Below are 54,521 nucleotides of genomic sequence, written 5' to 3' on the forward strand. Positions count from 1 at the left end.
ACATAACATTCGCCGCAACATGTTCGGTCTTATGTGGAATTCCACATAACACCGACGCCGCCACCGGCGACCATGGCGATCTGCTCGACATCATCCGCGAGGCGCTTGGCCTCGTCGATTTCAAGGATGTGGCCGAGGAAGCGCGCCGTTTCCTCAGTCTCCCGCATCCCTCGCCGGAACAGACAGGGACACCGACCGGCAGGACATCGAGCATTGCCGTCGGTTCGCCCGAAGCGTCGCGGCGGCTGTTCGCCATGTCGCAGCCGATCCCCGGCACGCTCGCGGCGACCTACCTCAGCGGGCGGGCAATCACGTCGCTCATCGGCGGCACCGCACTGCGCTACCATCCCCGGTGCTATTATCGGCCCGACGAGCATTCGCCCACGGAGATCTGGCCGGCGATGATCGCGTCCGTCACCGACCTTGACGGGCGACAGACCGGCGCGCACCGCACCTGGCTCGCCCCGGACGGCTCGGGCAAGGCGCCTGTCGAAACGCCGAGGCGGGCGATGGGCGACCTTCTCGGACACGGCGTCCGCTTTGGCGTTGCCGGCGATGTGCTGGTCGCCGGAGAGGGCATCGAGACCGTGCTGTCGCCCCGTCAGGTTCTGCCGCACATGCCGATGCTGGCGGCGCTCTCGGCCGCACACCTCGCCGCCATCCTGTTCCCGGCGACGCTACGCAGGCTCTATGTCCTTCGCGATCGTGATCCGGCTGGGGACGGCGCGAGAGACAGCCTGATCGCCCGAGCCGCGAGCGTCGGGATCGAAGCGGTTGCGATGTCGCCAGCGCGCGAGGACTTCAACGAGGATCTGCGCTGGCGCGGCGTCGATGCCCTCCGGGCGGCCCTGAAGGATCAGCTTCATCCCGTGGACGTCAGCCGGTTCATGGAGGGGTGAGAGGATCGGCGGGGGGATGGGGCAAAGCTCTGAATGGCTCCGCCTGCCGTCTCCGCTCATCATCGGGAACACCCTTCCCGCGTCGGAGAGGGCGCCCACGGCCTTCTGAGGGGGCGATCGGCTCACAAACGGGCCAGCCGGGCAATGGCGCTGCGCTTTCGGCTATTTTCCGCCGGCGGGGCAAGCCCCGCCTTTGCATCGCGAAGCAAAATAGCCGGCTTGGCCATCAAGGCCCTCGCGGGAGCACGAGGGCTGCCAGGCCGTCCCGCCCGTGAGCTTCGACGCCTGCGAAGGCCGCGATGGGCGCGGTCTCTAGACGAAGGATGCTCCCGATGATGAACGAAGACGATGACGCAGGCTTCGAGCCGTTCCACACCTCATCCCCCACCGATCACGTCCTCACCGAACTCCAGCTCTATGGCTACCGCCCTTTCCAGGACGAACCCGATCCGCGTCCGCTACCGGAGGGCAACACCGTCGCCGCAGCCGTCGCAGACATCTTCGACGCCCTCGTCTCGACGCTCGGCGACACCCGCCTCGAACCCGATCTCGACGATCTCCTCTGGTCGACGGTCAATCTCTTCCATCGCGCCGCCGACCGGGTCGAACGCGAACTCGACGACAACGAGCAGGGGCAGCGCCGCCTTCAGCGGGAACAGGATGGCAGCGAGGTCAAGAGCGTCGAACTCGAACGCCTCACGGCGGAGGGACAGACCCTGGTCGAACGGCGCAACAGCATGGAACTCTTCCGCGACCTCTCGGCGGACGCCTTCGAGCACCACACCGGCACGCCCTGGCGGCCGCGCAGCGGTTCGATGGTCAACCATCGCAACCTCACCTCGGCAATGATCGACAGCCGCGATTTCCTCGCCGCTAAGCGCCGGGCCGAGACCGAGGTGCTGCTGCCCGCCGGTCCCAGAGTCGCCGTCACGGGCGGTGCGGACTTCAACGATCACAACCTGATCTGGACGAAGCTCGATCAGGTTCATGCCAAGCACACGGACATGGTGCTCCTGCACGGCGGCTCGCCGAAGGGCGCCGAACTGATCGCCTCCCGCTGGGCTGACAGTCGCAAGGTGCCGCAGGTCGCCTTCAAGCCCGACTGGACGAAGCACGCCAAGGCCGCGCCCTTCAAGCGCAACGACGCCATGCTCGATGTCCTGCCGGTCGGCGTCCTGGTCTTCCCCGGCACCGGGATTCAGGAGAACCTTGCGGATAAGGCGCGCAAGCTCGGCATTCCAGTCATGAAGTTCGACGGCGGCGCGTAAAGCGCCGCCGCTCGGCGGCCTGCCAGCCGCCTCTACTTGACTGAACACGAGGTTGATGGCTTTCTTGAAGAATATTTGCAGCAACGGCGAACTGGCATAGTCGCAGGCGGAGCGTATTATCCGGCAGCCTGTGGTGATCCTCAATCGTTCATGCGGAGGCTGCCGTGACCCTCATCCTGCTTGCCATCTCCCTGACGATCGCGCTTTGCGTCATCGCCTACAACTTTGCCATCTACGCCTTGCCGTTCATGGTCGGGCTGACGGCCTTTCAATATGTCTATGGAATGGAGGCCGGCTTCCTGTTGTCGGCGCTCGCCGCCCTCGGCGCGGCGCTGCTATCCGTGGCGCTGGTCATCGCCGTCGTAGGCTTTGCCAAGAACCCGGCCTTGCGGCTTATCGCCCTCGCCGTATTCGCGGTGCCGGCGATGATCGCCGGTTATGCGCTCGTGCATGGCGTCACGAAGAATTTCGTCGACTCGACGATTATGCTGAACCTGCTCGGCGGCGCCGGCGGTCTCTTCATCGGCATAGCGGCGATGCTCAATCTCAATGCGCTCGGTACAGGCGTCCTGTCTCGCTGATGCGATCGCGAATCGCCGCTCGTCACAAAAAAATCTGCGCCGGTTTGCACTGTTGGGCTTCCGGCATCCTGCTCTGAGGAATGGCGCCACCGGCGCTGTAAGGGCCAGGGTCTTCGCTCCGATTGGCCCCGCTGTGGAAGTCGGTCATCGGCTGATACCCTCCCAGCCTTAGCAAGGTCGCCACTCTCTGCTTCGTTCCCCTCCGTGTCGTGGCGTCCGCGAACACCTTCATGCTCTCCAGCCCTGCAATTCACTGGATCGCACCTTCGGCCGACGGGGTGGAACAACGCCATACATCCTGGAGCCCAATAGCCGTTTCGTCCTGGTCCCGGCTCGCCTTCCGACTGGCGGCGTGCTGCGGCTCGTGACGGCGATCCCGGCGGCGCGCACCCCGCTCTGATGCGGGTTTCATATCGGGGCCTGTAGCGCCCTCGTTGCCGGGAAGGACGAACGGTTCTGCTGTGCGTCCCCGGTGTGAGCTTTCCGAGGCGCCAATCCCTCCGACTGACTGATCCCCTAAGTCCGTTCGGTTTCCGACCGCAACCCCCGCGGCTCCGGACCGTGTTGCCGCGCAAGCGCGGCTGCCCGCTCCACTCCGGGCCTTAAGGGCGAGGTGCCGCCAAGGCGGCACTTGCTGGCGTCTCCCGACGGCCTTGGCCGGGTCTCGTCGGAGGGATGGTCCCTTCGAGAAGCAACGGAGACTTACAATGCAGAACATCGTCATTCTTGCCGGCAACATCGGCCAGGACCCCGAAACCCGCAACACCCAGAGCGGCACCTCGATCACCCACTTCACGCTGGCCACCTCGCGCCCCCGCTACTCGGAAGGCAAGGTTGTCCGAGACAAGGACGGCTATCGCGTCCAGGACACCGAATGGCACCGGATCACCGCCTTCAACGGCCTCGGTAAGACGATCCAGCAGCATTGCGAGAAGGGCATGAAGGTTCTGGTTCGCGGCCGCATCCACTACACCAAGTGGACCGATCAGCAGGGCGTTGAGCGCTACGGCTGCGAGATCATCGCCGAGACGGTGGACTTCCTCAGCCGGGCAAAGCAGACCCAGAACGAAGACGGCAAGTTCATCGACGACGATGACATCCCGTTCTGAGCGGGATACCGGGAGCCCGGCGGCGCAAGCCGCCGGGATTTCCTAATTGTCTGGCGTTCCTGGCATGAGTCGTCGTCTTCCGGCAGCACGATAAGCCTCGAACAATCTCTCCTGCTCGCCTTGGCTTGGAGAGAGAACCCAGCACTGCCCGAATCGCCCCCGCCACTGACCAGACGTCAAATCTCTAGGAACACCGATTCTGGGTCGCTTTCCACTCCAACTCCGTCTATAATAGCCGTAGTTCTGGCGTGACGTTGACGCACGGTGGGAGGTGATCATGCATGATCACTTCCCGACAAACACGGGCCGCGCGCGCATTACTGGGTTGGACACAGGAGATGCTCGCTGACAAGGCCAAGGTTTCGCTGACGGCGCTCAAGCGCATGGAGTCGGCCGCTGAACTGCGTGTGTATGAAAGCACCAGCGACCAGGTCCGCAGAGCGCTTGAGGCCGAAGGAATCGCCTTCATCAGATCGGGCCGCAACGAAGGGGTTATGCTTGTCGATGTGCACGAAGCAGCCGAACGCAGCAGAGTCCGGTAATTCCCACCCTTCTACCGCCTCCCGCTTGTCATCGTCGCGCTGTAATGGTGCTTAAGAATAGCAACCGCCATCCCAGAGTGTCACGTGCCGACTAATGACCACAATTGATTTCCTCGACGAAGCCCCTTCCATGCTGTCGCTCACCGAATATGACCGACAGCACATCAAGCTCTATGCTCGTCTGCTGGACGCAGAGGCAGATGGAGCAGACTGGCGCGAAGCGGCCGAGGTTCTTTTCGGCATCTGTCCAACGACTGAGCCGGACCGCGCTCGCCGCGTCCACGACAGCCATCTGGCTCGCGCACACTGGATGACCGAGCATGGCTACCGGCAGCTCAGGCGCGGCCGGCCTCATTAGATCCCGTGTTGTCTCAAGTGCAACGCCTGTTGCGCCTTGCAACCTTCCCAAGAAATAGAATCCCCGGAATCAATTCGCTCTGTACGCGTATTCGCTGAACGGGGAGGATTAAATGACGCCCGATACAAGAGAATGGCGATCATCAACTACATACGACTATCTCGATCGGGCAGATGTAGATGCACTGGCGTGGGAGTGCCTTCGGCGCAATCTCGATTACCAGCGCGACTACGCAAACTCCATCCGCATGGCCTCCGAACTCGGGCCTGAGACCGAAGCGATCGGCGATCGCTGGGGTCTCCGATTTCCCCGCCAGGCCCAGCCTGAATGCACTCGAACAACCTGTTTTCTGGACGCCGGAAGCTGACACCAGCGTAGTCCATATCGGACCCGCCCCGGAAATTGAGCAGGTCAGCCCTCGCATTTTCGAGGATATTCGCTCGGAAATCAGCCGCAGTTCAGAGGAAGGACTGCATATATCGGTTCTCACCGGAAGCGGTCGCCTGCACCTTGTCGCGAGAGCGGGTCTCGAGCCGACGCAGTCCATCGCCGCCATCATTCCGCTCGACGCCCACAGCCTGGATCGTGTCCAGTCACTGATCAGACTCTGGCGAAGCCTTCACGGCCTGCCTGTGCCACAGGACAGTCGGATGACGGCGCAGCAGCGCCGTCGTCTCAAAAACATGCTGCGCGCCGCTGACGGCCGTTTGCACAACGCCGACTATCGCGAGATCGCCGAAGCGATTTTCGGCGTTGAACGCGTTGCCAGCGACCCCTGGAAAACGTCCGCGCTCCGGGACGCTGTCCTCGATCTGGTCAAGGACGGCTTCGCGATGATCGACGGCGGTTACCGCAAGCTTCTTCGCCACCGCCGTCGTTCGTAACCTGCGCTACTAGGGCAAGGTGTGCGAATTAGGCCCCCCCAAGTTCGCACTCCCCCTTCGCTATTCTTCTTCGCCACCGTGGCCTTCGTTCGCCGCTGATCGCCAGCGGCTCCCGCGAAAGCCACGGAGGCCACCATGAACGCCAATCTCGCGACCCTGCCGCCGCGCTTCCTCCGCACCAAGGAAGCCGCCGAATTCCTCAGTCTCTCGGCCCGTACCCTCGAAAAGCACCGGACCTACGGCACCGGGCCGGCCTATCGCAAGCTTGGCGGGCGCGTCGTCTATTCCGTCAATGAGCTTGAGGCATGGGCTGAACGCGGCGCCGTGACGTCCACCTCCGATCCGCGGGGCAGCGTGCTGCCCGCGAAACGCCATGAGCCCGCACCGGCATCCCATGCCGGCCGTCACGCCCGCTGATCCGCGCGGTCTTTTCAATGACGACGCGGCATCGCCCATCTCCGGAGCGCGGACAACTCGATCTGTTCCACGCGCTCCCTGGCGATTTCGCGCCCCGCGACGCGCAGGACCTCATGGCCTATCCGTTCTTCTCCCTCTCCAAGTCACACCGCACCGCGCCGATCGATTTCGTCGCCGGCGACGTGAGCATCCGCGTCGAGGCGGTTCCCGATCATGGCATGGCCACAATCTGGGATGCCGACATCCTCATCTGGGCGGCGAGCCAGATCGTCGAAGCGCGCGACAAAGGTCTTCGCACTTCGCGCCTGATGGCCGCCACCCCCTACGAGATCCTCAATTTCATCGGCCGCGGCGTATCGATGCGCGATTATCAGCGCCTCAAGGCTGCCCTCGACCGGCTGCAGTCGACCACGGTCGCAACCTCGATACGGCAAGCGGCCGAAGGCCGCCGCCACCGTTTCTCCTGGATCAATGAATGGCAGGAGCGCACCGATCGCCAGGGGCGTCCCGCCGGCATCGAGCTGATCGTGCCGGACTGGTTCTACCGCGCCGTTCTCGACGATGCGCTCGTCCTGACCATAGACCGGGACTATTTCGGTCTCACTGGAGGCCTCGACCGCTGGCTCTACCGCATTGTGCGCAAGCATGGCGGCAAACAACGCAATGGCTGGCGCTTCGACTTCCGCCACCTGCATCAGAAATCCGGCAGTCTTTCGCCATTCAAGCGCTTCGCGTTCGAGCTGCGCGACATCATTCGCCGCCAGCCATTGCCCGGCTACTCGCTGTTCCTTGAGGTCGAAGTCGGCGGCCGGTTGCTGCTTGCTTTCGAACCATCGGCGGCCTGTGGACAACCTGTGGACGGCCTCGTGCTATCAGGAACCCGACCTATCGTGCTATCGGGAACCGGAGGCTCGTGCTATCGGGAACCGAAACAGGGTGTAAGCTCTGGAAACAAAAAGCGAAATCGCGCCCTTAACTTAGAGTCTAACCAAGAATCTAACTTTGAAGAGCGCGCGCGCGATGTGGAAAACATCGCCGGAAGGCGGCCGAACCAGGCCAAAAAGCCATCACTTCAAGCGCATGTAACCGATCAGGCTCTTCGTAGCTCCGCCTGTACGGACCGCTCTTCCGGCCACGCGCATCGCACCTTCGGCGACGAGCCTGGAGGCGCGAAATGATCGTCGCACTTCTCAATCAGAAAGGCGGCGTCGGCAAAACGACGCTCGCGCTGCATCTTTCCGGTCAATGGGCGCGTGAAGGCAAGCGCATCACCCTGATCGATGCCGACCCGCAGGGATCGGCGCTCGACTGGTCGCAGCAACGCACCCGCGAGGGCCTGCCTCGCCTGTTCGGCGTCATCGGCTTGGCGCGCGACACACTTCATCGCGAGGCGCCCGAGCTCGCGCGTGACGCCGATCACATCGTCATCGACGGACCACCGCGCGTTGCAGGTCGTATGCGTTCGGCGCTGCTCGCCGCCGATCTTGTCCTGATCCCTGTGCAGCCGTCACCTCTCGATGGCTGGGCCTCGGCCGAAATGCTGGCGCTGCTCGCAGAGGCCCGAATCTATCGGCCGCAACTCCTCGCCCGCTTCGTACTCAACCGCTGCGCTGCACGCACCGTCATCGCCCGCGAGACCGCCGAGACACTGGCCGATCACGATCCGCCCCTGATGTCGGCAACGATCGGCCAGCGTGTCGCCTTCGCCGACCTGGCGCAGTCCGGACGCCTCGTTTTTGAGGCCGACGACAATAGCGCGGCCGCGCGCGAGATCGCCGCCCTGACTGCGGAAGTCGGGAGGTTGGCGCCATGACCAAAGCCAGCTCCCGGCGCGGCTTCGTCGCCCGGCCTTCCAATCCAGACGACTGGATCAAGTCCGCTGAACCGGGGTCGCCCGGTCCAGCTTCCAGCACGGGCTTCACCGCAAGGCTGACCATCGACGTTACGCCGGAGGTGCGCGGTCGCATCAAGATCGCCGCCTTTCAACGCGGCGTCACCGTCGCCGACATGCTTCGCGAATTGCTCGCGCGCGAATTCCCCCAATCGCCAGGAGACCCGTCATGACCGGCATCGCGGCCCCCCGCATGCGCGGCGGCTCGATGCCGTCGTCTTTCCAAACCGACCGTCTCACCCACGTCGAGCTGACATGGGTGGAAAAGCAGATCGAATACTGGATCAGGTTCGGTCAAGACGTGCAGGAGACGATCCTTGATCGCCGCCGCCGCGTCCTCTCCTTCAGGCCCGGCACGACTTTCGCCTTCGTCCGGTGGGCGTCCAACGACTTCGGCACGATCATCTCGCGCATCGATATCGTGCGCGCCATCACGCCCGGCGAAGCCTATCAGACGCTGCCCTTTGTACGCCCCGGCGGCGACATCCTGCTCAAGATCGAAAGCTGGCCGAAGGTCGAACGCGTGCTGCAGCTCATCGACGCGATCGAGGCCCTTTCGCTCGATCCGGCCGAAGCCGCGCCAGACTATTGGCGGCATGTACACAACCGACTGAGCGCCGGCCAGGACGCACGCCGCTACTCGCGCGATCAGCACCAGGCGTGGCTTAAGCGTCGGAGGATCGCGCCATGACCGACCTCAAATGGGCCATGGCGACGTTCGTAGCGTCCAGCGCGATCGCCGTGACGACGTGGATCGACGCCCCCACCAAACTCATCTGGAATGCCTCGGCCAGCACCCCGATCGGTTTCTATTCGGTCGAACCTGCAAAGCGGCTCGAAGTCACCGATCTGGTCGCCGTCGCTGCGCCGGAACCGATTGCGAGCTTCCTCGCCGATGGCGGATACCTGCCGCGCGACACGCCGCTCCTGAAACGGGTCCTTGGCCTTCCTGGGCAGACCGTCTGCCGCTCCGGCGTCCTGATCAGTGTCGACGGCGTCGCGATGGGAACGGCACTCCAACGCGACCGCATCGACCGACCGCTCCCCGATTGGCAGGGCTGCCGCATCGTCACGGACGGCGAGATCTTCCTCATGAACTGGGACGTTCCCGACAGTCTGGACGGCCGCTATTTCGGCCCGATCCCGGCCAGCGCCGTCATCGGCCGCGCGGTTCCCTTGTGGACCGACGAGGACGGCCACGGCCGCTTCGAATGGCGGGCGCCAACGCGGTGATCGCCCAGCCTGAGGCGGGCGTGGTGCTCGCCCAATCCTTCTCCACCGCATCTTGAAAGGAAACCGCCATGCCGCAAATCGGCGAATTCACCCGCGAGGAATCTGGCTTCACCGGCCGCATTCATACGCTCACCCTGTTTCGCGAGATCACCATCGTTCCCGTCGATCCTTCGGACGTCGAGAACGCGCCGAGCTACCGCGTCCATCACGGCGCGGACGATAACGCACCGGAGATCGGCGCGGCCTGGACGGAGTCCAGCGAAAAGGCTGGCGAATATCTGTCACTGCTGATCGACGACCCCAGCTTTGCGCAGCCGATCCGTGCCCGCCTGTTCCAGAACGGGGCTGATACGACCTCCTGGTCTTTGCACTGGAGCCGCCCTCAGAAGCGCGGCGAACGGGAATAGCGCATGCGGATCGCTCGCACGAACCCCGCATCGCCGATGTCAACCGGGCGGCCTCGCGCTGCCCGGTGCATCATCCTCTTCCTCCTTTCCGGCCTGTCTGTTTCCGCCGCGCCGCCGCTCGACGTACTGGCGCAGAGCGCTCCGTCGATCGCGCAGCCAACCCACGATCCTCACGCCGCCTTCGTGACCGAAGCCTCGCAGCGTTTCGGCATTCCCGAACACTGGATCAGGTCGGTGCGCCGCGTCGAAAGCGCCGATGACGTGGGCGCCGTCTCATCGGCGGGCGCAATGGGCCTGATGCAGGTCATGCCCGCCACCTGGGCGGAATTGCGCGTCCGTTATGGCCTTGGACGCGATCCGTTCGACCCGCGCGACAACATCATCGCTGGTACGGCCTATCTGCGCGAAATGTACGATCGCTACGGATCGCCGGGCTTTCTTGCAGCCTATAACGCTGGACCCGGACGCTATGAGGAATACCTCGCGGGCCGCCCCCTTCCGGCAGAAACCCGCGCCTATGTCGCCACGCTCGCGCCATTGATCGGCGGGGCTAACCTGTCGCCACCCGCACCGGGGACCGTCACTGTTGCCGCCGCCGATCCGCACGCTTGGCGGCGAGCGCCGCTCTTCGTCACGCCGTCAGCCCACGGTCTGGATGCGCGCAAAACGATATCCGAACCGCAAGAAAACGACGCCCGGACTGCGCCGTCATCGGGCGAAGGTCCCACCAATTCTGTGCAAAGCGGCAGCATTTTCGTTGCCCGTGCCGACGATGGAGACCCGCAATGAGCCGGTTCGCATCATGGCGCACCTTGGCGTGTTCCAGAGAGCGTTGTGCGGAAGGGTGGGAGGAGCAGAGAGCAACGACAGCAGGACGGCGAGATAAAAGGGCCTCGCCATATTCGCACAAGCCATTGACATGGCTTGGCTTTTGGCGTGCCGGTCGGTCGGGTCGCGTGCCGCGACTGCTGTTTTACCCAGCGATTTCAACAGTGTTTTCGGCACTGTGCGCCTTCGCGCCGTCTCGGGAGGCCCTCCCATGAGCGAGGGCGACAGCGATTTCCGCGTCCGCCCAGGACGCATCAAATCCACGCGCGCACCCAAGTCCAAGAGCTTCATCAATCAAGTGCTGAGGGCTTCGAAGAAGGCCGGACACAGCTCTGGCGAAGGGCAGACCGCCAAGAGAAGCGCCGGCCGTGGTCATTCAACCTTCGGGCGTGGACGAACCAGCTTCAGCCGTTCGCGCATATTCACTGCTTCGCGCCGTGTCGTCATCAAGGCGCGCGTGGTCCGCCATCAGGGCAAGTCATTCCGCTCCGCGCCACTCTCGGCTCATGTGTCCTACCTGAAGCGCGAAGGCGTCAGCCGTGATGGGGAGAAGGGGGTCTTGTTCGACGCGACGAACGAGCGCGCCGACGATCTCGCCTTCTCCGACCGATGCAGGGATGACCGGCATCATTTTCGATTCATCGTCTCGCCCGAAGACGCGGGGGACATGACCGATCTGCGAGAGTTCACCCGCGACCTCGCCAACCAGATGGAATCGGATCTGGGCACCAAGCTCGACTGGGTCGCCGTCGATCACTGGAACACCGACAATCCGCATGTGCATTTGCTTGTGCGCGGCGTCGACGAGACCGGCGCCGATCTGGTCATCTCGCGCGATTACATCAGCCGCGGCCTGCGCTCCCGCGCCGAGGATCTTGTCTCCATCGAACTCGGCCCCAAGCCCGAACATGAAATCCGCAACGCGCTGGAAAAGGAAGTCACCGCCGAGCGCTGGACACGGCTCGATGTCGAAATCCGCATCGCCGCCGACGAGACCGGCTTTATCGACCTGCGCCCCGAGGCGAACGGCAAGGCCGATCCCTCGCTGCGCCGCCTGATGATCGGCAGACTCCAGCATCTCGAAAGGATGGAGCTCGCGGCGCAAGGCGCTCCAGGGGAATGGACCGTCGGGCTGCAGGCCGAACGCACACTGCGCGATCTCGGCATTCGCGGCGACATCATCAAGACCATGCACCGCGCCTTCACCGAGCGTGGTCAGGATCGCGGCGTCAGCGATTACACGATCGACGGCAGCGGGGCGGGTTCACCCGTTATTGGCCGCCTGGTCGATCGCGGCCTGCATGACGAGCTGACCGGCGAAGCCTATGCCGTGATCGACGGCACGGACGGCCGCGCGCACCATGTCCGCTTCCGCGGGATCGAGGCCTTCGAGCATGCGCCCCCGATTGGCGGCATCGTCGAGGTACGTCGCTTCGGGGGCCCAGACGATCCCCGGCCGACGCTGGCGCTCGCCAACCGATCGGACTTCGATCTCAACCGCCAGATCACGGCGCCGGGCGCGACCTGGCTGGATCATCGCCTGGTTGAGCGCGAGGCGATGCCCATGTCGATGGGAGGCTTCGGCGCTGAGGTGCGCGACGCCATGCAGGCGCGCGCCGAGCATCTGGCCGATGAAGGCCTTGCCCGCCGGCAGGGCCAACGCATCCTGCTGCAACGCGATCTCCTCAATACGCTGCGGCAGCGCGAGCTCGATGCCGTTGGCACGAAGCTCCAGAGCGAACACGGACTGCCGTACCAGAAAGCGCAGGCCGGCGAGCATGTCGCCGGTGTCTATCGCCAGCGTATCGCACTCACCTCGGGCCGCTTCGCCATGATCGACAATGGGCTCGGCTTCCAGCTCGTGCCCTGGACACCGCCGCTCGAAAAGAAGCTCGGCCAGCATATCGCCGGCGTCGCCAAGGGGCATGGCGGCATCGAGTGGAGTCTTGGCCGCCAGCGCGGCCTGGGCCTCTAGCACCACAAGCAGCAAGAAAGGACCCGGCGAATGTCCGCCACCAAAATCCTCTGGGGCCAGATCCTCACCGTCTTTCTGATCATCCTCCTCACCACCTGGGGCGCGACGCAATATGTCGCCTGGCAACTTGGCTATCAGGCCCAGCTCGGCACACCATGGTTCGAGCTTGCCGGGACGCCGATCTATTATCCCCCTGCGATCTTCTGGTGGTGGTACTTCTTCGACGCATATGCGCCGGGCGTGTTCGCCAAGGGCGGCGTCATCGCCGCATCAGGCGGCTTCATCGCCATCGCGGTCGCCATAGGCATGTCGGTGTGGCGCGCCCGCGAACAGAAGAACATCGAAACCTATGGCTCGGCTCGATGGGCGAAGCCGCAGGAGGTGAAGGCGGCGGGCCTGCTCAACCCTGACGGCGTCGTCCTCGGTAAGCTCGATCGTGACTATCTTCGCCACGACGGACCGGAGCATGTTCTGTGTTTTGCTCCGACCCGATCCGGCAAGGGTGTCGGCCTCGTCGTCCCAACCCTGCTGACCTGGCCGGGCTCCGTCGTCGTCCACGACATCAAGGGCGAAAACTGGCAGCTCACCGCCGGCTTCCGCTCGAAGCACGGTCGGGTGCTGCTGTTCGACCCCACCAATCCGAAATCGGCCGCCTACAATCCTCTGCTCGAAGTGCGGCGCGGCGAGTGGGAGGTGCGCGACGTCCAGAACGTCGCTGACGTCCTGGTCGACCCCGAGGGTTCGCTGGAGAAACGCAATCACTGGGAAAAGACCAGTCACTCTTTGCTGGTCGGCGCCATCCTTCACGTCCTCTATGCCGAGAAGGACAAGACCCTCGCCGGCGTCGCAGGTTTCCTGTCCGACCCGAAGCGCCCGATCGAAACCACGCTGGCGGCGATGATGACCACGCCACATCTCGGCGAGGCCGGCCCGCACCCCGTCATCGCTTCAACGGCCCGCGAACTGCTCAACAAATCCGACAACGAGCGCTCCGGCGTCCTGTCCACCGCCATGTCCTTTCTGGGCCTGTACCGCGATCCCGTCGTCGCTGAAGTGACACGCCGCTGCGACTGGCGCATCGCCGACCTGATCGAGGACGCGCGGCCGGCCACCCTCTACCTGGTGGTCCCGCCATCCGACATCTCGCGCACCAAGCCGTTGATCCGGCTTGTGCTCAACCAGATCGGTCGCCGCCTGACCGAGGATCTGCACACCAAGGCCCGGCGGCACCGCGTGCTGATGATGCTCGACGAGTTTCCGGCTCTCGGCCGCCTCGACTTCTTCGAAAGCGCGCTCGCCTTCATGGCCGGCTACGGCATGAAAGCCTTCCTCATCGCCCAGTCGCTCAACCAGATCGAAAAGGCCTACGGCGCCAACAACTCGATCCTCGACAACTGCCATGTCCGCGTGAGCTTCGCGACCAATGACGAGCGCACCGCAAAGCGCGTCTCGGATGCGCTCGGCACAGCCACCGAAATGAAGGCGATGAAAAACTACGCCGGGCACCGTCTGTCGCCCTGGCTCGGTCATCTCATGGTGTCGCGCTCTGAAACCGCGCGTCCGCTGCTGACCCCCGGTGAGATCATGCAGCTTCCGCCCAACGATGAAATCGTCATGTTGGCGGCGACCCCGCCGATCCGGGCCAACAAGGCGCGCTACTTCGAGGACAAGCGCTTCGTCGAGCGCGTACTGCCCCCGCCGGACCCGGCTAAAACCAGTCGCACGACGCGCAAGGACGCCTGGACAGAGCTGAAGCCGCAGGCGCCGGACGCTGCGCTGCTCGCCGAGATCCAGAAGGCCGAGCAAGACGCGGCCAATAGCGGCCTTCGTCGAGAACCCGAGCTTCCCGATCATGTCGCCATCGTCAAGGAAACGACCGATCCGAACCCTGCCGACGAGTTCAAAGCTCTGCTCGACGACGAACCCGAGGACGCCGCGCGCCAACGGCAAGCGCTTCGCCGCCACATGACTGGAATCGCCCGCCAGGTCGCCATGGACCCCAACGACAATATGGAGCTCTGAGCCATGCGCGACCGCATGAATGTGTACTTTCCGCCTGAGATGCTGCGCCAGATCGCCGACCTCGCGGACCGCAAGAAGATCTCGCGCTCGGCGATCGTCGAGGCCGCGGTCGCATCGTTTCTTTCGCCTGATGGAGCAGACAAGCGCGAAGCCGCCCTCACACGCCGTCTCGACCGCATGACCAGGCAGATCCAGCGCATCGAACGCGATCTCGGCATCACGGCCGAGACGCTTGCCCTATACGTTCGCTTCTGGCTGTCGGTCACGCCGCCGCTGACCGGCGACGCCAACTCAGCTGCGCAGGCGAAGGGCCGCGAACGCTACGAAGGGTTTATCGAGACGATCGGACGGCGCCTCCAACAGGGTCAGAGCTTCTTGCGTGAGATACCCGACGATATCGGTTCGGACGATCAACGCGAGAGCTGAAGAGTGGCGGGGCGGCAGCGACGGCTTTTGAGCACATTGCTGTCATCTGGCTTGGTTCAGCTTTCTCTCGATAAAGTCGATGGCGGCCGCGACCCCATCCTCGGCACGGATAGCTGTTCCAATTTCGGCGGCACGGGCGCGCATGCCGACATCGTCCATCGCCAGAAAGGCGGAAGCCAGGTCCTCGGCTGTCATCGCATCCTTGACGAGGGGCTTTGGCCCCACCCCAAGAGCAACGACGCGACGCGCCCAGAAGGGCTGATCACCGAGAAATGGACAAATGGCCGTGGGGTTGCCCGAACGCAAAGCAGCGCCAGTGGTCCCAGCACCGCCGTGATGTAGCGTTGCGTGCATAAGCGGAAGGAGCCGGTCGTGCGGAGCGCCCGAGATGACATGGATATGCCGACTCGGCTCGATCTGCCCGAGCGCACCGCCCGCGGTCGCGAGCAACCCCCGCTTGCCCGCTCGCTTCAAACCGTCGACCACGAGACTTGCCAGCCGTTGCGGATCAACACCGGGCATGCTGCCGAAGCCGATATAGATCGGCGGATCGCCAGCCGCGAGGAAATCAGCAAGCTCCGCGTCGGGCTTCCAATCCGGCGTATCGAGGAACCAATAGCCGGTCACTGCAACGTCTGCGCCCCAGTCTTTCGGCTTTTGCAGTACGTGCGGACTGTAACCATAGAGTGTTCCACTCAGCGGAGCTGATTTGCCGCGAGCAGAAGTCCCCAGCGCCTCAGCTCGCCATGCCCGGATTGTCTTTGCAAACAGGATGCGTCCGCCGTGGATCATCAGCGCATGACTTACCCGATTGAGCGGTCCAAGCGAACCGAACGGAAGGATAGGTGTTGGAAAGGCTGACGTGTAGGAGAAGCCCGGCAGCGGAGATGCGAGGAAGAGCGGAATGCCGAGCTTCGCCGCGATATGGGGTGCGCCGAGCGCCTTGGGGTGGAACAAAATCGCTTCAGGAGCGAACATACGAGCGGCATCCCACTCGGCATCAAGCAGCTTTCGGCCTATCTCGCGATAGTACCGCAGCAGCTTGAAGCCGGCTCCAAAACCAGCGCCCGAGCTGCCGATAGCCTTTTTCGCTTCGGCGGTTTCGAGCAGCTCTATGAACTCAGATGGCAAAGGCGCAAACGCAACGCCTTCGGCCGTTGCCATCTCGGCGAACTGGGCAGGCGCAACAATCAGCACCTCATGCCCGCGCGCTTTGAGCCCACGAGAAAGCGCGAGATAAGGCTGAATGTCGCCGCGCGTGCCGAGCGTGTGGATGGAAAGACGCATCCTCTTATCCCTGTAAAGGTCGCCGATAATGCAACGTATTGAGTGTTACGATTTGCGCTCCAACGACGTGGCCAAGGCGGAACTCGCCCGCCTGCGATTAGAAATCCTCAGGATAAAGTACCCCGCCAATCCGGCGATCAGCGAACCAAACAAAATCCCGAACTTGGCGCGGTCCTGTAATGCAGGATCGTCAAACGCCAATAAGCCGATGAACAGACTCATCGTGAAGCCTATTCCGCATAGCAGCGCAACGCCAAGCGTCTGCCCCCAGCTTGCGGCGGCAGGGAGATCGGCAAGCCGGGCTTTTACCAGAATGGCTACGGTACCGAACACGCCGACCACCTTCCCGACAACTAGACCAGCCGCCACGCCGAGTGTGAGCGGCTCGATCAAGACCCCCGGCGTCACGCCCGCGAAGGAAACCCCAGCATTGGCAAAGCCGAAAATCGGGACGATCAGAAAGGCGACCGGCTTTTGCAGAAGATGTTCGAGCTGATGCAGAGGGGAAGCCGACGGCGAGGCTTCAGGGGTTCCGGGTGTGAGGCGGATGGGAACGGTCAACGCCAGTACAACGCCAGCCAGGGTGGCATGAATACCTGAGCGCAGCACCAGCACCCAGAGCACGGCCCCAAGAATCAGATAGGGCCAAAGGCGCATGACGCCGGACCTGTTCATCACAGTCAGCGCACCGACAACCAGCATCGCACCGGCTAACGCGGGAAGACTCAAATCGGCGGTATAAAACAGGGCAATCACGATGACGGCCCCGAGATCGTCGATGATTGCGAGCGCCGCGAGGAAGATTTTCAAAGACGCTGGCACCTTTGGCCCGAGCAGCGACAGCACACCGAGTGCAAAAGCTATATCGGTTGCGGCCGGGATCGCCCATCCACGCATGGCGGCAGTGTTGCCGAGATTGAAGGCAACATAGATCAATGCGGGAACAGCCATTCCGCCCGCGGCCGCAGCGCCGGGAAGCAGCCTCCGGCTCCAACTCGACAATTGCCCGTCCAGCATCTCCCGCTTGATCTCAAGCCCGACCAGCAGAAAGAACACGGCCATCAGCGCGTCGTTTATCCAGTGCTGAACGCTCAATGGACCAACATAGGCGCGTAGCGCGGCAAAGTAGCTCTCGGCGACTGGCGAATTCGCCGTCAGGATGGCGAGCGCTGCAACGACCATGAGAACGATGCCGCCAGAGGCCTCATTGTCGAGGAACTGCCGGAGCGTGGAATTGATGCGCCCGCGATTGGGGCTGACAGGCTGCGTTGAGGCCATAGGGCTGCGTCCTCTGGGAAAGAGTTGTTCTCTTCTCCGTATTAGGGCGAGACCCTGGCGCACGCAGCACACGCCATGATGTCCCTATCATACCCAAACTGCGGGGCATCGCCAGCGAAACCGTGTCGATTGCGTCGCATTTTTTGGATTCGCGTCGCGACCACTCCCTGACCGCACATGCTTTTCAGTAAAGCACTGTCCGCCGTTCTCCTGTATTTGCACGCCACGCTACTACTCCGACAAAGACTTGTTGAATCAGCCCAACTTCGGGCTCTTTTAATCATCCCCGATCCAGGGCCGGCTGAACGGTCCCTGGCCGCAAGGGGACGACATGGCGGCATCTCACCAGAAATCGGAAGCGATCACGCGCGGCGCGCGCATGCTGCGCACGGCCCTTGGACCGGCCATCGCGCGGTTTCTGGAAGATCCGTCGATCGTCGAGGTGATGCTCAATCCTGACGGCCGGCTCTGGATCGACCGGCTGTCCGAAGGACTGTCCGACACAGGAGAGCGTCTGGCGCCCGCAGATGGCGAACGGATCGTGCGACTCGTCGCGCATCATGTCGGCGCCGAGGTCCATCCGGGCAATCCGCGGGTGTCAGCCGAACTACCCGAGACGGGGGAGCGGTTTGAGGGTCTATTGCCCCCAGTTGTGGCGGCGCCGGCTTTCGCGATCCGCAAACCTGCTGTCGCAGTCTTCACGCTCGACGACTATGTGGCCGCCGGAATCATGTCGGCGGACCAGGCCGAGACGCTTCGCGGGGCGGTCGCCGCCCGGGCCAACATCCTTGTCGCCGGCGGCACCTCGACCGGAAAGACCACACTCACCAATGCGTTGCTCGCCGAGGTCTCCAAGACCACGGATCGCGTCGTCATCATCGAGGACACGCGCGAGCTGCAATGCTCCGCTCCCAACCTGGTCGCCATGCGCACCAAAGACGGTGTCGCCACCTTGTCGGATCTGGTGCGGTCCTCGCTGCGATTGCGCCCAGACCGCATTCCGATCGGAGAGGTCCGCGGCTCAGAAGCTCTCGACCTGCTCAAGGCCTGGGGAACGGGTCATCCGGGCGGCATCGGCACCATCCATGCCGGCACAGGGATCGGTGCGCTGCGCCGCCTCGAGCAACTCATCCAGGAAGCCGTCGTCACCGTCCCAAGGGCGCTGATCGCCGAGACCATCGACCTCGTCGCTGTTCTCGCTGGTCGCGGCTCGCAACGCCGGCTCGCCGAACTTGCGCGCGTCGATGGCCTCGGCCCGGACGGCGACTACCGCGTCACTCCCGCAACCTCAGCCTCAAGCCCAACAGGAGATCCCTCATGATCCGTCACGCCCGGCGCATCCGTCGCCATGTCACGGCGGCAGCAGCCGTCACCTATGCGACCCTGATCCTCACCCCGGCCGCTCACGCTTCCGGTTCGTCCATGCCCTGGGAAGCGCCGCTTCAATCGATCCTGCAATCGATCGAGGGCCCGGTCGCCAAGATCGTCGCGGTCATCATCATCATCGTTACCGGCCTCACACTGGCCTTCGGCGACTCGTCCGGCGGGTTCCGCCGTCTGATTCAGATCGTGTTCGGTCTGTCGATCGCGTTCGCCGCATCCAGCTTCTTTCTCTCCTTCTTCTCGTTCGGCGGCGGGGCGCTTGTGTGATGGCGGGTAGGCTGGAACAGCTCGACGAGGTGCCGGGCTTCACCGTGCAGGTCCACCGGGCGCTAACCGAGCACATCCTTCTCGGCGGCGCACCGCGCTCAATCGCCATCATGAACGGCACTTTGGCCGGAGCCGTTGGCCTCGGTCTGCGCCTCTGGCTTGTCGGTCTCGCCATCTGGGTTGTCGGCCACTTCGCCGCCGTCTGGGCCGCCAAGCGCGACCCGCTCTTCGTCGAGGTCGGCCGGAGGCATCTGCGCATCCCCGGCCACCTGTCGGTCTGAGGGAGCACCGCCCATGATGAACCTAGCTGAATATCGCCGCACTGCCAGCCGCCTGGCGGATTTCCTGCCTTGGGCGGCTCTGGTGGGCCAGGGCGCCGTCCTCAACAAGGACGGTTCGTTCCAGCGCACCGCACGCTTCCGCGGCCCTGACCTCGACAGTGCCGTTGCGGCCGAATTAGTCGCGGTCGCGGGACGCCTCAACAACGCCTTCCGTCGGCTCGGCTCCGGCTGGGCGATCTTCGTTGAAGCGCAACGGCACGAAGCCTCGACCTATCCCGAGAGCCGTTTTCCCGATCCAGCGTCGGCCTTGGTCGATGCCGAGCGCAAGGCGGACTTCGAGGAAGCCGGCGCCCATTTCATTTCCGGCTACTTCCTCACCTTCACCTATCTCCCGCCGGCCGAAGATGCGGCGCGGACTGAAGCATGGCTCTATGAGGGACGCGACCGAAGCGGCGTCGATCCGCATGAGGTCCTGCGCGGCTTCATCGATCGCACCGACCGGGTGCTGTCGCTGCTCGATGGCTTCATGCCGGAATGCGGCTGGCTCGATGACGCCGAGACGCTGACCTATCTGCATTCCTGCGTTTCAACCAACCGTCATCGGGTGCGGGTCCCCGAAACGCCGATCTATCTGGATGCGCTGCTCGCCGATCAGCCGCTCACCGGCGGGCTTGAGCCCCGTCTGGGACATTCCAATCTGCGCATCCTCACTATCGTCGGCTTCCCCACCGCGACGACACCCGGAATCCTAGACGAGCTGAACCGTCTTGCATTCCCCTATCGCTGGTCGACACGGGCAATCCTGCTCGACAAGTCCGACGCCACCAAGCTGCTGACAAAGATCCGGCGGCAATGGTTCGCCAAACGCAAATCCATCGCCGCAATCCTGAAAGAGGTCATGACCAACGAGGCGTCCGCCCTCGTTGACACCGACGCAGCCAATAAGGCCGCAGACGCCGATCTCGCACTTCAGGAACTAGGGGCCGACTATGCCGGCCAGGCTTATGTCACGGCGACCATCACCGTCTGGGACAACGACCCGCGGATCGCTGACGAAAAGCTGCGTTTGGTCGAGAAGGTGGTGCAGGGCCGCGACTTCACCGCCATGCCCGAGACCATCAACGCCGTAGACGCATGGCTCGGCTCGCTGCCGGGCAATGTCTACGCCAATGTTCGGCAGCCGCCGATTTCCACGCTCAATCTCGCCCACATGATCCCGCTTTCAGCGGTGTGGGCGGGGCCGGAACGGGACGAGCACTTCGGGTCGCCCCCCTTGCTGTTCGGCAAGACCGAAGGAAGCACCCCGTTCCGGTTTTCCCTTCATGTCGGAGATGTCGGCCATACGCTCGTCGTCGGTCCGACTGGCGCTGGAAAGTCCGTGCTGCTGGCGCTGATGGCGCTCCAATTCCGCCGCTACGAAAATTCTCAGGTTTTCGCCTTCGACTTCGGCGGCTCCATTCGGGCCGCGGCATTGGCGATGGGCGGCGATTGGCACGACCTTGGCGGTGATCTGACGGACGGTGCCGAGTCTTCCGTATCACTTCAGCCTCTCGCGCGCGTCCATGACGTGCCCGAACGCGCCTGGGCCGCTGACTGGCTCATCGCCATCCTCATGCGCGAAGGCATCCAGATCACGCCAGAGGTCAAGGAACACCTCTGGTCCGCCTTAACGTCGCTCGCCTCCGCCCCTGTCCAAGAACGGACCATCACCGGCCTGTGCGTGCTGCTGCAATCGAACGATCTCAAGCAAGCCTTGCGGTCCTATTGCGTCGGCGGGCCTTATGGTCGGCTTCTTGATGCCGAGAACGAGCATCTTGGGCATGCAGCGGTGCAGGCGTTCGAGATCGAGGGCCTTGTCGGCACAGGCTCAGCGCCCGCCGTTCTCGCCTATCTCTTTCACCGCATCGGCGACCGCCTCGACGGATCGCCCACACTGCTGATCATCGACGAAGGCTGGCTCGCCCTCGATGACGAAGGCTTCGCAGGTCAGCTCCGCGAATGGCTAAAGACCCTTCGCAAGAAGAACGCATCGGTCATCTTCGCCACCCAATCGCTCAGCGATATTGATGGCTCGGCGATCGCCCCGGCCATCATCGAAAGCTGCCCGACGCGGCTGCTGTTGCCTAACGAGCGGGCGATCGAGCCCCAGATCACCGCAATCTATCGTCGCTTCGGATTGAATGATCGGCAGATCGAGATCCTCGCGCGGGCCACCCCGAAGCGGGACTATTACTGCCAGTCGCGACGCGGCAATCGCTTGTTCGACCTGGGCCTCTCCGAAGTGGGGCTCGCGCTTACCGCAGCTTCTTCCAAAACCGATCAGACGGCCATCGCCAGGATTTTCGCCGAGCATGGGCCGGACGGATTCCTCCCCGCATGGCTGCGCCTGCGCGGCGTCGACTGGGCCGCCGACCTTATCCCCGACCTTGCCAATCTCGTTCCACCAGCCCCCAAGGAGACTACGTCATGACCATCCATCGTTCCCGCTCGCGCGCACTATTCATGGCCGCGACAATGCTGGCGATGCCTGTCGCCCTGTCGCCGATCTTCATCTCTCCGGCGCATGCTCAATTTGGCTTCGGACGGATCGTCTATGATCCGTCCAATTACGCGCAGAACGTGCTCACTGCCGCGCGCACGCTGGAGCAGATCAACAACCAGATCACACAGCTCCAGAATGAAGCGCAGATGCTCATCAATCAGGCGCGCAATCTCGCGAGCCTGCCGCATTCCTCGCTCCAGCAGCTTCAACAGGGCTTTCAGCGCACGCAACAGCTTCTGAGCCAGGCTCAGAACATCGCCTTCGATGTTCAGAGCATCGATCGGGCCTTTCAGCAACAATACGGCAATGTCTCACTGTCGACGACGGAACAACAGCTCGTCGCCGATGCGCGCTCACGCTGGCAGAACACCGTGGGCGGACTGCAGGACGCCATGCGCGTCCAGGCCGGCGTGGTCGGCAACATCGACACGAACCGCGCCGAAGTTTCGACGCTGGTCGGCCAAAGCCAGGGGGCGACAGGCGCGCTCCAGGCGACCCAGGCCGGCAACCAGCTTCTCGCTCTCCAGTCGCAGCAGCTCTCCGATCTTGTCGCATTGCTTGCGGCCGATGGACGTGCCGGGGCGCTGACCGAAGCAGAAAAGGCTGCCGCAGCCGAACAGGGGCGCGAACAACGCCGCCGGTTCCTGACGCCTGGCTCCGGCTATCAGCCCGGCAACGCCCAGATGTTCAACAACGGCAACTGAGGGCGCGAGCATGGATGGCAAGCTGCTGGCACGGCTCGGCGCGGTCGTCTTCGTCGCCATCGCGATCACTGCGACGGCGATCGAGATGACCCGGAAGGAGGAAGCTCCCGCAGAGGAGCCCGCGGGTCTTGCAGAGCCCGTGCGCGATCCCCTGCGCGAGGCTCAACGCCGGTGCCAGCAGCTTGGTCAGAGCGCCGCAAGCGATGCGGACTGCATGCGCGTCTGGGCCGAAACCCGCGACCGCTTCCTCGGCCGTGCGCCGGCGCCCACAGCACCACCTCAGAATCAAGGACAGTGATCCATGGGCGGCACCGGCGTCATCGACACATTCCTCGGGACCTTCACCCGCTACATCGATTCCGGCTTCGGCATGCTTGGCGGCGAAGTCGCCTTCATCGCCACAACCCTCATCGTCATCGACGTGACGCTGGCAGCGCTCTTCTGGTCCTGGGGAGCTGACGACGACATCATCGCGCGCCTTGTAAAGAAGACACTTTTCGTCGGCGTCTTTGCCTACATCATCGGCAACTGGAACAATCTGGCGAACATCGTCTTCGACAGTTTCGCCGGCCTCGGTCTGAAGGGTTCGGGCACCAGCTTCACCGTTCAGGATCTTTTGCGCCCTGGCAAGGTGGCGCAGACCGGTCTTGATGCCGCCCGTCCACTGCTCGAATCCATTTCCGATCTGATGGGGTGGATCGCCTTCTTCGAGAACTTCATCCAGATCGCCTGCCTGCTGTTCGCATGGGCTCTGGTGCTTCTCGCCTTCTTCATCCTGGCTGTGCAGCTCTTCGTAACGCTGATCGAGTTCAAGCTCACGACGCTTGCCGGCTTTGTGCTGATACCCTTCGGGCTGTTCGGCAAGACCGCCTTCATGGCCGAGCGCGTGCTGGGCAATGTCGTGTCATCCGGCATCAAGGTCCTGGTGCTTGCCGTCATCATCGGCATCGGATCGACCCTCTTCTCCCAGTTTACCGCTGGCTTCGGCGGCGAGACCCCTACGATTGACGAGGCCATGGCCGTGGTCCTCGCTGCGCTTTCGCTGCTCGGCCTGGGAATCTTCGGTCCTGGCATCGCCAGCGGCCTTGTCTCAGGCGGTCCGCAGCTCGGCGCCGGCGCCGCAGTCGGCACGGGGCTTGCCGTCGGCGGCGCGGCGCTGGCCGCAGGTGGTGCAGCGGGCTTGGCCGTCAAAGGCGGCGCCGCCGCCATGTCCGGTGGAGCCGCCGCCGTGCGTGGTGGCGCTGCCGCTGCCGGCGCTGCATCCTCGGCCTACAGTCTCGGTTCTCTTGGTCAGACTGGCGCGTCGGGCGTGGCCTCGGGCCTCGGAGGCGTCGCACGCGCAGCAGGTTCGGCTGCCGCATCGCCGCTCAAGCGCGCCGCAACGAAAGCTGGCGAAAGCGTCAAGTCCAGCTTCGCCGAAGGCGCGAAGGCCGGTTTCGGAGCCACCGGCGGGTCCTCGACCATGGGGACCATCGGCGGCGCCGACGCTGCCCACGCTTCCGCCAGCCCTCCGCGAGATGGAGCCCCTGACTGGGCAAAGCGCATGAAACGCAGCCAGGCCCTCAGCCACGGCGTCTCAGCGGCCGGTCACGCCGTGCGCTCCGGCGACAGCCATGGCGGCGGCTCTTCCGTCAACCTTTCTGAAAGTGATCGCTCATGAGCCTCTTCAAACGACCCGCTACCCACTATGGCAAGACACCCGAGCCTGAAACACCATATCAGAAGGCTGCTCAGGTCTGGGACGAACGCATCGGCTCGGCCCGCGTGCAGGCGAAGAACTGGCGCTACATGGCGTTCGGCAGCCTGATTCTCACAGCGGGGTTTGCCGCAGCCCTGGTCTGGCAGTCAGCACGCGGGACCGTCGTGCCTTGGGTCGTGCAGGTCGATAATCTCGGCCAGGCGCAAACCGTCGCGCCAGCCTCCGCGGACTATCGGCCCAACGACCCTCAGATCGCTTTCCACCTTGCTCGCTTCATCGAACAGACCCGCGCGATTCCGTCTGACGCCATCATCGTGCGCCAGAACTGGCTTCGCGCTTATGAATGGACCACTGATCGCGGCGCCGCAGCGCTGAACGATTACGCCCGCTCCAACGACCCCTTCACACGGGTCGGCCGCCAGCAAGTCGCCGTAGAAGTCTCAAGTGTGATCCGGGCTTCCCCCGATAGCTTCCGTGTCGCCTGGACAGAGCGTCACTATGAAAACGGCCAGCTCGCCCGGACAGAACGCTGGACCGCCATCCTGACCATCGTCATCCAGACGCCGCGCGACGCAGAACGCCTCCGCGCCAATCCCCTGGGTATCTATGTCAATGCCATCAACTGGTCGCGGGAGATGAGCCAATGAGCCGCCCTCCGATGAGCAAATCCGCGTTTCAGGGTTTTCCCAAATCTGGCCTGGCGGTCGTTCTGCTTTCCGCGACCGTACTTGCCGGTTGCGCGACCAATCGGCCGCCGCAAATCAGTTACGACTCGGACGTGCCGCCGCTGCCCGCCGTGCCGGCAGTCGTTGCGGACGCGCAGCCGAGGCCATTGCATGTCCCTCCGGCATGGACGCCGGCAAGAGGGGGAACAGCCGCCAACACCCCGGAGGGGCGCGTCCAGAACGCCAACTCGGCCGCCCGCGTTCAGCCTCGCCGCGAAGGCTATTTCAACTCGATCCAGATCTATCCGTGGAGCGAAGGCGCGCTCTATCAGGTCTATGCCGCGCCCGGGCAGATCACCAATATCGCGCTGGAGCCAGGGGAGAGCCTGACAGGGGCCGGTCCCATCGCCGCCGGCGACACGGCACGATGGATCATCGGCGATACCGAAAGCGGCAGCGGCGCGACCCGTCGCGTCCATATCCTCGTCAAGCCAAGTCGCGCTGACATCACGACCAACCTCGTCATCACGACCGATCGGCGGGTTTACATGATCGAGCTGCGCTCCGGCGAAGCGCCCTATATGCCCGCCGTCGCTTGGGCCTACCCGCAGCCGCCCGCAGGTCAGAGGCAGAGCGTCCCGGCGACGCCCGTCATCCCCGTCGCCTCGGCGCGCAACTATCGCTATGGCTTGACCGGCGATTCACCGCCCTGGCGGCCGGTGTCGGTCTATGATGACGGACGGCGGGTCTATGTTGAGTTCCCGCGCGGCATCGTCCAGGGCGAGATGCCGCCGCTCTTCGTCATTGGTTCCGATGGCGAAGCGCAGATCGTCAACAGCCGCATTTTCCAGCACATCCTGATCGTCGATCGCCTCTTCGGCGCGGCCGAGCTGAGACTCGGCAGCGGCGACCGCCAGCAAACCGTCAGGATTGTCCGTACCGACGGGAGGCCAGCGTCATGAGCAACAAGGAAGATAACCGCGATGACGGCCTGGCGCCCGCCGGTCCCACTGTCGAATCAACCTCGACCATGCGGCTGCGCGCTGAGCCTCCGCGCGTCACCCGGCTGTCCCGCAAGGTATTGGCTGGTGTCGGCCTCGTCGCCAGCATCGGCATCGGCAGCGCTCTGATTTATGCGTTGCAGACGCGCCAAGGCGGGCCTGGCAACGAGGAGCTCTATTCCACGGAGAACAGAACCACTGCCGATGGTCTTGCGGGACTGCCGCGCGACTATACCGGACCGGTCCTCGGCCCGCCTTTGCCGGGCGATCTCGGCGGTCCGATCCTCGACGCCCAGAACCGCGGCCAGCCCGTCGTGCCGCCAGCAATGGTGACACCTCAGGTCGATCCCGAGGAGCAACGTCGTCTCGCCGAGGAAGAAGCTGCCCGAACGAGCCGGGTGTTCTTCCAAACCGGACCCGGAACGGGCGCGCCGCCCGCAAGCCCCGGCATGAGCAATCCGCCACTGGCGGGCCTCGGTCTGCCGGGGCAGGTTGGAACGCCAACCGCCCAAGACCGGCAGAGCGCTTTCCTCAATGCCACCGTCGATCGGCGAACGGTGTCGCCAGATCGCGTCATGGCGCCGGCATCTCCCTATGTGCTTCAGGCCGGCGCAGTGATATCCGCAGCCCTCATCACCGGCATCCGCTCCGACCTTCCCGGCCAGATCACCGCCCAGGTGACCGAGCACATCTATGACAGTCCCACCGGCCGCATCCTGCTCGTCCCCCAGGGCACGCGCATCATCGGCGAATACAGCAATGATGTCGGCTTCGGACAGCGCCGCGTGCTGCTGGTCTGGAACCGGCTGATCTTGCCGAACGGGCGCTCTATTGTCCTGGAACGCCAGCCCGGTGCCGACACGCAAGGTTATGCCGGCCTTGAGGACGGCGTCGACTACCATTGGTGGGACCTTGCGAAAGCCGCCGGGTTGTCGACACTTCTCGCCGTGGGCGCCGAGCTCGCGGTCGATGATGAGGACCGCCTGATCCGCGCGATTCGCGACGGAGCCCAGGACACCATCAATGACGCGGGCCAGCAGATCATCCGTCGTCAGTTGCAGGTCGCGCCCACGCTAACAATCCGGCCGGGATTCCCGGTCCGCGTGATTGTCACTCGCGACCTGGTGCTCGAACCCTACGGAGCAGCGCAATGACCAAACTGAAGCTCGGCCCAATCGAAGAGGATAAGCCGGTGAAGATCACGCTCGACCTGCCAGGCGCTCTTCACCGTGACCTCAGTGCCTATGCGGAGGCGCTCGGCCGTGAATCGGGCCAGCCCGTCAGCGACCCCAAAAGACTCATTGTACCGATGCTTGAGCGGTTCATGGCGACGGACCGGGGGTTCGCCAAAGCGCGCCGAAATCGCGAGTGATCGCGGCACCGACTGCGGTTAGGCGAGATCAGATGAGCCGCCGCGGACGTTCCCCAGAGTCTTTGGACGCCAGTCTCGAGGCCAGCGAGAGAAAACGCCGAAGTGACGGGTTATCCCGGCCGGGTGCCCAAACTGCGCTGAACGGCACTATGTCTTCGTCCTCGACCAAAGGTCGCAGTACGAGCCGAGGGATAGAGACAAAGCGCCAACCGGCCGACACAACGGTTATGCCCCTGCCGATTGCGACCATATTCATCAAGGTCTCCTGGTTGCAGGGCATGATCTCGATCGCAGGATAGGTGCTGTAGTCCGCCAGCCTACGAACGATGTAATCATGCACTTCGAGCCCCGGCGCGCATTTTGTCGCTAGGAATTTCTGGTCGCGGAGCCACGACCATTCGACCGATTCACGCTCGGCTAGATGATGATCCGCCGAGAGCGCAACATGCACTCGTTCCTGCCAGAGTTCGGCTGTTTCACAATCGGCGATCGCGCCATTCCCGGTGATAAAAGCGATATCCAGTTGTCGCGCCCGCAGTGCGGCGACGTGTTCAGCCCGTCCCCCATCTCTGATCTCTATGGCCACCTCTGGATGTAGCAAGGCATACTTTTCGATGAGCTCCCTCAGAAACCCGCCCGCAAGCGACGTCAGAACACCGATGCTCAGGCTGCCGTTTTCGCCGCGACCCGCCGCGCCGGCGGTTTGGGTCGCTCGCATGATCTGGTCAATCGCTGGACGGACGGCGGCGACAAATTGCTCTCCGGCATGCGTCAGGCGAATCCCGGAAGGGCATCGCTCGAAGAACGAAACGCCCACCACATCCTCAATGCGTTGCACGCCCCGGCTCACTGTCGCCGGATACTGGCCCAACGCCTCCGCAGCGCGCCGAAAGGAGCGGTAGTCCGCCGCCGCCACGACATACTGAAGCGAGCTCAGGTCAAACGGGATCTTCGCGGACACAGGAGGAAAAGAAGGCCCCTCTGAGTCCTGGTTTTCCTCCTCCATCCACTCGACCTTCAGTCTGTCGGCGGAGGAAGCGATAACTCCCTCAAGACCATTGGCCTTGGGCAACGGTCCCCTTTGAAAAAGACAACTACGATCTGTCCCGGTCCCGCCTTTCGGGCGAAGCCAGCGACTTCCGCGACCTCTTGTCGATCCGGTCGTCGGAAACTCCTCATACCGGCTGCTCTACCAGGACCGAATACGCGGCAGTCGCGGTCTTCGCGCCGCGCAGCATTTTCATGACCTGCTCATCGCGGGTCCGGCGTGCGACCGCGGCGAGAATCTTCAGGTACTCGTTGCTGCCGTCGGGGGCCGAGAGCAGGAGAAAGACAACGTCGACCGGAAGGTCGTCCACTGCCTCGAATTCAATGGGCTTCTTCAGCACCATCAGCGCGGCGAAGGATGCCTGAAGTCCCGGAACCGGCGCATGAGGCATGGCGACGCCATGGCCGATGCCGGTCGAACCCAGACGCTCGCGCCCTAGCAAAGCTGTATGGATCGTTTCCTCAGTCAGCCCGGTGCGGGCGGCCGCATGCGCGGCCAGCTTCTTGATCAGGACGGCTTTTGTCGAGATGGATAGATCAAGGATCACGTCCTCTGGTGCGATGGCAGATGACAGGTTCATAGGAGTACTCACGTTAAGTCGCCCGCCCGTGGACGAGCGCGCGTGGTCACTGCTCCGGCTCACGGAGGCGGTAACCGACACCAGTTTCAGTAAGGATATATTGCGGCTGATCGGGCGTGGCCTCGATCTTCTGCCGCAACTGGCGGACATAGACCCGCAGATATTGGACATCGGTCGAGCCGCCCCACACATGCTTGAGGATGTGCTGGTGCGTGATGACCTTGCCAGCGTGCTGCACGAGAATGCGCAGGATTTCGTATTCCTTGGGTGAGAGCTTCACCTCCTTGTCTGCGACCTTGACGATCCGCTTCACCAGGTCGACCGAGAGATCGCCGACCTGGAATATCGGGCGTTCGCCCTGCTGCTGGAGCTTGTGCCTGAGCGCCACCCGAATGCGCGCCGCCAGCTCGCGCATCCCGAATGGTTTGGTGAGATAGTCATCGGCACCCAGTTCCAGCGCCTTGACGATGCCCGTTTCATCGGTCCGGCTGGAGAGGATGACGATCGGCAGTTCGACAAGCTCGGCCCGCCACCTTTCAAGCAGCTCATGGCCGGAAATATCGGGCAGCCCGAGATCAAGCAGAATGAGATCGGGCTTTTCCTCTGTGAGCAGCGCGACGGCGTCCTCGCCGTTTGCAGCCTCGACCATGGCATAGCCCTCGGCTGTCAGGCCGACGCGCAGAAGTTTCCTGATCGGCGGCTCGTCATCGACGACGAGAATCTTGACTACGGACGTACTCATATCCTTCCTTCCAAAGTCGAGGGCTCCGGTCCGATCGGAAACCGCAGCGTGAAAATGGCGCCGGGTCTGTCGGCCCGGTTGGTCGCGAAAATCGTTCCGCCCATCGCCTCGACAAATCCCTTGCAGATGGAAAGTCCAAGCCCGGTTCCAGCCTGGACGTGGTCCTTCTTCCGGACGCGATAGAAACTGTCGAAAATCCTGGTTAGATCGTCGGGCGGAATGCCGGGCCCTTCATCGACTACCTGCAATGTGACGTGGCTCTCGTCGGCCCACGCCCGAAGCCCGATCCGCGACCCTGACGGTGCGTATTTGCGGGCATTGTCGAGCAGATTGAACAGCACTTGCTCGAACAAGACCGGATCGAGCCGGACCATCGGCAGATCGGGCGGCACGGCAAGGTCGACCCTATGGAGAGCCAAAATCTTCTCAGCTCGGCGCAGGGCGCTGCCGACGCTGTCGCCGATGAACAGTGGCGTCAGCGATACCGCCGCAGCGCCGGATTCCAGCCGGGTCATGTCAAGCAGGTTCGCGATGAACCGATTGAGCCTTTCGGCCTCTTCGACAATCGTCGTCAGCAGTTCCACCCGGCCGGAGTCCGTCAGGGATGTCGAATAGTCTCTCAGCGCTCCCGCCGAACCGAGGATCGACGCCAAAGGCGTCTTGAGGTCATGCGATAGTGACGTCAAAAGCGCGGAGCGCAGCTTGTCCGCCTCGGCGGCCAGACGCGCATTGTCGACATCCGCGACAAGTTGGATCCGCTCGATCGCCAGAGCAGCCTGATCCGCCAGAGAATCGAAAAGCCGCTGTTCTGCGGGCGTCAGAACCGGCCCTTGCTTGTCATTGTCCAGACCGATGACGCCGACCCGTGTTCTGCCGGTCTTCAGAGGGAGGTAAAGGCGCTTCGCTCCCGGCAGCGTATCCGCCCCACGCCCTGCAGGCTTGTCATGCTCCCAGGCCCACTGGGCCGCCGCAATATCGGCATCGTCGAGCGTGTCATCGGGCGGGAAACCCGCCTGGACCGCGATACGGCCGTTCTCAGGCAGCAGAGCGACGACCCTGACCTGAAGCATGGAAGCGATCTGATAGACCGTGGCCCAGAGAACGTCACCCAAGGTCCCGGCGCCGGCGAGCTTCTTGCTGAAGAGATAAAGGCCCTCGGTCGTTTTGGCCCGCTGGCGCGCCGTCACGGCTTGCCTTTGCACCCGGCCCGCCAGATTGCTGGCAACAACCGCAACGCCGAGAAAAAACGCGAAGGCCACGACGCTCTCGGGATCGCCGATATCGAGCGTGTAGCGCGGTTCGAGGAAAAAGAAGTTGAAGACTAGCGCGCCCAATACGGAAGCGAACAGCGCCGGCCAGAGGCCGCCGCCCATCGCCGAGGCCAGCACGGCCATCAGAAAGACGAGGGCGATGTTGCGGACATCCAGAAAGCGCGACAGCGCCGTTCCAATACCCAACGCCATGGCGACGTAGAGCGAACTCCACAGATAGTTGCCGAAGTCGACTCGTCGTTTGGGTCGCGCGCTGACTGTCGCTGGAGATCGCGTTTCCTCGCCGTTGCCCGGCGAGATGACATGAACGCTCACATCCGTCTTGGCGCGGATCAGATCATGCGAAACGGAGCCCGCGAAGATCTCTCGCCACCTGGGCGAGGTCGGCATGCCGACGATGACGTGTGTGTAGTTGTTGGTGGATGCGTAGGTCAGAATTTCTTGCGCGACGTTCTCGCCGGGCAAGGTAACCGCTTCGGCTCCGAGCTGCTCAGCGAGACGCAAGGCGCTGGCAATCTTGTCCTTATCCTGCTCGGAGAGTCGGGCGTCCTTGCTCGTCTCGACGTGAACCGCGGCCCATGGCGCACGAAAGCGGTCCGCCTGACGCCGGCCATAGCGCACAAGCGCCATCGCTCCAGGGCGTTCGTTGATGCAAACCAGGACGCGTTCGCCGGCCGACCACGGCCCGGCGATCGCATGCGCCTGCATGTGCGTCACCAGTTGATCGTCAACGCGCTGCGCTGTCCGCCTAAGCGCAAGTTCGCGCAGCGCGGTCAGGTTGCTCGGCGAAAAGTAGTTCTGCGTCGCACGCTTCGCGGTCTTGGGCAGATAGACCTTGCCCTCGTTCAAGCGCTTGATCAGGTCGCCCGGCGTGATGTCGATGATTTTGATATCGTCGGCGCGGTCAATGATCGAATCCGGAACGGTCTCGCGCACCCGTATCCGTGTGATCTGCGCCACCACGTCGTTGAGGCTTTCGACGTGCTGGATGTTGAGGGTGCTGTAGACGTCTATGCCGTTCGCGAGCAGTTCCTCGACATCGAGATAGCGCTTCGGATGGCGACTGCCCGGCGCGTTGGTATGGGCGAGCTCGTCCACCAGGACCAGCGCCGGCTTGCGCGCCAGAATTGCGTCGATATCCATCTCATCGAGCACATGCCCTCGATACGGCACAGTGCGGCGCGGAACGATCTCGAACCCCTCGACCAGAGCCTCGGTCTCCGCCCGCCCGTGGGTCTCGACCACCCCGATGACAACATCGACGCCGTCTGCGCGCTGGGCCCGGCCCGACATGAGCATCTCGTACGTCTTGCCCACACCCGGCGCCGCCCCAAGAAAGATCTTGAGGTGGCCGCGCGTCTCCCGTTGCGCACTTTCCAGCAATGCATCGGGCGATGGACGGCTCTGCTCTCGTATTGGGTCGTCAGACACTTCATGACTCCGGATCAACGGTCAGGACGGCTATTATAGCCGTCCTGACAACTTCATTCAGCCTCTATTGGCGCTGTCGAGCGCCAGGTTCAGCTTGAGAACGTTGACCACGGGTTCTCCCAGGAAGCCGAGTATGCGCTGCTCGACGTGCTGATCGACCAGTACGCGCACCGTGGCCTCATCGATGCCGCGCGCTCTGGCGACACGGCCCACCTGGAAGTAGGCGGCCTCAGGCGTAATATGGGGATCGAGGCCGCTGCCAGAGGCCGTAACAAGGTTCATGGGGACCGCTGCGCCACCGTTCGCGGCCCGCTGAGCCTCAGTATCGGCTGCGACGCGATCACGAAGCGCCTGGCTGGTGGGGCCGAGATTGGAGCCGCTGGAAGCGCCAGCATCGTAGCCATCTGAACCGGCAGCCGAAGGACGCGGGTGGAAGTAGCGCTCGCCGGCAAAGTTCTGGCCGATGAGTTCGGAGCCTATGACCACGCCTTCACGTTCAATGAGGCTCCCATTGGCCTGTTGGGGGAAAATAGCTTGCGCGATACCGGTCACGCTAAGGGGGTATATGAGACCGGTTATGACGGTTAGTGCGACAATAAAGAAAATCGCGGGTCTGATTTGCTTGAGCATCGTTTCTGTCCTGAATGGTCCGCTGCTGATGGATATCGCTTCGCGGATTGTGTCTCTGGTGACCGCTTTCGACTAAACGAGGCCAGCGGCTGTGATGGCCATGTCGATGAGCTTGATACCGGCGAAGGGCACGAGAATGCCGCCCAGCCCGTAAATCAGGAGATTCCGGGACAGCAGCGAACCGGCTCCGATCGCACGATACTTCACGCCTTTCAGCGACAGCGGGATCAGCGCCACGATGATAAGGGCATTGAAGATGATCGCCGACAGGATAGCGCTCTGCGGTGAAGCAAGGCCCATGATGTTGAGCTCACCAAGCTGCGGATAGAACGCCAGGAACATCGCCGGGATGATCGCGAAATACTTCGCGATATCGTTGGCGATCGAGAACGTCGTCAGCGCGCCGCGCGTCATCAGCAATTGCTTGCCGATTTCCACGATTTCGATCAGCTTGGTCGGATCGCTGTCGAGATCCACCATGTTGCCGGCCTCGCGGGCGGCGACCGTGCCGGTGTTCATGGCGACGCCGACATCCGCCTGGGCGAGCGCCGGGGCGTCATTGGTGCCGTCGCCGCACATGGCGACCAGCTTGCCCTTGGCCTGTTCCTCACGGATCAGCGCCAGCTTGTTCTCCGGCGTCGCCTGCGCCAGGAAGTCGTCGACACCGGCTTCGGCAGCGATAGCCGCCGCGGTCATCGGGTTGTCGCCGGTGATCATCACCGTGCGAATGCCCATGCGGCGCAGCTCGGCGAACCGCTCCTTGATGCCGCCCTTGACGATGTCCTTGAGATAGATGACGCCGAGGAGGCGGCCATCCTTCACCACGGCAAGCGGCGTGCCGCCTGCCTTGGCGATCTCGTCGGCGATAGCCTGGAGCTCACGGACGCTCTCACCGGACGCACGCGGGCTGCCGGTCGCGACCGTGGAGAGTTCCACATGCTTCAAGACCGCATCGACCGCGCCTTTACGGACGGACGAGCCCTCCAGGTCGACGCCGCTCATACGGGTCTGCGCCGTGAACGGGACGAATGTCGCGTTGAGGCTCGCCATGTCGCGTGCGCGGATGCCGTATTTTTCCTTGGCGAGCACGACGATCGAGCGGCCTTCAGGGGTCTCGTCGGCAAGCGAAGCAAGCTGCGCTGCATCGGCGAGTTCCTTTTCGGTGACGCCCCGGATCGGCCGGAACTCGCTCGCCTGACGGTTGCCGAGCGTGATCGTGCCGGTCTTGTCAAGCAGCAGCGTGTCAACGTCGCCGGCGGCTTCAACGGCGCGGCCGGACATGGCCAGAACATTGAAGCGGACCAGACGGTCCATACCGGCAATGCCGATGGCCGACAGCAGCGCGCCAATGGTGGTCGGAATCAGCGTGACGAACAGGGCGACCAGAACGATGATGGGAACATACCCGCCCGCATAGGTCGCGAAGCTCGGGATGGTCACCACGGCCAGTACGAAGATCAACGTCATTCCCGCAAGCAGGATGTTGAGCGCGATCTCGTTCGGCGTTTTCTGGCGTTCGGCGCCTTCGACCAGAGCAATCATCTTATCGATGAAGGTCGAGCCGGCCGCAGCCGTGATCCGGACCTTGATCCAGTCGGAAAGGACCTGGGTGCCACCCGTGACGGCAGAGCGATCCCCGCCAGACTCGCGGATGACCGGAGCTGACTCGCCCGTAATCGCCGCTTCGTTCACCGAGGCCACACCCTCAATGACTTCGCCGTCAGATGGGATGATGTCGCCCGGTTCAACGAGAACGACGTCACCGACCTTCAGCGTGGCGCCCGGCACCATTTTGTAGTCGGAGCCGCCGTTCGAGAGCAGCTTGGCCTGGGTCTCCGTGCGGGTTCGCCGAAGCGATTCAGCCTGCGCCTTGCCGCGTCCTTCGGCCACGGCCTCTGCGAAATTGGCGAAGAGCACGGTGAACCAAAGCCACAGCACGATCTGCAGAGAGAAGCCGACGCTTTCGGCTCCTGTAGCAATGTCCTTGAGCAGAAGCACCGTCGTCAGGACCGACACGACGGCGACGACGAACATGACCGGGTTTTTAGCGAGGCTTTTCGGATTCAGTTTCCGAAACGCATCCCCTATGGCCGGAACGAGTATGCGAGCGTCCAGCATGCTCGCGGATTTGGACTGGTTCATAAGAAACTCCAGCGAGTTTGTTCTTGGGGGCCAACCACTCGGTCACGCCGCCGCGAGCAATTCAGTGATAAGTTTGGCGAGGAGCACCACGCCCCCCAAAGCCAGTGTCATGCCGAGAATGATCGTCGATGCCCTGGGCGGTCTGGCCGCCCCTCGCTCCTGAAGCCAGGAGCGAGGGTTCACGACAAATCGGATCGATCTCAGCCATTTGGCCGTCATCGCGGTTCTCAGAAAGTCTGGCCCGCCAACATGGCGAAGTGCTCGACGATCGGACCCAGCGCCAAGGCAGGGAAGAACGTCAGGCCGCCGACGATCAGGATCACGCCCACCAGAAGACCGACAAACAGAGGCCCGGTCGTAGGCAGGGTGCCGCTGGACTCGGGAACCGTTTTCTTGGCGGCCAGGGAGCCAGCGATAGCCAGCGCCGGAACGATCACCATGAAGCGTCCCATCAACATCGCGAGGCCAATCGTGATGTTGTACCAGGGCGTATTGGCAGAAAGACCTGCAAACGCCGATCCATTGTTCGCCGTGCCGGATGTGTAGGCATAGAGAACTTCGGAGAATCCGTGTGGACCTGCGTTCGCCATCGAAGCCACGCCCGTGTCGAGCACTACGGCAATCGCGGTGAAGCCAAGTATTGAAAGAGGCAGGCACAAGACAGCGAGCATGGCCATCTTCACTTCCTTCGCCTCAATCTTCTTGCCGAGATACTCGGGTGTCCGCCCGACCATAAGCCCTGCAACGAAGATCGCGACGACGACGAACAGGATGATGCCGTAGAAGCCTGCGCCGACACCGCCAATGATGATTTCGCCGAGCATCATGTTGATGATCGGGATCATCCCGCCCAGCGGCATGAAGCTGTCGTGCATGGCTATGACGGCGCCGCACGACGCAGCGGTCGTAACGACTGCAAAGAGCGCCGACGTGACGATACCGAAACGGGTTTCCTTTCCTTCCATGTTGCCGCCCTCAAGGCCAAGCGAATGGAGAATCGGATTGCCCGCAGCTTCGGCCCAATAGGTGATTGCGACACCGGCGAGGAACAGGACGCCCATGGCGGTGAAGATAGCCCAGCCTTTTTTCTCGCTGCCGACCATGCGACCAAACACGTTGGTCAGAGCAGCGCCGATGGCGAAGATCGAGACCATGTGGATGAGGTTGGTGAAGGCATTCGGGTTTTCGAACGGGTGCGAAGCGTTGACGTTGAAGAAGCCGCCGCCGTTAGTTCCCAGATGCTTGATCATCATCTGAGATGCGACCGGACCCTGAGCGATGGTTTGCTGCGCGCCTTCAACGGTTGTTGCGATGGTGTACGGGTTGAGGTTCTGCGGAACGCCCTGCCAGACCAGAACCAGGCTGCCGACGAAGCAGATGGGCAGCAGGACGTACAGCGTGATCCGGGTAAGATCGACCCAGAAATTGCCGACTGATTTGCCTGATGCCCGGGAAAACCCGCGTATCAATGCAATTGCAATCGCGATGCCCGTCGCTGCCGACAAGAAGTTCTGAACAGCCAGACCTGCCATCTGGCTGAAATAGCTCATGGTGGTCTCGCCGCCATAGCCCTGCCAGTTGGTATTGGTCATGAAGCTGACAGCGGTATTGAAGGCGCTGGTCGGCTCAATCGCTCCCAATCCCTGAGGGTTGAACGGCAACCCTCCCTGGAGGCGTTGAACAAGATAGAGCATCACGAAGCCGGCGAGGTTGAAGAGCAGCATGGCCAGCGCATAGGTCGTCCAATGCTGCTCCTCTTTCTCATTCGTTCCAGCGACACGGTACAGTCCCCGTTCGAGCGGCCCAAAAATGGCCGAAAGGAGTGTACGCTCGCCGTTCAGGACGCGGGTGAGATAGCCGCCGAGCGGCTTCACCAGCGCGATGATGATCCCGGCAAAGACCAGGATCTGTATCCATCCATTTATTGTCATCGGTGGTTTCTTTCCGAGCTACTGTCTTGATCAGAACCGCTCGGGACGAGCGAGGGCATAGAGCAGATAGCCAGTCACAAAGACCGCGACGGCTGCTCCGAGGAAGTATTCCAAGATCATGATTGATTTCTCCCGGTCAGAGCTTTTCGCAAACTCTGATGTATCCAAACATCAGTGCGAAAAATCCAACACCTATTGCCAGCACAATAACGTCCATTGCTTTCGCCTCCGGCGCCGCAGTTGATACGAATGGCCAGCCAAGACGGAAAACCTGGCAAGCCACAGCTATAATTCTTCCAGCGCGCCCAAGCGTAAGCACGGGTGCCGGAGGAGGAATTTGGCGGAAATATGGACGCGAACCGCATATAGGTTCGAGAGAGGACGGGGCCTCAAAAAATAGGAATCTAATAGTTATTTTGGCGGCACGCATAAAAATTCCATAGGAATTTCCGCTAACCGCCCATGAGCAAGCAAAAAGCCCGCCGACTCGGTAGAGGCGGCGGGCTTTGCTTATCTCAACTGGGAGAGTTACTTTCCCATCGCCATCATCGCGATAAATTCAGCGAGTGTGAGGCGGCTCTGTCGGATCGATGGCAACCGGCTAGGCGGCGGCCCGGCGTCCAAACAGCGGGTCAAGGCTCAGGCGCTGGCTTTCGGCCATGCAGATCACAGCCCCCGGCGCGTTATTGGTTTCCTGACGGGCGAAGTGAATCGCCGCATCCTTGCTGACAAAGCAGCCGCCGACGAGGTTACGCTCATCGCGGACGGTCCAGCATCCTCGGTTGTCCTGGCCGACGAAAAAATGGTTCAGAGGTTGGGGAGGCTCTTTCGGCTGAACGGCACTTGCCATGATGGATGATCCTGATTGTTCGTTGAAGAGTGAGCTGTGGACGTCGTTGGCGCGCTAGCCAGCCAACGCGGTGACTGTGGCGACGGCCGCAATCACGAGGGCCATCACGACTCCGAGCCGCAGGAACATTCCAACGTCGGCCATCGGCTCATCCGAGCGCACGGCAACCTTGGCTTCGCCATCCGTCCGCCCAGGGTTGGCCTTGTTCTGTTGTTGCATCGCATAGAAATAGTATCCGCGAGGGTGCATTGCAGAGATCCTTTCTTAGTATCGGCAGGCCATCCCACTCGTCGAGTCAAATGATGCCTTTTGCCAATACATTGAATTTAAGGATGTCGGGATTTGTTCTCCATTTCACGGACAGCCGGATTTCATAGTATTTTCATTGGAGAACACAGCAGCATCATGCTGTTCTTATAAAGACGACCCAATCAGGCCGAGAGGGGGACGAGAGACCTCTCGGCGGCCAAAGACGTATCGATCTCCAGGGAGTCGATCTCCGCCACGGCAGCGCGTATTCTTGCTGCGGCGCCTTCAGTGACCTCGACCAGCGGAAGGCGGACGACGGGCGAGTATCCGCGCGCGCAATGCAACGCGAACTTGATCGGGCATGGATTGCTTTCAAGCTCCAACGCCTCGATCAGCGGGAAAAGATGAGCGTTGATGCGCCGAGCTTCCAGATAGGCACTCTTTCGCACCGCGCCGATCATCGCCACGGTCAGCATCGGAGCGACGTTCGACACGACCGAAATGGCGCCATCGCCGCCAGTCGTCATGAAAGCCAGCATCGATCGGTCATGTCCGGAAAGCTGGGTGAAACGATCGCCAAAGCGGAGGGCCATCGTGCTTACCCGCGTCGGATCTCCGCTTGCGTCCTTGATGCCGACAAGACCGGGCAGGTGCGCAAGGCGGTCAAGCGTTTCGATCCTGATATCGACGGCCGTCCGGGAAGGCACGTTATAGATGATAATCGGCAGCTCGGCAGCTTGCGCGACGCTTTCGAAATGCCGGAACAGGCCCTCCTGGTTCGGCCGACTATAGTAAGGCGTGACGACCAAAGCTCCGTCCGCGCCAAGGCGAGCCGCCTCGCGGGTCAACTCCACGGTACGCCGGGTGTCGTTGGTGCCCGAGCCGGCGATCACCGGCACACGGCCATTGGAGACCTCGACGCACAAACGGATCACCGCCGCCCATTCCGGATGAGACAGGGTCGGCGCCTCGCCCGTGGTGCCGCAGGCGACAAGCCCCTGTACGCCCTGGTCGATCTGCCAGTTGGCGAGCTCCGCCAAGGCGTCGAAATCGATAGCGTCACCCCTAAACGGAGTGACAAGCGCGGTCATCAGACCGCCAAATAAGGGAGGGTCGCCACTGGGTTTCATGCTGCCTCTTCTCCACGTTTCGAGAGTTCTTTCGGCCGGCGCTGGCGACGGCCGAGGGAGCTCAGCAATGCGATCAGCATGGCAGCCGCCAGGTCATCGTGTCGGCCCATGCACCTGCGCAAATTGCCGCGATCGTTCCACGCCACGCGACAACGCCAACGATCTCCCGAGCGGACCATCGACCAAGGGTGGCGTGTTGGCTGCAGATGAGCTCCGAGTTCGATCACCGCTTCAAGCAACGCATTTGCTTCGAGCAGATCACGGAGCCGGAGGTGCCGTCGAAACTGCGGCTGGTCTTCGCGCTCCTCGATAATCCTCACAGCCAGCCAGACGTGGTGCTCCTTGAGGACTCTGGCCATTTCCAACTGCGTCCTCAGGCCTGGCAACTCAGCCAGACGGCTTTCACCAATAGCGCGCCTTCGGTCGTCGGGTTGGAGAGCGGGAGCAGCAGGGCGTGTCATGCCGCTCTCAGAAAAACTATGGCGACGACCTGCACAGCAGCACAGCTCGCCGCAAACATCAGGAGCAGGTATTCCGATCTATGGCGTCGCTCGCGTTTGCTGAACTTCGGTTTCGGTCGTGGCGACCTGGGGCGAGCAGGACGGCCTGCAACTCTGCATTCAGCCGCCATTGCTGAGCACCAGATAGAGGCTGGGGCCTGCGGCAGCAAGAACAGCGCAACCGGCGATCACCACCAGAACGATGATCTCCACGCCGTAGCGGAAGAGGTGTCGGGAGACTTGGCGCTTGCTTGGTACAGCCTGGCTCAATTTTCGCCCTCGCTCCCCATCTGACGCGGCTCGCGCCGCCGACTGAGGTTCATCATCTCCAGGCAGAAGCGACCGTCTGTCAGTTGAAGATAGAGACGATAGCAGCCGTAACTCTCGCCTATCAGCCTCGCGGCACCGACCGCATCATTGCGCGTGGGGTGGCACCACTCGGAGTCTTCACCTTCAAGATGCACCGTCCAGCGATCATCATAGTTCCGATAGACCCAGAGAACGGGCAGGACCGGATACACAGTCGCTGTGGCTTGAGGAGCCTCCAATTTCGATATGATCTGTTCCAAACCCATGTTTCACCTAAGCTCGCAGAGCGTCTGCGGAGCCGGTGGCCCCGCATTTCCGCCCGCGCCCGTCCTAGAAAAGCACCCCAGCTTCAAACATCCCGCGAACCTGGTCGCGTTTGTCGAAGTTGGACCCAAAGCCGTAGCCTTCGGTGACCCGGTCAATGCGGGTGTACGAGAGCTCGGTGCGCGCGAAGAAAATCCCGCGCTGGTAGGTCGGCGTCACCGTCAGCGACCACGCCCTGCTTTTCGGCCCGTAGAGCAGATTGGTGGGGGCGCAGTCTGCGGCGACGCCGCAATCTCCTCCGCTTGAAGCGATGTACTCGGCGCGTCCAGCGATCGAGAAATTCTCATTGATGGCATATCGAGCCAGCAGCGCTCCGCCGAATGTTTCGGCCGAGCGATCAATCCCGATGTCCCTGTTCGAGCGGACCGTTGTGTATTGCAGATAGGGCTGGAGCGTCAGCGGGCCGTCGACATAGGTGTAGATCACATTGAAGATGCTGCTGTTGTTCTGCGCCAGAGGCGTCGCCGCGCCGGTCTTGCCGGACTCTGCAAAATTGCCTGCGGCGACAAGCGTGATCGTGCTCGACGGCGTCGCCGCATAAGACACCAGACCGGATACCCAGTTGTAATCCCCTGAAGAGAAACCATCATTGACCGACACCGAGGCGTTGACCGGTCCATTGCTATAGTTCACCTGAACACCGCGGCTGATCGCCGGCTCCTGGTTCCAGAGCAGGCCGCGCGCGATATTCATATTCTGGAAGGTGAAGGTCGATTCCGCGCCGATCAACGTCGGCAGCAAACCCGCCTGCACTGAGAAATTCGGCGACAGCTCGAGCTTGCCATAAGCAACCGGCACCGGCCCGTACAACTGATCGGTGACGTCGGTTGCGCGGGTGTAGGCCGAGCCCAAAGAAGGCAGCGAGTAGACACCGCCCTGGACGAAGAACGTCAAAGGCGCCCCGGTTGTCTGCACCTGAATCTGGGCATTGCCGATATCGACGAGGGGATCTGTCGTTCGGGGATCGACGCCGGGAATGCCGTTCGTCTGCGCATTGCCGATGCCTGTGAGCTGGCCGGTGGTATGAAGCCGGCCAAACACGCCCGCATCCATGCTCATCGGATCGGGGTTCGGGCGCAGAGGACCACCAAAGCTCGGCGCGCTCAGGGGTTCCGCCGCTGCCTGGCCAAGACCCATCATCGAACCGGCCATGATCGCGACCGCGCCGACCGCGTCCCGGCAAAGCGTCCGCCGACGCCCAGACCCCGGTCTTGTTGGACGACCGGCCTCGGCTGTGGCCGTTGCGGCGGGTGCGAGGGACGGTTTAAGCGGCTTCATACCTTCAGATCCTTCCGGTTTGGTGGGACCCTCAAGCTAAATAGAGCCGCATATTATTTCGACGGGAGCTCAGCCGCGCTGCGATAGTATTTTCATAAGAGAAAGCCCTGACAAAAATATACGTACTCATATAGTCGGATTTTTATTTGACTGAGCACGACTTTGCGCCCTCTCTCGCGCGGGAGTGTGCTTCTATGATTGACCAGAATTTCGACTATCTCGCTAACTTGCTTTGCCAAAACCGTCGGCAGGGAATTACCTCAGATATCCCGTTCGATCTGCTTCGAAGCGAGGATGACGCCTGGGCGGTGCAGTCAGCAGCAATCTCGGCCTTCGCCAATGACGCGGTAGGCTACGCCCTGATAGGCACTTGCCCCGCCATCCGCGGCACGCTTGGCCTTGCCAGTCCCATCTACTGCCCGATCCCTGTGGGAACAGTTCTTCAGGACTCCCACGGGCCGTTCCGGCTTCCCCAAGGCTTCATCGGGGCACAATGCGAAATCGTCTTTACGATCGGAGGTCCCTTGGGGGCGGACCATTGGCCCATCACTCGCGATCAATTTTGTAAGGCAGTCCTGAGCTACCAACCGGCTATCGGTCTTGTCGGGCGACGTGGTCACCTGACTGGGCAACCACACCTGGCCGCCATCGCTGACTATGCGTTCCATGTTTCGACGATCGTCGACAAATATCATGAGCCAACAGGCCTGGAGGCCATGGACACAATCGACATGCGAGCGTCGATCAACAACGTTCCAGTGTTTCAGTCGGCATCGGGAGAGGGGCTGGTTGATCCGATTAACTCTGCGCTCTGGCTCGTGAATGACCTGATCGCCAGAGGCAATTATCTCAGCGCCGGCGATATCGTTGCAACCGGATCGATCATCCCGATGCTGCTGCAAATTCTTCCTGGTCAGGAACTGAAGGTGGAGTTGTCAGGCGTTGGCGACGCATCCGCACGGTTTCTTTGAACCAACAAAAGCAGCCGATCAGACGGCCAACTGATGGCCACTGAAAATGTAGAGGCCCAACGCCGTCACCGCCAACCATAGAGCTTCATCCCAATAGGTGAAGCTGGTCTTCCCGAATCGTTCGCCGCGATTAACTGCGTAAGCGACGGCCATTACGCCGTATATGCCGGTCCACAACGCAAAGGTTGCAAGGAAGTTCTCACTCTTCAGAATGTAGGCGATTGCCGCGGCGACGACCAGCTTGATGCCATAGCGCCCAATGTGCTCTCGCGACTGCTCGTCTAACCGCATAACACGCCTGGATCGTTCTTTAGATCAGGCCGAAGACGAGAGACAGCCGGTAGCCGACATACCCGACGCCGATTGCCGTAATTGCCAGGATAAGCAGCAAGCCAAGCCCGCCGTTCCCCGGCTCTTTCTGAGGGCGCGGCGCCTCGTTCTGATTCTTCCGGACCCTATCATTTCCAGCCATTTGCGATGAGCGCTCCCTCGGCGCTCCAGTGCGCAGCTCTTTCTAGGATGCTGCTGCATAGGAATTCGAGAGGGACGGTCCGCAAGCTGCATAAGCGGATTTTATTTCGGAGCTTGAGGTGCGTTGCTAGGTGAACTGCATCACGGGGTCAGGATCGAAAACCTTACTCCCCCGCTCCACTTCGATCTTGGGAACAGCGGCAGAAGTGTTCATGGTTCTGGTATGAAATGGCGCGCCCGACACGATTCGAACGTGTGGCCTCCACCTTCGGAGGGTGGCGCTCTATCCAGCTGAGCTACGGGCGCATCGATATTCAGATAGTGTCCGAGACCGAACGGGGTCAATCCCGAATCGAACAAATGCATCGACGGCAAACGGGGCGGGTCCTGAACCTGCCAAATTTCGCCGTTCGTCCTCTACAACCTCCTCTCAGTTTGCTTCCGTGGCGCTTCCGCGACCTTTGGATGCGACTTCATGCTTCCGTCGAGTTCCGCCAAAGCATTGGTTTTGCTCGTATTTTTCGACCCGCACACACATCAAAAAGAGCTTGCCTTTGCCTTCGGAGGGCGACACTCTATCCAGCTGAGCTACGGGTGCAGCGCCCCCGCTGCTTAGCCGCAAAAACGCGGCTCTGCAATGGGGTTCAGGCGAAAAGCTCGCGGCAAAAAACAAGCCCGTCGACCAGCGCATCGACCTCGGCGCGGGTGTTGTAAAGGGCAAAGCTGGCCCGAGCCGTAGCGCTGGCGCCAAAGAAATCCAGCAGCGGCATGGCACAATGAGTCCCCGCGCGAACCGCAATGCCGCGCTTGTCGAGGATGGTCGAAATGTCATGCGCATGCGCGCCCTGCATCGTCATCGAGAAGATGGCGCCCTTGTCCGCCGCGTCGCCCTGAACCGACAGCCAGTTCAGACTGCGCAGCCGTTCGCGCGCATAATCACGCAGGTCACGCTCATGCGCGGCGACATTCTCCATGCCCAGCGACATCAGATATTCCAGCGCCGCACCAAGTCCGATCTGATTGACGATACCGGGCGTTCCCGCCTCGAAGCGCAGAGGTGGGTCGGCATAGTCAACAGCATCCCGGGTCACCGTGCGGATCATGTCACCGCCACCCATAAAGGGCCGCATCTCGGCCTGACGCTCGGCCCGGATCCAGATCGCACCCGAGCCCGAGGGGCCATATAGCTTGTGCCCGGTGATGCAGTAGAAATCAACGCCAAGCAACGAAAGGTCCACCGGCATATGAACGGCCGCCTGGCTGCCATCTACCAGAACCGGAACCGAAGTGCTGCGTGCAATCGCCCCCACATCGACAACGGTACCCGTTACGTTCGACATATGGGTGACGGCGATCAGCCGGGTGCGCGGACCGACCGCGGCCAGCACCTTTTCTGCCGGAAGTGAACCGTCGGCCTCGGGCTCAACCCATTTCAGCTGCACGCCCTGACGTTCGCGCAAAAAATGCCAGGGCACGATATTGGCGTGGTGCTCAAGCACCGAAAGCACAATTTCATCCCCGGCCTGCAGGCGCGGCGCGGCCCAGCCGTAAGAGACAAGGTTGATCGCCTCGGTCGAGCCCGAGGCGAAGATCACCTCATCTTCACGCGGGGCGTTCAGGAAACGGGCGATGATGGCGCGGACACGCTCATAATTCTCGGTCGCGAGGTTCGACAGGAAATGCAGGCCACGATGAACATTCGCATATTCGGCCTCATAGGCACGCGTCACCGCGTCGATCACCACGCGCGGCTTTTGTGCCGAGGCGCCGTTGTCCAGATAGACCAGCGGGCGGCCATTCACCTGCCGCGACAGGATCGGGAAATCGGCACGGACCTTTTCGACGTCGAAGCTCATGGTGTCACCTCGGGGACAATGCCGAATGCAGCCGCAAAAAGCGACAGCACAAAGCCAATCAGAAAGATGCTGCCGATCAGCCCCACCACCACCTTGCCGGTGCTGGTAAACCCGTGCAGCGCCTTGGTCATGGTCACGGCAAGATAAAGGAATAGGCCAAAGGCCAGCATCGAAAGCAGCGTGGCCGTGGCGGGAAACAACGCCATCATCACCACCTGCACCGCTTGCAGGCCGACAAGCATCAGCTCGACCCAGCCGACCACCAGCAGCGCATCGGCAAAGTTGCCATGCCCACCGAAAAGCCGTCCGATCTGGGCCACGCACAGCGCCGACAGCACCATGGCGCCAAGCTGGATACCCGCCAAAGTCATCGGCTCGGAAAGCATGCGAGAGACCGGGTTGTCCACCTCGATCGGAAACAGCATCAGGGACAGCCCGGCCAGCAGCGTCGAAAGCGTCACCGCCAGTAACAGCACCATCCAGCGCGCCACCATCGGCAGATCAAGACTACGCAGTACCCGAAGGGCACTTTCGGGGTCGCGCAGCGTCAGAACCGTCAGATCGCCAAGATCACTGAACCTCATCGCCCGCCCGCCAGACTGCGCAGCCCGGCGCCCCAAATGCAAAGGAACCCAAGCCCTGCAAGCGACTGCGTCAGGGTCAACGCCCTGCCCGGCCCCACCAGACCCGCCGTCAGCCCGGCAAGCAACATGGCGGGAGCAACCGCCAACAGTGCCCAGAACAGCGCCAGCCGCGAATCCTGCGGGGCGACTGGCCATGGCGTCAGCCGCGACAGGGCTGCAACCAGCGCCGCAACGCCATAGGCGACCAGCGGCATGATGAACATGACCGCCAGCAAGGCCCCGCCCATACGCGCACCCAAGGGGACATCGGGCTGCAATTGCGCAGCCCGGGCATGGCCCGGTGCCTGCGCGATCAGAAAGATCAGCATCGCCGTCATCAGCACGACGATCAGCACCCGGTCAGGCATGCCGCGCAAGGAAGCAACCACCCTGCCCGGCGCCCACCAGCTTTGCAGGATGCGCGGGACGATGCCAGCCTGGCTCATGCCTTGCCCTGGTTGCCCGCGCGCTGGGTCAGCCAGTCTTCCAGACGGCCGAGGATGTCGTCGCGCAGCCGCTCATCTTCGATCTCTTCCAGAGCATCGGCAAGGAAGGACAGGACCAGCAGCACGATCGCACGCTCTTTCGGCACCCCGCGCGAACGCAGGTAGAAAAGTGCCGTCTCGTCCAGCGCACCGGTAGTCGAGCCATGCGAGCATTTGACGTCATCGGCATAGATCTCAAGCTCGGGCTTGGCGAGGAACTGGCTGCCTTCGTCCAGAAGCAGCCCTTGGCTGATCTGGTAGCCGTCGGTCTTTTGTGCGCCCGGCTTGACAAGAATCTTGCCCTGGAACACGCCTTCGGCACTGTTTTTCAGCACCTTCTTGAACACCTGCCGGCTTTCGCAACGCTCAGCCCCATGGATGATAAAGACGGTGTCATCATGGTGGAAACGGCCGGTGTCGCCATCACCGAGAACGGCAGCGGCGATATGGGCGATCGCGTCATCGCCAGCGATGTCGATCACCGCCTCATTGCGCATCATCCGCCCGTTGACGGTCAGGGCAAAGGACTTGAACAGCGCCTCGCTCTCAACCCGGGCAAAGATATGGCCGATCCCCAGTTTGGGATCATTGGCCCGCTTGGCGCTGACATGGTGGAAACGCGCGCCTTTGCCGACCTCAACCTCCAGCACCACGTTCGAGCGTGCGCCGATGGCCCCGGTCTCAAGCAGGGTCAGTTCTGCCCCCTCCTCAAGCTTGACAACATGGTGCAGGGAGACATCCGCATCCACAGCCGAGCGGTGATAAGTAATGTGAACCGGGCGCCCGATCCGGCCAGTAACCCGGATCAGCACACCATCCGAGGCGGTCAGTGTGTTCAACACCGCAAAGGGACGTTTGACCGGCTGCTGACCAGCCGCCTCAAGCCTGCCATAAAGGCCCGCCGCCCAGTGGTCAGCACGACCCTCGGCCGAAGCGAGGTTCTCAATCTCGACCCCTTCGCCCTCCAGCTTGTCCGAAGCCGCGGCGTCAAAGCGCCCGTCAACAAAGACGAGGTTCAGCCGCTCGATTTCTGTGAACAGCGTCGAGGAATCGCCAGCAATTTCGGCCGCTTCGGGCCGGGCGGCATTAAACAGCGCGGGATCGGTATAGCGCCAGTATTCGTCGCGCGGGCCGGGCAGGCCCATGGCCTGAAGCCGCTGCGCCGCATCCTCGCGCGCAGCGCGGGTAAACCCGCCCTCAGGCAAGGTCAGCACGTCAAGACGCGCAGCCAGCGCGGCATCACCTGGACGAGCCTTGTCGGCACTGGCCGCGGCCTGCGCTGCAAGAACAGCCGTGTCCGCCATTATCCGACCTCCGCCAGAAGATCTCCGTAACCGTTTTGTTCGACCTCCAGCGCCAGTTCAGGACCGCCGGTGCGCACAATACGGCCATTGGCCATGATGTGGACGACATCAGGGCGGATATGGTCAAGCAACCGCTGGTAATGGGTGATGACAAGGAAGGCACGGTCGGGCGAACGCAGCGCGTTGACGCCATCGGCGACCAGCCGCATCGCATCGACGTCAAGGCCCGAGTCGGTTTCATCCAGAATGCACATGCGCGGCTCAAGCACCGCCATTTGCAGGATCTCATTGCGCTTCTTTTCGCCGCCAGAGAAGCCGACGTTGACCGAACGCTTCAGCATCTCGCTGTCGATTTTCAGCGTCTTGGCCTTTTCACGGATCAGCTTGAGGAAATCCGCCGCGCTAAGCTCGGGCTCACCCCGGGCTTTGCGCTGCGCATTGGCAGCGGTGCGCAGGAAGGTCAGGTTGCCAACGCCGGGGATTTCAACCGGGTATTGGAAAGCCAGGAACAGGCCTGCGCTGGCGCGCTGTTCAGGTTCCATTTCCAGCAGGTCCTGACCGCCCAGCCTGGCCGCGCCGTCAGTCACCTCATAGCCGTCACGGCCCGACAGAACGTAGGACAGCGTCGATTTACCCGAACCGTTCGGACCCATGATCGCATGGACCTCACCAGCCGGGACAGTCAGATCGACGCCTTTGAGGATCTGCTTGTCCTCATCCTCAAGCTTGACGTGCAGATTCTTGATTTCCAGCATAGTTCGGTTCCTATTCGACAGTCACGGCGGTGCCCGAGGCGGACACCATCAGCATGTTGTTGATCACTTCATAGTCCAGATCGACGCCGACCACGGCATTGCCGCCCAGTTCGCGGGCGCGGTCCTGCATCTCGGACAAAGCGGTTTCGCGGGCCGAGGCCAGCGCGGTTTCGTAGGCGCCTGAACGGCCGCCCACGATATCGCGAATCCCGGCAAAAAGGTCACGGAAGATATTGGCACCGATGATGGTCTCGCCCGTCACCACGCCATGATAGGCACTGATACGACGGCCCTCGATGGTGGGAGTGGTGGTGACGATCATCCGACCGACCCCTCCAGCGAGATGGCGACCAGCGACTGCGCCTCCATGGCGAACTCCATCGGCAGGGCCTGCAGCACCTCGCGGCAGAAGCCGTTCACCACCAGCGCCACCGCCTCTTCTTCGTCCATGCCGCGCTGACGGCAATAGAAGAGCTGGTCATCATCGACCTTGGAGGTTGTCGCCTCATGTTCGACGCGCGACGAGGTGTTCTTGACCTCGATATAGGGCACGGTATGGGCACCGCATTTGTCGCCAATCAGCAAGCTGTCGCATTGCGTATAGTTGCGGCTGTTCGCTGCACGGGGATGCATCGACACAAGGCCGCGGTAGGTGTTCTGCGCATGCCCGGCAGAAATCCCTTTGGAAACAATGCGTGAGCGGGTGTTCTTGCCAAGATGGATCATCTTGGTGCCGGTGTCAGCCTGCTGATGGTTGTTGGCAATTGCGATCGAGTAGAACTCACCCTGGCTTTCCTCGCCGCGCAGGATGCACGACGGATATTTCCAGGTGATGGCCGAGCCGGTCTCGACCTGCGTCCACATCACTTTGGCCCGCGCCTCGCGGCAGTCGGCACGCTTGGTGACAAAGTTATAGATGCCGCCCTTGCCTTCCTCGTCGCCCGGGAACCAGTTCTGGACAGTCGAGTATTTGACCTCGGCATCCTCCAGCACGACAATTTCGACCACGGCGGCGTGCAGCTGGGCAACGTCGCGCTTGGGCGCAGTGCAGCCTTCCAGATAGCTGACGTAAGAGCCCTTGTCAGCGATGATCAGCGTACGCTCAAACTGGCCGGTGTTTTCGGCATTGATGCGGAAATAGGTCGACAGTTCCATCGGACAGCGCACGCCCGGCGGGACATAGACAAAGCTGCCGTCCGAAAAGACCGCCGAGTTCAGCGTCGCAAAAAAGTTGTCCGACTGGGGCACAACCGAGCCAAGATATTTGCGCACCAGTTCGGGATGTTCGCGGATCGCCTCGGAGATCGAGCAAAAGATCACGCCGGCCTTTGCCAGTTCGTCCTTGAAGGTGGTGCCCACGCTGACGCTGTCAAAGACCGCATCGACCGCAACCTGGCGCGCCTCGGCCGGGGCGCCTTCGGCACCTTCGATCCCGGCAAGGATCATCTGCTCTTTCAGCGGGATGCCCAGCTTTTCATAGGTGGCAAGCAGCTTCGGATCGACCTCGTCCAGCGACCTGGGCTTGACCTCCATGCTTTTCGGGCGGGCGTAGTAATACTGATCCTGATAGTCGATCTCAGGATAGTTCAGCATCGCCCATTTGGGTTCGGTCATGGTCTGCCAGCGGCGGAAAGCCTGCAGGCGCCATTCCGTCATCCATTCGGGCTCTTCGTTCTTTTTCGAGATCAGCCGGACGATGTCCTCATTGATGCCCTTGGGGGCATATTCCATCTCGATCTCGGTATCCCAGCCATATTTATAGGACCCCATGTTCTGCACGGTCTCGACGGTCTCGCGGTCTACGCCCTCGCGGATCTCGATTGCATCGCCGATCTGTTCAGTCATTTCAAACCCTTCCCGCGGTCGCCCGCCGATCATCCCTTTGCCGCCAGCGGTCATAGGCCGCAAGCCAGGCCTCTGCGAAACGCATCACGTCCCGAGCTTCCGTCGTCGGACCGATCGAGACGCGGATCGCATCACCCGCCAATTCCGGCGCGATTCCCATGGCGGTCAGGACCGAGCTTGGCCGGACCTTGCCGGAAGAACAGGCCGAGCCTGCCGAAACGGCAAATCCGGCCAGGTCCATCTGCATCACCTGCGTCTCTCCGCGCCATCCCGGCGTCAGAATCGACAATGTATTTGGCAGGCGACGGGCCTCGCGCCCCGGGAATGTAACCATTTCCGCCCGGGATTCCAGAGCAGCCATCAGGGAATCGCGTAAATGCGACACTTTTTCTCCGATTCCTTGATCCAGATCATTCTGGGCCGCTTTTGCCGCCGCCGCAAAGCCCATGATGCCGATCAGGTTCTCGGTTCCGGCGCGGCGGCCCTGCTCTTGTCCGCCGCCCTTGATGCGCGCCTCGATCTCGGTGCCGCGGCGGACGACCAGCGCGCCAGTTCCACGTGGTCCGCCAAGCTTGTGGGCCGATACAAAGCCCGCCTGAATGCCCAGCCAGTTAAAGGCGAAAGGCACCTTGCCAAAGGCCTGCGTCAGGTCGCTGACCGCCAGCCCGGCCGGCAGGTCCTGCAGAACGCCGGTTTCGGAATTGGCCATCTGCAGTGCCGCACGGGAAGGATCGGACACCGTCACCAACCCCGCTGCGTCGGTATCAAGCACCGCCTCGCACCAGGCCAGAACCGCGGCATGTTCGACCGCAGAGCAGGCAAGCCCGCGCCCCGCCAACACCAGTGCAGCAGCCTCGGTCGCGCCCGAGGTAAAGATCACATCCGCCCCTTCGGCACCAAGTGCCGCCGCGACATCCTCGCGCGCCTGCTCCAGCGCGGCCTTTGCCGCCCGCCCCTCGGCATGGACCGATGAGGGGTTGCCGACAATCTCCATCGCCGCCCGCATCGCCTCGCGCGTCTCGGGACGCAGCGGGGCGGTCGCATTCCAGTCCAGATAGACCCGCTCCATCACCGACCCTCCCCGACAAGCACATCGGCCATGCGCCCGGCCAGGCGGCGCCCGACATCGCCCTTGGACAGGCGCGGCCAGCTTTCTGCCCCCGCCTCCGAGATCAGGGTGATCGCATTCTCTGACCCGCCCATGATCCCGGTCGCCGGGGTGACGTCATTGGCAACGATCCAGTCACACCCCTTGCGCAGCCGCTTGCGGGTCGCGTTTTCCAACACATCGTCGGTTTCGGCGGCAAAGCCCACGACAAGCCGCGGCCTGCCCTGCTGCAACTGACTGATCCACGCCAGAATGTCGGGGTTTTCACTGAACTCCAGTGCCGGAGGCCGTCCAGATCCGTCCTTTTTGATCTTACCCGCCCCGGCATTGGCAACATGCCAGTCCGCCACGGCGGCGGCCATGACCGCCGCATCAGCGGGAAGAGCCGCCTCAACAGCGGCCCGCATCTCGCGCGCGGTCTGAACGGTAATGACCTCAACCCCCTCGGGCGGCGCGGTCTCGGCGGGACCCGTGATAAAGCTGACCCGCGCACCCAAATCGCGCAAGGCGGCAGCAATCGCGGTACCCTGCGCACCGCTTGAGCGGTTGGCGATATAGCGCACAGGGTCGATCGGCTCATGGGTCGGACCCGAGGTCACGATCACATGCTGCCCGCTCAGCCTTTGTGACGGCAGCGAGATTGCGGCTTCGGGTGGCAGGCGCAGGGGCTTTTGCCGACCAAGCGCAGCCCGGATCGCCTCAAGGATCGCCTCGGGCTCGGCCATGCGTCCGGGGCCAAATTCACCGCAGGCCATATCGCCGTCTTCCGGGCCGACAAAACGGATGCCGTCATTCTCTAGCGTCTCAAGATTGCGCTGGGTGGCCGGGTGCTGCCACATGCGCACATTCATTGCCGGGGCAGCCAGCACCGGCTTGTCGGTCGCCAGAAGCAGCGTCGAGGCCAGATCATCGGCCATGCCCGCCGCCATCCGCGCCAAAAGATTGGCAGTCGCGGGGGCGACCACGACCAGATCGGCAGCCCGCGACAGCTGAATATGGCCCATTTCGGATTCACGCGTCAGGTCGAACAGCTCGGTATGGCAAGGGGCTTCGGCCAGCGCCGAAAGCGTCAGCGGAGTGACGAATTCAGCGCCTGCCTTTGTCAGCACCGGGACGACCGAACCGCCCTCTCGCCGGATCATGCGGATCAACTGGGGAATCTTGAAGGCGGCGATTCCCCCGCCGACGATCAGCAATATGCGGCTGCCCTGCATGGTCGCCTCCTGTACCTTGATGGTTGCTTTGCACATAGGCGGATCAGGCGCGCACGACAAGCAAGCGACGACGTTAACTTAACATTAAGACCTGCCGGATTAGACCGTCCCGGATGTGACGCTGGGGGCGCTGATGGCGGCGATTGCATATACCGTTGCCTTCGACGGGACCGAGGCACGGCTGGTCGAGGTGCAATGCTCGGTCTCGCCCGGACTTCCGGGCTTCGGCATCGTCGGCCTGCCCGACAAATCAGTCAGCGAGGCCCGCGAGCGGGTCAAGGCCGCCTTCGGCGCGCTATCAATCGCCATGCCCTCGCGTCGGGTGACAGTGAACCTCTCACCCGCCGACCTGCCGAAAGAGGGTTCGCATTTTGACCTGCCCATCGCTCTTGCCGTGCTGGCGGCGCTGGAGATCGTGCCCGCCGACGCGTTAGAGCGCGTCGTCACCCTTGGCGAGCTCGCGCTGGACGGCCGCCTTGCGCCCATCGCGGGCGCCCTGCCCGCCGCCGTAGCAGCGGCCGAGGACAACCGCGCCTTGCTCGTCCCCCACCCTTGCGGCGCCGAAGCTGCCTGGGTCGATGCTGTACCTGTCTTTGCCCCGCGCAACTTGCGTGAGGCGGTCGATCATCTAAGCGACCGTGCCCCACTTGGCCGCACCGCCGCAGGGACGCTTGCCGAAACCGTTCATGACCTTGACCTGGCCGAGGTCAAAGGACAGGAGCGTGCGCGACGCGCCCTGGAAATCGCTGCTGCCGGGCGTCATCATCTGTTAATGGTGGGACCGCCCGGGGCCAGCAAATCCATGCTCGCCACCCGGTTACCCAGCATCCTGCCGCCCCTGACACCGCAAGAGGCACTGGAAACCTCGGTCATCCAATCAGTGGCCGGCTTATTGTCAGACGGTAAAATCTCACGTGCTGCGCCCTTCTGTCAGCCACATCACACCGCCTCCATGGCGGCGATGGTCGGTGGCGGACGCAATGCCCGGCCCGGGCAGGTCAGCCTTGCGCATAATGGCGTGCTGTTTCTCGACGAACTGCCCGAGTTTGAACGCCGGGTCATCGACGCCCTGCGCGAACCACTCGAAACCGGAGAGATCCATGTCTCTCGTGCCAACGCCCATATCCGCTACCCGGCGCGTTTTCTTCTGGTTGCCGCGGCGAATCCCTGCCGCTGCGGAGACATTGCCGATGCCGCTCGGGCTTGTTCAAAGGCGCCACGCTGCGGAGCGGATTACATGGGGCGGGTCTCGGGCCCGATGATGGATCGTTTCGATCTGCGCATCGAAATGCCTCAGGTCTCGATCGAGGACCTGTCCCTGCCGGCAACAGGCGAGAGCTCTGCCACAGTGGCGGAACGGGTCACCGCCGCGCGAGCCATGCAGACCAAACGCTTTGCTGGCCATCCCAAAGCGCGGGTGAACGCAGACGCATCAGGTCGCCTGCTAGAAGAAATCGCGCCGCTGGACAAGGATTGCCAGTCCTTACTGACCCTTGCAGCCAACCGGCTGGGCCTCACTCCGCGCGGCTATCACCGCATCCTGCGCAGTGCCCGGACCATTGCCGATCTGGATCAATCTGCTGAAATCCGCCAACCGCATTTGGCCGAAGCGCTTTCATATCGCCTGCCTTTCGGCCGCGCAGATTAACAGCCGGCGCTGTTTTTGCAGAAAACAAGAAGTAAGGGGAGAGGTGGTTTGATTAACCTGAACAGGTCCCCTGCATTTTCCAGGTGCTTTTCCGCCTCAGCTACCCCGCCACCGCTTCGGGCATTGGCGGTTTGAAGCAGGCCTGATCGGGAGGGTACCCTACGCCGCCCGCCACCGGGATGTATTCGCCACACGGATCGCGGCGCGCAATACTGCGCCCATGACTACCAGAAACTTTTGCGCAAAAACGGGTCAAGGTATCAATGAGTGACAAGGGCAACTGTTATGATAACCCGGCCGTCGAGAGCTTCTTCAAGTCCCTGAAGGCAGAATTGGTCTGGAGGCGCGCCCGGCGCGACGTCGAAATCGCCCTCTTCGGATACATCAATGGCTTCTACAACCCGCGGCGCAAACACTCAGCCCTCGGCTGGAAATCACCCGCGGCCTGCGAGCAGAGGGCCGCTTAACATGAGCACCTCACCGGAACAGAACCGGGGCAGGTTCAAG

Annotated in this window: 58 protein-coding genes, 1 tRNA gene and 1 pseudogene; 34 read left to right on the forward strand and 26 right to left on the reverse strand. The window is 62.5% G+C overall.

From position 1 onward, the window contains the following. The 19 genes from PARACOCCUSGL_RS20415 to PARACOCCUSGL_RS0108120 form a co-directional block, all read left to right on the forward strand. A partial coding sequence (locus PARACOCCUSGL_RS20415; RefSeq protein ID WP_010395068.1) for a toprim domain-containing protein occupies positions 1–899 on the forward strand: 899 nt, incomplete at its 5' end. Between the two features lie 335 nt (positions 900–1,234). Continuing rightward, positions 1,235–2,167: a DUF2493 domain-containing protein gene (locus tag PARACOCCUSGL_RS0108035; protein WP_010395073.1), complete on the forward strand. Its 933-nt coding sequence runs from the start codon at positions 1,235–1,237 to the stop codon at positions 2,165–2,167. Between the two features lie 164 nt (positions 2,168–2,331). Then, a complete protein-coding gene (locus PARACOCCUSGL_RS0108040; RefSeq protein WP_010395074.1) occupies positions 2,332–2,748 on the forward strand; it encodes a hypothetical protein in 417 nt (138 codons plus the stop codon). 707 nt (positions 2,749–3,455) lie between these two features. Beyond that, a complete protein-coding gene (locus PARACOCCUSGL_RS0108050; RefSeq protein ID WP_003167746.1) occupies positions 3,456–3,857 on the forward strand; it encodes a single-stranded DNA-binding protein in 402 nt (133 codons plus the stop codon). Positions 3,858–4,138: 281 nt separating this feature from the next. Further along, positions 4,139–4,399, forward strand: coding sequence for a helix-turn-helix transcriptional regulator (locus PARACOCCUSGL_RS0108055; RefSeq protein ID WP_029371814.1), 261 nt, complete (start codon positions 4,139–4,141; stop codon positions 4,397–4,399). Between the two features lie 94 nt (positions 4,400–4,493). Further along, a complete protein-coding gene (locus tag PARACOCCUSGL_RS0108060; protein ID WP_029371816.1) occupies positions 4,494–4,757 on the forward strand; it encodes a DNA -binding domain-containing protein in 264 nt (87 codons plus the stop codon). Positions 4,758–4,869: 112 nt separating this feature from the next. After that, entirely contained in the window at positions 4,870–5,124 is a 255-nt protein-coding gene (locus PARACOCCUSGL_RS22680) for a transcriptional regulator domain-containing protein (RefSeq protein ID WP_083825825.1), read from the forward strand. Between the two features lie 190 nt (positions 5,125–5,314). Further along, on the forward strand, positions 5,315–5,641 hold the full coding sequence (locus PARACOCCUSGL_RS22685) for a DUF2285 domain-containing protein (RefSeq protein WP_083825826.1): 327 nt from the start codon (positions 5,315–5,317) through the stop codon (positions 5,639–5,641). Between the two features lie 135 nt (positions 5,642–5,776). After that, positions 5,777–6,058, forward strand: a complete 282-nt coding sequence (locus tag PARACOCCUSGL_RS0108070) for an AlpA family transcriptional regulator (RefSeq protein WP_003167739.1) — start codon at positions 5,777–5,779, stop codon at positions 6,056–6,058. A 17-nt stretch (positions 6,059–6,075) separates the two neighbouring features. Then, positions 6,076–7,236 carry a replication initiator protein A gene (locus PARACOCCUSGL_RS0108075; RefSeq protein WP_029371818.1) on the forward strand — a complete coding sequence of 387 codons (1,161 nt, stop codon included), beginning with the start codon at positions 6,076–6,078 and terminating at the stop codon, positions 7,234–7,236. After that, positions 7,233–7,871 (forward strand): ParA family partition ATPase, encoded by a 639-nt coding sequence (parA, locus tag PARACOCCUSGL_RS0108080; RefSeq protein ID WP_010395094.1) that lies wholly within the window; start codon positions 7,233–7,235, stop codon positions 7,869–7,871. Before PARACOCCUSGL_RS0108075 ends, parA begins: the two co-directional genes overlap by 4 nt. Then, the gene (locus PARACOCCUSGL_RS0108085) at positions 7,868–8,122 is read left to right on the forward strand and encodes a hypothetical protein (RefSeq protein WP_010395097.1); all 255 of its coding nucleotides are present in this window, start codon (positions 7,868–7,870) and stop codon (positions 8,120–8,122) included. The genes parA and PARACOCCUSGL_RS0108085 overlap by 4 nt, the downstream gene beginning before the upstream one ends. Beyond that, on the forward strand, positions 8,119–8,640 hold the full coding sequence (locus tag PARACOCCUSGL_RS0108090; protein ID WP_003167735.1) for a DUF2840 domain-containing protein: 522 nt from the start codon (positions 8,119–8,121) through the stop codon (positions 8,638–8,640). Before PARACOCCUSGL_RS0108085 ends, PARACOCCUSGL_RS0108090 begins: the two co-directional genes overlap by 4 nt. Next, complete coding sequence (locus PARACOCCUSGL_RS0108095; RefSeq protein WP_010395099.1) at positions 8,637–9,182, forward strand: S26 family signal peptidase; 546 nt, start codon at positions 8,637–8,639, stop codon at positions 9,180–9,182. Before PARACOCCUSGL_RS0108090 ends, PARACOCCUSGL_RS0108095 begins: the two co-directional genes overlap by 4 nt. 68 nt (positions 9,183–9,250) lie before the next feature. Continuing rightward, a complete protein-coding gene (locus PARACOCCUSGL_RS0108100) occupies positions 9,251–9,589 on the forward strand; it encodes a DUF736 domain-containing protein (RefSeq protein WP_003167733.1) in 339 nt (112 codons plus the stop codon). A 3-nt stretch (positions 9,590–9,592) separates the two neighbouring features. After that, complete coding sequence (locus PARACOCCUSGL_RS0108105) at positions 9,593–10,378, forward strand: lytic transglycosylase domain-containing protein (RefSeq protein ID WP_010395103.1); 786 nt, start codon at positions 9,593–9,595, stop codon at positions 10,376–10,378. Between the two features lie 250 nt (positions 10,379–10,628). After that, entirely contained in the window at positions 10,629–12,392 is a 1,764-nt protein-coding gene (locus PARACOCCUSGL_RS0108110) for a DUF3363 domain-containing protein (protein WP_010395105.1), read from the forward strand. Positions 12,393–12,422: 30 nt separating this feature from the next. Further along, positions 12,423–14,414, forward strand: coding sequence for a conjugal transfer protein TraG (locus PARACOCCUSGL_RS0108115; RefSeq protein WP_010395107.1), 1,992 nt, complete (start codon positions 12,423–12,425; stop codon positions 14,412–14,414). A 3-nt stretch (positions 14,415–14,417) separates the two neighbouring features. Further along, a complete protein-coding gene (locus tag PARACOCCUSGL_RS0108120; protein WP_010395110.1) occupies positions 14,418–14,840 on the forward strand; it encodes a CopG family transcriptional regulator in 423 nt (140 codons plus the stop codon). Between the two features lie 42 nt (positions 14,841–14,882). Here the strand turns inward: PARACOCCUSGL_RS0108120 and PARACOCCUSGL_RS0108125 are convergent, their stop codons facing one another. Further along, a complete protein-coding gene (locus tag PARACOCCUSGL_RS0108125; RefSeq protein WP_010395113.1) occupies positions 14,883–16,127 on the reverse strand; it encodes a glycosyltransferase in 1,245 nt (414 codons plus the stop codon). Positions 16,128–16,172: 45 nt separating this feature from the next. Next, positions 16,173–17,405 (reverse strand): Na+/H+ antiporter NhaA, encoded by a 1,233-nt coding sequence (nhaA, locus tag PARACOCCUSGL_RS0108130; RefSeq protein WP_010395115.1) that lies wholly within the window; start codon positions 17,403–17,405, stop codon positions 16,173–16,175. Positions 17,406–17,736: 331 nt separating this feature from the next. Here nhaA and trbB point away from each other — a divergent pair, with 331 nt between their 5' ends. From trbB to PARACOCCUSGL_RS0108185, 11 genes are all read left to right on the forward strand, one after another. Beyond that, on the forward strand, positions 17,737–18,726 hold the full coding sequence (trbB, locus tag PARACOCCUSGL_RS0108135; RefSeq protein ID WP_010395117.1) for a P-type conjugative transfer ATPase TrbB: 990 nt from the start codon (positions 17,737–17,739) through the stop codon (positions 18,724–18,726). Next, a complete protein-coding gene (locus tag PARACOCCUSGL_RS0108140) occupies positions 18,723–19,055 on the forward strand; it encodes a TrbC/VirB2 family protein (protein WP_003170525.1) in 333 nt (110 codons plus the stop codon). The genes trbB and PARACOCCUSGL_RS0108140 overlap by 4 nt, the downstream gene beginning before the upstream one ends. Beyond that, positions 19,055–19,336: a VirB3 family type IV secretion system protein gene (locus PARACOCCUSGL_RS0108145; RefSeq protein WP_003170524.1), complete on the forward strand. Its 282-nt coding sequence runs from the start codon at positions 19,055–19,057 to the stop codon at positions 19,334–19,336. Before PARACOCCUSGL_RS0108140 ends, PARACOCCUSGL_RS0108145 begins: the two co-directional genes overlap by 1 nt. A 13-nt stretch (positions 19,337–19,349) precedes the next feature. After that, positions 19,350–21,806, forward strand: coding sequence for a conjugal transfer protein TrbE (gene trbE, locus PARACOCCUSGL_RS0108150; RefSeq protein ID WP_010395128.1), 2,457 nt, complete (start codon positions 19,350–19,352; stop codon positions 21,804–21,806). Continuing rightward, positions 21,803–22,582, forward strand: coding sequence for a P-type conjugative transfer protein TrbJ (gene trbJ, locus PARACOCCUSGL_RS0108155; RefSeq protein ID WP_010395130.1), 780 nt, complete (start codon positions 21,803–21,805; stop codon positions 22,580–22,582). Before trbE ends, trbJ begins: the two co-directional genes overlap by 4 nt. A gap of 10 nt (positions 22,583–22,592) precedes the next feature. Then, positions 22,593–22,880, forward strand: a complete 288-nt coding sequence (gene trbK-alt / locus PARACOCCUSGL_RS0108160) for a putative entry exclusion protein TrbK-alt (RefSeq protein ID WP_010395132.1) — start codon at positions 22,593–22,595, stop codon at positions 22,878–22,880. A gap of 3 nt (positions 22,881–22,883) precedes the next feature. After that, positions 22,884–24,242: a P-type conjugative transfer protein TrbL gene (trbL, locus tag PARACOCCUSGL_RS0108165; protein ID WP_010395136.1), complete on the forward strand. Its 1,359-nt coding sequence runs from the start codon at positions 22,884–22,886 to the stop codon at positions 24,240–24,242. Further along, a complete protein-coding gene (gene trbF, locus PARACOCCUSGL_RS0108170; protein ID WP_010395139.1) occupies positions 24,239–24,928 on the forward strand; it encodes a conjugal transfer protein TrbF in 690 nt (229 codons plus the stop codon). The genes trbL and trbF overlap by 4 nt, the downstream gene beginning before the upstream one ends. Then, a complete protein-coding gene (gene trbG, locus PARACOCCUSGL_RS0108175) occupies positions 24,925–25,908 on the forward strand; it encodes a P-type conjugative transfer protein TrbG (protein ID WP_010395141.1) in 984 nt (327 codons plus the stop codon). The genes trbF and trbG overlap by 4 nt, the downstream gene beginning before the upstream one ends. A 68-nt stretch (positions 25,909–25,976) precedes the next feature. After that, a complete protein-coding gene (locus PARACOCCUSGL_RS0108180; RefSeq protein ID WP_237701502.1) occupies positions 25,977–27,101 on the forward strand; it encodes a TrbI/VirB10 family protein in 1,125 nt (374 codons plus the stop codon). Further along, a complete protein-coding gene (locus PARACOCCUSGL_RS0108185) occupies positions 27,098–27,319 on the forward strand; it encodes a DUF2274 domain-containing protein (RefSeq protein WP_010395145.1) in 222 nt (73 codons plus the stop codon). Before PARACOCCUSGL_RS0108180 ends, PARACOCCUSGL_RS0108185 begins: the two co-directional genes overlap by 4 nt. A gap of 28 nt (positions 27,320–27,347) precedes the next feature. Here PARACOCCUSGL_RS0108185 and PARACOCCUSGL_RS0108190 read toward each other — a convergent pair whose 3' ends face one another. The 11 genes from PARACOCCUSGL_RS0108190 to dapA all read right to left on the reverse strand — a co-directional run bounded on the left by PARACOCCUSGL_RS0108190 (position 27,348) and on the right by dapA (position 39,284). Next, the gene (locus tag PARACOCCUSGL_RS0108190; protein WP_010395146.1) at positions 27,348–28,391 is read right to left on the reverse strand and encodes a LysR family transcriptional regulator; all 1,044 of its coding nucleotides are present in this window, start codon (positions 28,389–28,391) and stop codon (positions 27,348–27,350) included. A 103-nt stretch (positions 28,392–28,494) separates the two neighbouring features. Then, on the reverse strand, positions 28,495–28,947 hold the full coding sequence (locus tag PARACOCCUSGL_RS0108195; RefSeq protein ID WP_010395148.1) for a PTS sugar transporter subunit IIA: 453 nt from the start codon (positions 28,945–28,947) through the stop codon (positions 28,495–28,497). 46 nt (positions 28,948–28,993) lie between these two features. Then, positions 28,994–29,689, reverse strand: a complete 696-nt coding sequence (locus PARACOCCUSGL_RS0108200) for a response regulator transcription factor (RefSeq protein ID WP_003168927.1) — start codon at positions 29,687–29,689, stop codon at positions 28,994–28,996. Beyond that, positions 29,686–32,391 carry a sensor histidine kinase KdpD gene (locus PARACOCCUSGL_RS0108205; RefSeq protein WP_029371830.1) on the reverse strand — a complete coding sequence of 902 codons (2,706 nt, stop codon included), beginning with the start codon at positions 32,389–32,391 and terminating at the stop codon, positions 29,686–29,688. The genes PARACOCCUSGL_RS0108200 and PARACOCCUSGL_RS0108205 overlap by 4 nt, the downstream gene beginning before the upstream one ends. Before the next feature lie 57 nt (positions 32,392–32,448). After that, a complete protein-coding gene (gene kdpC, locus PARACOCCUSGL_RS0108210; RefSeq protein WP_003168929.1) occupies positions 32,449–33,021 on the reverse strand; it encodes a potassium-transporting ATPase subunit KdpC in 573 nt (190 codons plus the stop codon). 72 nt (positions 33,022–33,093) lie between these two features. After that, positions 33,094–35,163, reverse strand: coding sequence for a potassium-transporting ATPase subunit KdpB (kdpB, locus tag PARACOCCUSGL_RS0108220; RefSeq protein ID WP_010395158.1), 2,070 nt, complete (start codon positions 35,161–35,163; stop codon positions 33,094–33,096). 227 nt (positions 35,164–35,390) lie between these two features. Further along, entirely contained in the window at positions 35,391–37,094 is a 1,704-nt protein-coding gene (kdpA, locus tag PARACOCCUSGL_RS0108230; RefSeq protein WP_010395161.1) for a potassium-transporting ATPase subunit KdpA, read from the reverse strand. Between the two features lie 30 nt (positions 37,095–37,124). Then, entirely contained in the window at positions 37,125–37,214 is a 90-nt protein-coding gene (gene kdpF / locus PARACOCCUSGL_RS21445; protein ID WP_067179871.1) for a K(+)-transporting ATPase subunit F, read from the reverse strand. A gap of 481 nt (positions 37,215–37,695) precedes the next feature. Then, positions 37,696–37,944 carry a hypothetical protein gene (locus tag PARACOCCUSGL_RS0108240; RefSeq protein WP_010395163.1) on the reverse strand — a complete coding sequence of 83 codons (249 nt, stop codon included), beginning with the start codon at positions 37,942–37,944 and terminating at the stop codon, positions 37,696–37,698. A 54-nt stretch (positions 37,945–37,998) separates the two neighbouring features. Continuing rightward, complete coding sequence (locus tag PARACOCCUSGL_RS0108245) at positions 37,999–38,193, reverse strand: hypothetical protein (RefSeq protein WP_010395165.1); 195 nt, start codon at positions 38,191–38,193, stop codon at positions 37,999–38,001. Between the two features lie 182 nt (positions 38,194–38,375). Continuing rightward, positions 38,376–39,284, reverse strand: a complete 909-nt coding sequence (dapA, locus tag PARACOCCUSGL_RS0108250; RefSeq protein ID WP_138918313.1) for a 4-hydroxy-tetrahydrodipicolinate synthase — start codon at positions 39,282–39,284, stop codon at positions 38,376–38,378. A gap of 245 nt (positions 39,285–39,529) precedes the next feature. Here dapA and PARACOCCUSGL_RS22140 point away from each other — a divergent pair, with 245 nt between their 5' ends. Next, positions 39,530–40,117 carry a hypothetical protein gene (locus tag PARACOCCUSGL_RS22140; RefSeq protein ID WP_029371834.1) on the forward strand — a complete coding sequence of 196 codons (588 nt, stop codon included), beginning with the start codon at positions 39,530–39,532 and terminating at the stop codon, positions 40,115–40,117. On the opposite strand, the gene PARACOCCUSGL_RS21455 is transcribed toward PARACOCCUSGL_RS22140, so the two are convergent. Together PARACOCCUSGL_RS21455 and PARACOCCUSGL_RS0108260 are read right to left on the reverse strand one after the other, a co-directional pair. Continuing rightward, positions 40,090–40,398: a hypothetical protein gene (locus PARACOCCUSGL_RS21455; protein WP_003168941.1), complete on the reverse strand. Its 309-nt coding sequence runs from the start codon at positions 40,396–40,398 to the stop codon at positions 40,090–40,092. The two genes, PARACOCCUSGL_RS22140 and PARACOCCUSGL_RS21455, sit on opposite strands and share 28 nt — an antisense overlap. Before the next feature lie 64 nt (positions 40,399–40,462). Beyond that, positions 40,463–41,734: a porin gene (locus PARACOCCUSGL_RS0108260; protein ID WP_237701500.1), complete on the reverse strand. Its 1,272-nt coding sequence runs from the start codon at positions 41,732–41,734 to the stop codon at positions 40,463–40,465. A 194-nt stretch (positions 41,735–41,928) separates the two neighbouring features. Here PARACOCCUSGL_RS0108260 and PARACOCCUSGL_RS0108265 point away from each other — a divergent pair, with 194 nt between their 5' ends. Next, complete coding sequence (locus tag PARACOCCUSGL_RS0108265; RefSeq protein WP_010395173.1) at positions 41,929–42,705, forward strand: 2-keto-4-pentenoate hydratase; 777 nt, start codon at positions 41,929–41,931, stop codon at positions 42,703–42,705. Between the two features lie 18 nt (positions 42,706–42,723). Here PARACOCCUSGL_RS0108265 and PARACOCCUSGL_RS0108270 read toward each other — a convergent pair whose 3' ends face one another. The 11 genes from PARACOCCUSGL_RS0108270 to coaBC form a co-directional block, all read right to left on the reverse strand. Continuing rightward, positions 42,724–42,996, reverse strand: a complete 273-nt coding sequence (locus PARACOCCUSGL_RS0108270) for a hypothetical protein (RefSeq protein ID WP_010395175.1) — start codon at positions 42,994–42,996, stop codon at positions 42,724–42,726. Positions 42,997–43,405: 409 nt separating this feature from the next. Next, a tRNA-Arg gene (locus PARACOCCUSGL_RS0108280) sits at positions 43,406–43,482 on the reverse strand. A gap of 338 nt (positions 43,483–43,820) precedes the next feature. Continuing rightward, positions 43,821–45,032: a cysteine desulfurase gene (locus PARACOCCUSGL_RS0108285; RefSeq protein ID WP_010395179.1), complete on the reverse strand. Its 1,212-nt coding sequence runs from the start codon at positions 45,030–45,032 to the stop codon at positions 43,821–43,823. Beyond that, positions 45,029–45,616, reverse strand: coding sequence for a YIP1 family protein (locus tag PARACOCCUSGL_RS0108290; protein WP_010395181.1), 588 nt, complete (start codon positions 45,614–45,616; stop codon positions 45,029–45,031). Before PARACOCCUSGL_RS0108290 ends, PARACOCCUSGL_RS0108285 begins: the two co-directional genes overlap by 4 nt. After that, positions 45,613–46,101, reverse strand: coding sequence for a hypothetical protein (locus PARACOCCUSGL_RS0108295; protein WP_010395183.1), 489 nt, complete (start codon positions 46,099–46,101; stop codon positions 45,613–45,615). The genes PARACOCCUSGL_RS0108290 and PARACOCCUSGL_RS0108295 overlap by 4 nt, the downstream gene beginning before the upstream one ends. Next, positions 46,098–47,444 (reverse strand): SufD family Fe-S cluster assembly protein, encoded by a 1,347-nt coding sequence (locus PARACOCCUSGL_RS0108300; RefSeq protein ID WP_010395186.1) that lies wholly within the window; start codon positions 47,442–47,444, stop codon positions 46,098–46,100. The genes PARACOCCUSGL_RS0108295 and PARACOCCUSGL_RS0108300 overlap by 4 nt, the downstream gene beginning before the upstream one ends. Continuing rightward, positions 47,444–48,199, reverse strand: a complete 756-nt coding sequence (gene sufC, locus PARACOCCUSGL_RS0108305; RefSeq protein WP_010395188.1) for a Fe-S cluster assembly ATPase SufC — start codon at positions 48,197–48,199, stop codon at positions 47,444–47,446. The genes PARACOCCUSGL_RS0108300 and sufC overlap by 1 nt, the downstream gene beginning before the upstream one ends. A gap of 10 nt (positions 48,200–48,209) precedes the next feature. Further along, positions 48,210–48,521 (reverse strand): heavy metal-binding domain-containing protein, encoded by a 312-nt coding sequence (locus PARACOCCUSGL_RS0108310; RefSeq protein WP_010395189.1) that lies wholly within the window; start codon positions 48,519–48,521, stop codon positions 48,210–48,212. Continuing rightward, the gene (gene sufB / locus PARACOCCUSGL_RS0108315; protein WP_029371840.1) at positions 48,518–50,044 is read right to left on the reverse strand and encodes a Fe-S cluster assembly protein SufB; all 1,527 of its coding nucleotides are present in this window, start codon (positions 50,042–50,044) and stop codon (positions 48,518–48,520) included. Before sufB ends, PARACOCCUSGL_RS0108310 begins: the two co-directional genes overlap by 4 nt. Before the next feature lies 1 nt (position 50,045). Then, a complete protein-coding gene (locus PARACOCCUSGL_RS0108320) occupies positions 50,046–51,113 on the reverse strand; it encodes a cysteine desulfurase family protein (protein ID WP_010395193.1) in 1,068 nt (355 codons plus the stop codon). Beyond that, positions 51,113–52,366, reverse strand: a complete 1,254-nt coding sequence (gene coaBC / locus PARACOCCUSGL_RS0108325) for a bifunctional phosphopantothenoylcysteine decarboxylase/phosphopantothenate--cysteine ligase CoaBC (RefSeq protein ID WP_010395195.1) — start codon at positions 52,364–52,366, stop codon at positions 51,113–51,115. The genes PARACOCCUSGL_RS0108320 and coaBC overlap by 1 nt, the downstream gene beginning before the upstream one ends. Before the next feature lie 133 nt (positions 52,367–52,499). Here coaBC and PARACOCCUSGL_RS0108330 point away from each other — a divergent pair, with 133 nt between their 5' ends. Then, positions 52,500–54,014, forward strand: a complete 1,515-nt coding sequence (locus PARACOCCUSGL_RS0108330) for a YifB family Mg chelatase-like AAA ATPase (RefSeq protein WP_029371842.1) — start codon at positions 52,500–52,502, stop codon at positions 54,012–54,014. A gap of 162 nt (positions 54,015–54,176) precedes the next feature. Beyond that, a pseudogene (locus PARACOCCUSGL_RS20420) lies at positions 54,177–54,481 on the forward strand (integrase core domain-containing protein); the annotation flags it as partial. Positions 54,482–54,521: the final 40 nt, after the last annotated feature.

It is taken from the genome of Paracoccus sp. TRP (assembly GCF_000185925.1).
GTDB classification, from domain to species: Bacteria; Pseudomonadota; Alphaproteobacteria; order Rhodobacterales; family Rhodobacteraceae; genus Paracoccus; species Paracoccus kondratievae.

Bases quoted from the DNA above. Each gene is read 5' to 3' on its own strand.
- PARACOCCUSGL_RS0108035 (WP_010395073.1), top strand. From the start codon at position 1,235: ATGAACGAAGACGATGACGCAGGCTTCGAGCCGTTCCACACCTCATCC.
- PARACOCCUSGL_RS0108050 (WP_003167746.1), top strand. From the start codon at position 3,456: ATGCAGAACATCGTCATTCTTGCCGGCAACATCGGCCAGGACCCCGAA.
- PARACOCCUSGL_RS0108055 (WP_029371814.1), top strand. From the start codon at position 4,139: ATGATCACTTCCCGACAAACACGGGCCGCGCGCGCATTACTGGGTTGG.
- PARACOCCUSGL_RS0108060 (WP_029371816.1), top strand. From the start codon at position 4,494: ATGACCACAATTGATTTCCTCGACGAAGCCCCTTCCATGCTGTCGCTC.
- PARACOCCUSGL_RS22680 (WP_083825825.1), top strand. From the start codon at position 4,870: ATGACGCCCGATACAAGAGAATGGCGATCATCAACTACATACGACTAT.
- PARACOCCUSGL_RS0108070 (WP_003167739.1), top strand. From the start codon at position 5,777: ATGAACGCCAATCTCGCGACCCTGCCGCCGCGCTTCCTCCGCACCAAG.
- PARACOCCUSGL_RS0108075 (WP_029371818.1), top strand. From the start codon at position 6,076: ATGACGACGCGGCATCGCCCATCTCCGGAGCGCGGACAACTCGATCTG.
- parA (WP_010395094.1), top strand. From the start codon at position 7,233: ATGATCGTCGCACTTCTCAATCAGAAAGGCGGCGTCGGCAAAACGACG.
- PARACOCCUSGL_RS0108085 (WP_010395097.1), top strand. From the start codon at position 7,868: ATGACCAAAGCCAGCTCCCGGCGCGGCTTCGTCGCCCGGCCTTCCAAT.
- PARACOCCUSGL_RS0108090 (WP_003167735.1), top strand. From the start codon at position 8,119: ATGACCGGCATCGCGGCCCCCCGCATGCGCGGCGGCTCGATGCCGTCG.
- PARACOCCUSGL_RS0108095 (WP_010395099.1), top strand. From the start codon at position 8,637: ATGACCGACCTCAAATGGGCCATGGCGACGTTCGTAGCGTCCAGCGCG.
- PARACOCCUSGL_RS0108100 (WP_003167733.1), top strand. From the start codon at position 9,251: ATGCCGCAAATCGGCGAATTCACCCGCGAGGAATCTGGCTTCACCGGC.
- PARACOCCUSGL_RS0108105 (WP_010395103.1), top strand. From the start codon at position 9,593: ATGCGGATCGCTCGCACGAACCCCGCATCGCCGATGTCAACCGGGCGG.
- PARACOCCUSGL_RS0108110 (WP_010395105.1), top strand. From the start codon at position 10,629: ATGAGCGAGGGCGACAGCGATTTCCGCGTCCGCCCAGGACGCATCAAA.
- PARACOCCUSGL_RS0108115 (WP_010395107.1), top strand. From the start codon at position 12,423: ATGTCCGCCACCAAAATCCTCTGGGGCCAGATCCTCACCGTCTTTCTG.
- PARACOCCUSGL_RS0108120 (WP_010395110.1), top strand. From the start codon at position 14,418: ATGCGCGACCGCATGAATGTGTACTTTCCGCCTGAGATGCTGCGCCAG.
- PARACOCCUSGL_RS0108125 (WP_010395113.1), bottom strand. From the start codon at position 16,127: ATGCGTCTTTCCATCCACACGCTCGGCACGCGCGGCGACATTCAGCCT.
- nhaA (WP_010395115.1), bottom strand. From the start codon at position 17,405: ATGGCCTCAACGCAGCCTGTCAGCCCCAATCGCGGGCGCATCAATTCC.
- trbB (WP_010395117.1), top strand. From the start codon at position 17,737: ATGGCGGCATCTCACCAGAAATCGGAAGCGATCACGCGCGGCGCGCGC.
- PARACOCCUSGL_RS0108140 (WP_003170525.1), top strand. From the start codon at position 18,723: ATGATCCGTCACGCCCGGCGCATCCGTCGCCATGTCACGGCGGCAGCA.
- PARACOCCUSGL_RS0108145 (WP_003170524.1), top strand. From the start codon at position 19,055: ATGGCGGGTAGGCTGGAACAGCTCGACGAGGTGCCGGGCTTCACCGTG.
- trbE (WP_010395128.1), top strand. From the start codon at position 19,350: ATGATGAACCTAGCTGAATATCGCCGCACTGCCAGCCGCCTGGCGGAT.
- trbJ (WP_010395130.1), top strand. From the start codon at position 21,803: ATGACCATCCATCGTTCCCGCTCGCGCGCACTATTCATGGCCGCGACA.
- trbK-alt (WP_010395132.1), top strand. From the start codon at position 22,593: ATGGATGGCAAGCTGCTGGCACGGCTCGGCGCGGTCGTCTTCGTCGCC.
- trbL (WP_010395136.1), top strand. From the start codon at position 22,884: ATGGGCGGCACCGGCGTCATCGACACATTCCTCGGGACCTTCACCCGC.
- trbF (WP_010395139.1), top strand. From the start codon at position 24,239: ATGAGCCTCTTCAAACGACCCGCTACCCACTATGGCAAGACACCCGAG.
- trbG (WP_010395141.1), top strand. From the start codon at position 24,925: ATGAGCCGCCCTCCGATGAGCAAATCCGCGTTTCAGGGTTTTCCCAAA.
- PARACOCCUSGL_RS0108180 (WP_237701502.1), top strand. From the start codon at position 25,977: ATGCGGCTGCGCGCTGAGCCTCCGCGCGTCACCCGGCTGTCCCGCAAG.
- PARACOCCUSGL_RS0108185 (WP_010395145.1), top strand. From the start codon at position 27,098: ATGACCAAACTGAAGCTCGGCCCAATCGAAGAGGATAAGCCGGTGAAG.
- PARACOCCUSGL_RS0108195 (WP_010395148.1), bottom strand. From the start codon at position 28,947: ATGAACCTGTCATCTGCCATCGCACCAGAGGACGTGATCCTTGATCTA.
- PARACOCCUSGL_RS0108200 (WP_003168927.1), bottom strand. From the start codon at position 29,689: ATGAGTACGTCCGTAGTCAAGATTCTCGTCGTCGATGACGAGCCGCCG.
- kdpC (WP_003168929.1), bottom strand. From the start codon at position 33,021: ATGCTCAAGCAAATCAGACCCGCGATTTTCTTTATTGTCGCACTAACC.
- kdpB (WP_010395158.1), bottom strand. From the start codon at position 35,163: ATGAACCAGTCCAAATCCGCGAGCATGCTGGACGCTCGCATACTCGTT.
- kdpA (WP_010395161.1), bottom strand. From the start codon at position 37,094: ATGACAATAAATGGATGGATACAGATCCTGGTCTTTGCCGGGATCATC.
- kdpF (WP_067179871.1), bottom strand. From the start codon at position 37,214: ATGATCTTGGAATACTTCCTCGGAGCAGCCGTCGCGGTCTTTGTGACT.
- PARACOCCUSGL_RS0108240 (WP_010395163.1), bottom strand. From the start codon at position 37,944: ATGGCAAGTGCCGTTCAGCCGAAAGAGCCTCCCCAACCTCTGAACCAT.
- PARACOCCUSGL_RS0108245 (WP_010395165.1), bottom strand. From the start codon at position 38,193: ATGCACCCTCGCGGATACTATTTCTATGCGATGCAACAACAGAACAAG.
- dapA (WP_138918313.1), bottom strand. From the start codon at position 39,284: ATGACCGCGCTTGTCACTCCGTTTAGGGGTGACGCTATCGATTTCGAC.
- PARACOCCUSGL_RS22140 (WP_029371834.1), top strand. From the start codon at position 39,530: ATGAGCTCCGAGTTCGATCACCGCTTCAAGCAACGCATTTGCTTCGAG.
- PARACOCCUSGL_RS21455 (WP_003168941.1), bottom strand. From the start codon at position 40,398: ATGGGTTTGGAACAGATCATATCGAAATTGGAGGCTCCTCAAGCCACA.
- PARACOCCUSGL_RS0108260 (WP_237701500.1), bottom strand. From the start codon at position 41,734: ATGAAGCCGCTTAAACCGTCCCTCGCACCCGCCGCAACGGCCACAGCC.
- PARACOCCUSGL_RS0108265 (WP_010395173.1), top strand. From the start codon at position 41,929: ATGATTGACCAGAATTTCGACTATCTCGCTAACTTGCTTTGCCAAAAC.
- PARACOCCUSGL_RS0108270 (WP_010395175.1), bottom strand. From the start codon at position 42,996: ATGCGGTTAGACGAGCAGTCGCGAGAGCACATTGGGCGCTATGGCATC.
- PARACOCCUSGL_RS0108285 (WP_010395179.1), bottom strand. From the start codon at position 45,032: ATGAGCTTCGACGTCGAAAAGGTCCGTGCCGATTTCCCGATCCTGTCG.
- PARACOCCUSGL_RS0108290 (WP_010395181.1), bottom strand. From the start codon at position 45,616: ATGAGGTTCAGTGATCTTGGCGATCTGACGGTTCTGACGCTGCGCGAC.
- PARACOCCUSGL_RS0108295 (WP_010395183.1), bottom strand. From the start codon at position 46,101: ATGAGCCAGGCTGGCATCGTCCCGCGCATCCTGCAAAGCTGGTGGGCG.
- PARACOCCUSGL_RS0108300 (WP_010395186.1), bottom strand. From the start codon at position 47,444: ATGGCGGACACGGCTGTTCTTGCAGCGCAGGCCGCGGCCAGTGCCGAC.
- sufC (WP_010395188.1), bottom strand. From the start codon at position 48,199: ATGCTGGAAATCAAGAATCTGCACGTCAAGCTTGAGGATGAGGACAAG.
- PARACOCCUSGL_RS0108310 (WP_010395189.1), bottom strand. From the start codon at position 48,521: ATGATCGTCACCACCACTCCCACCATCGAGGGCCGTCGTATCAGTGCC.
- sufB (WP_029371840.1), bottom strand. From the start codon at position 50,044: ATGACTGAACAGATCGGCGATGCAATCGAGATCCGCGAGGGCGTAGAC.
- PARACOCCUSGL_RS0108320 (WP_010395193.1), bottom strand. From the start codon at position 51,113: ATGGAGCGGGTCTATCTGGACTGGAATGCGACCGCCCCGCTGCGTCCC.
- coaBC (WP_010395195.1), bottom strand. From the start codon at position 52,366: ATGCAGGGCAGCCGCATATTGCTGATCGTCGGCGGGGGAATCGCCGCC.
- PARACOCCUSGL_RS0108330 (WP_029371842.1), top strand. From the start codon at position 52,500: ATGGCGGCGATTGCATATACCGTTGCCTTCGACGGGACCGAGGCACGG.